Annotated in this window: 47 protein-coding genes and 1 pseudogene (1 of these 48 running past the window's edge); 30 read left to right on the top strand and 18 right to left on the bottom strand. The window is 73.0% G+C overall.

The genetic code is table 11. The annotated features are described in order from the left end of the window. Window positions 1–100: pseudogene (locus tag ACWEJX_RS09165) on the top strand (IS481 family transposase); the annotation flags it as partial. 31 nt (window positions 101–131) lie between these two features. Beyond that, complete coding sequence (locus ACWEJX_RS09160) at window positions 132–701, top strand: dienelactone hydrolase family protein (protein ID WP_451606877.1); 570 nt, start codon at window positions 132–134, stop codon at window positions 699–701. 73 nt (window positions 702–774) lie between these two features. On the opposite strand, the gene ACWEJX_RS09155 is transcribed toward ACWEJX_RS09160, so the two are convergent. From ACWEJX_RS09155 to ACWEJX_RS09135, 5 genes are all read right to left on the bottom strand, one after another. Next, window positions 775–1,743 (bottom strand): zinc metalloprotease, encoded by a 969-nt coding sequence (locus ACWEJX_RS09155; protein WP_451606876.1) that lies wholly within the window; start codon window positions 1,741–1,743, stop codon window positions 775–777. Window positions 1,744–2,060: 317 nt separating this feature from the next. Continuing rightward, on the bottom strand, window positions 2,061–3,707 hold the full coding sequence (locus ACWEJX_RS09150; protein ID WP_451606875.1) for an alkaline phosphatase D family protein: 1,647 nt from the start codon (window positions 3,705–3,707) through the stop codon (window positions 2,061–2,063). Between the two features lie 169 nt (window positions 3,708–3,876). Further along, entirely contained in the window at window positions 3,877–4,692 is an 816-nt protein-coding gene (locus ACWEJX_RS09145) for a DsbA family protein (protein WP_451606874.1), read from the bottom strand. A 70-nt stretch (window positions 4,693–4,762) separates the two neighbouring features. Continuing rightward, window positions 4,763–5,449, bottom strand: a complete 687-nt coding sequence (locus ACWEJX_RS09140) for a hypothetical protein (protein ID WP_451606873.1) — start codon at window positions 5,447–5,449, stop codon at window positions 4,763–4,765. A gap of 74 nt (window positions 5,450–5,523) precedes the next feature. Next, complete coding sequence (locus tag ACWEJX_RS09135; RefSeq protein ID WP_451606872.1) at window positions 5,524–6,849, bottom strand: DUF2252 domain-containing protein; 1,326 nt, start codon at window positions 6,847–6,849, stop codon at window positions 5,524–5,526. Between the two features lie 186 nt (window positions 6,850–7,035). On the opposite strand from ACWEJX_RS09135, the gene dnaE reads away from it, so the two are divergent. Beyond that, window positions 7,036–10,575 (top strand): DNA polymerase III subunit alpha, encoded by a 3,540-nt coding sequence (gene dnaE / locus ACWEJX_RS09130; protein ID WP_451606871.1) that lies wholly within the window; start codon window positions 7,036–7,038, stop codon window positions 10,573–10,575. 173 nt (window positions 10,576–10,748) lie between these two features. On the opposite strand, the gene ACWEJX_RS09125 is transcribed toward dnaE, so the two are convergent. Further along, window positions 10,749–10,931 (bottom strand): hypothetical protein, encoded by a 183-nt coding sequence (locus ACWEJX_RS09125; protein ID WP_451606870.1) that lies wholly within the window; start codon window positions 10,929–10,931, stop codon window positions 10,749–10,751. A 241-nt stretch (window positions 10,932–11,172) separates the two neighbouring features. On the opposite strand from ACWEJX_RS09125, the gene ACWEJX_RS09120 reads away from it, so the two are divergent. The 4 genes from ACWEJX_RS09120 (at window position 11,173) to ACWEJX_RS09105 (ending at window position 15,207) form a co-directional block, all read left to right on the top strand. Then, window positions 11,173–12,504: an NYN domain-containing protein gene (locus ACWEJX_RS09120; RefSeq protein WP_451606869.1), complete on the top strand. Its 1,332-nt coding sequence runs from the start codon at window positions 11,173–11,175 to the stop codon at window positions 12,502–12,504. A gap of 20 nt (window positions 12,505–12,524) precedes the next feature. After that, a complete protein-coding gene (locus tag ACWEJX_RS09115) occupies window positions 12,525–13,496 on the top strand; it encodes an ABC transporter ATP-binding protein (RefSeq protein WP_451606881.1) in 972 nt (323 codons plus the stop codon). A gap of 34 nt (window positions 13,497–13,530) precedes the next feature. Continuing rightward, window positions 13,531–14,364: an ABC transporter permease gene (locus ACWEJX_RS09110; protein WP_451606868.1), complete on the top strand. Its 834-nt coding sequence runs from the start codon at window positions 13,531–13,533 to the stop codon at window positions 14,362–14,364. 180 nt (window positions 14,365–14,544) lie between these two features. Continuing rightward, the gene (locus ACWEJX_RS09105) at window positions 14,545–15,207 is read left to right on the top strand and encodes a DUF2567 domain-containing protein (protein WP_451606867.1); all 663 of its coding nucleotides are present in this window, start codon (window positions 14,545–14,547) and stop codon (window positions 15,205–15,207) included. Between the two features lie 39 nt (window positions 15,208–15,246). Here the strand turns inward: ACWEJX_RS09105 and ybaK are convergent, their stop codons facing one another. From ybaK to ACWEJX_RS09085, 4 genes are all read right to left on the bottom strand, one after another. Beyond that, a complete protein-coding gene (gene ybaK / locus ACWEJX_RS09100; protein WP_451606866.1) occupies window positions 15,247–15,744 on the bottom strand; it encodes a Cys-tRNA(Pro) deacylase in 498 nt (165 codons plus the stop codon). 34 nt (window positions 15,745–15,778) lie between these two features. Continuing rightward, window positions 15,779–16,516: an LON peptidase substrate-binding domain-containing protein gene (locus ACWEJX_RS09095; RefSeq protein ID WP_451606865.1), complete on the bottom strand. Its 738-nt coding sequence runs from the start codon at window positions 16,514–16,516 to the stop codon at window positions 15,779–15,781. A 181-nt stretch (window positions 16,517–16,697) separates the two neighbouring features. Then, on the bottom strand, window positions 16,698–17,744 hold the full coding sequence (locus ACWEJX_RS09090; protein WP_451606864.1) for a hypothetical protein: 1,047 nt from the start codon (window positions 17,742–17,744) through the stop codon (window positions 16,698–16,700). A gap of 281 nt (window positions 17,745–18,025) precedes the next feature. Further along, a complete protein-coding gene (locus ACWEJX_RS09085) occupies window positions 18,026–19,627 on the bottom strand; it encodes an oxidoreductase (protein WP_451606863.1) in 1,602 nt (533 codons plus the stop codon). A gap of 193 nt (window positions 19,628–19,820) precedes the next feature. On the opposite strand from ACWEJX_RS09085, the gene hisD reads away from it, so the two are divergent. From hisD to ACWEJX_RS09035, 10 genes are all read left to right on the top strand, one after another. Further along, entirely contained in the window at window positions 19,821–21,164 is a 1,344-nt protein-coding gene (gene hisD, locus ACWEJX_RS09080) for a histidinol dehydrogenase (RefSeq protein ID WP_451606862.1), read from the top strand. Then, window positions 21,161–22,324, top strand: a complete 1,164-nt coding sequence (locus ACWEJX_RS09075) for a histidinol-phosphate transaminase (protein WP_451606861.1) — start codon at window positions 21,161–21,163, stop codon at window positions 22,322–22,324. Before hisD ends, ACWEJX_RS09075 begins: the two co-directional genes overlap by 4 nt. After that, on the top strand, window positions 22,321–22,914 hold the full coding sequence (hisB, locus tag ACWEJX_RS09070) for an imidazoleglycerol-phosphate dehydratase HisB (RefSeq protein WP_389216254.1): 594 nt from the start codon (window positions 22,321–22,323) through the stop codon (window positions 22,912–22,914). Before ACWEJX_RS09075 ends, hisB begins: the two co-directional genes overlap by 4 nt. Before the next feature lie 2 nt (window positions 22,915–22,916). Beyond that, window positions 22,917–23,081 carry a hypothetical protein gene (locus ACWEJX_RS09065; protein ID WP_451606860.1) on the top strand — a complete coding sequence of 55 codons (165 nt, stop codon included), beginning with the start codon at window positions 22,917–22,919 and terminating at the stop codon, window positions 23,079–23,081. Then, a complete protein-coding gene (gene hisH, locus ACWEJX_RS09060; RefSeq protein WP_451606859.1) occupies window positions 23,078–23,734 on the top strand; it encodes an imidazole glycerol phosphate synthase subunit HisH in 657 nt (218 codons plus the stop codon). Before ACWEJX_RS09065 ends, hisH begins: the two co-directional genes overlap by 4 nt. 2 nt (window positions 23,735–23,736) lie before the next feature. Then, complete coding sequence (priA, locus tag ACWEJX_RS09055; RefSeq protein WP_451606858.1) at window positions 23,737–24,474, top strand: bifunctional 1-(5-phosphoribosyl)-5-((5-phosphoribosylamino)methylideneamino)imidazole-4-carboxamide isomerase/phosphoribosylanthranilate isomerase PriA; 738 nt, start codon at window positions 23,737–23,739, stop codon at window positions 24,472–24,474. Continuing rightward, window positions 24,471–24,884: a RidA family protein gene (locus ACWEJX_RS09050; RefSeq protein ID WP_451606857.1), complete on the top strand. Its 414-nt coding sequence runs from the start codon at window positions 24,471–24,473 to the stop codon at window positions 24,882–24,884. The genes priA and ACWEJX_RS09050 overlap by 4 nt, the downstream gene beginning before the upstream one ends. Next, entirely contained in the window at window positions 24,881–25,636 is a 756-nt protein-coding gene (gene hisF, locus ACWEJX_RS09045) for an imidazole glycerol phosphate synthase subunit HisF (RefSeq protein WP_403798194.1), read from the top strand. Before ACWEJX_RS09050 ends, hisF begins: the two co-directional genes overlap by 4 nt. Window positions 25,637–25,762: 126 nt before the next feature. After that, a complete protein-coding gene (locus ACWEJX_RS09040; RefSeq protein WP_451606856.1) occupies window positions 25,763–26,350 on the top strand; it encodes an ArsR/SmtB family transcription factor in 588 nt (195 codons plus the stop codon). Window positions 26,351–26,355: 5 nt separating this feature from the next. Further along, complete coding sequence (locus tag ACWEJX_RS09035) at window positions 26,356–27,609, top strand: MFS transporter (protein WP_451606855.1); 1,254 nt, start codon at window positions 26,356–26,358, stop codon at window positions 27,607–27,609. A 103-nt stretch (window positions 27,610–27,712) separates the two neighbouring features. Here the strand turns inward: ACWEJX_RS09035 and ACWEJX_RS09030 are convergent, their stop codons facing one another. Continuing rightward, window positions 27,713–28,354 carry a TIGR03085 family metal-binding protein gene (locus tag ACWEJX_RS09030; RefSeq protein ID WP_451606854.1) on the bottom strand — a complete coding sequence of 214 codons (642 nt, stop codon included), beginning with the start codon at window positions 28,352–28,354 and terminating at the stop codon, window positions 27,713–27,715. Window positions 28,355–28,530: 176 nt separating this feature from the next. On the opposite strand from ACWEJX_RS09030, the gene hisI reads away from it, so the two are divergent. From hisI to lgt, 11 genes are all read left to right on the top strand, one after another. After that, window positions 28,531–28,905 (top strand): phosphoribosyl-AMP cyclohydrolase, encoded by a 375-nt coding sequence (gene hisI / locus ACWEJX_RS09025; protein WP_451606853.1) that lies wholly within the window; start codon window positions 28,531–28,533, stop codon window positions 28,903–28,905. Between the two features lie 11 nt (window positions 28,906–28,916). After that, window positions 28,917–30,419, top strand: coding sequence for an anthranilate synthase component I (locus ACWEJX_RS09020; protein ID WP_451606852.1), 1,503 nt, complete (start codon window positions 28,917–28,919; stop codon window positions 30,417–30,419). 39 nt (window positions 30,420–30,458) lie between these two features. Next, on the top strand, window positions 30,459–31,121 hold the full coding sequence (locus ACWEJX_RS09015) for a TIGR02234 family membrane protein (protein ID WP_451606851.1): 663 nt from the start codon (window positions 30,459–30,461) through the stop codon (window positions 31,119–31,121). A gap of 127 nt (window positions 31,122–31,248) precedes the next feature. Then, window positions 31,249–31,509, top strand: a complete 261-nt coding sequence (locus ACWEJX_RS09010) for an HGxxPAAW family protein (protein ID WP_403798175.1) — start codon at window positions 31,249–31,251, stop codon at window positions 31,507–31,509. 76 nt (window positions 31,510–31,585) lie between these two features. Then, window positions 31,586–32,212 (top strand): DUF2752 domain-containing protein, encoded by a 627-nt coding sequence (locus tag ACWEJX_RS09005; protein ID WP_451606850.1) that lies wholly within the window; start codon window positions 31,586–31,588, stop codon window positions 32,210–32,212. Window positions 32,213–32,334: 122 nt separating this feature from the next. Beyond that, window positions 32,335–33,144 (top strand): indole-3-glycerol phosphate synthase TrpC, encoded by an 810-nt coding sequence (gene trpC / locus ACWEJX_RS09000; protein WP_451606849.1) that lies wholly within the window; start codon window positions 32,335–32,337, stop codon window positions 33,142–33,144. Between the two features lie 6 nt (window positions 33,145–33,150). Further along, window positions 33,151–33,411: a tryptophan biosynthesis modulator TrpM gene (trpM, locus tag ACWEJX_RS08995; protein WP_451606848.1), complete on the top strand. Its 261-nt coding sequence runs from the start codon at window positions 33,151–33,153 to the stop codon at window positions 33,409–33,411. 818 nt (window positions 33,412–34,229) lie between these two features. Next, on the top strand, window positions 34,230–35,522 hold the full coding sequence (gene trpB / locus ACWEJX_RS08990; RefSeq protein WP_451606847.1) for a tryptophan synthase subunit beta: 1,293 nt from the start codon (window positions 34,230–34,232) through the stop codon (window positions 35,520–35,522). Further along, complete coding sequence (gene trpA / locus ACWEJX_RS08985) at window positions 35,519–36,343, top strand: tryptophan synthase subunit alpha (protein WP_451606846.1); 825 nt, start codon at window positions 35,519–35,521, stop codon at window positions 36,341–36,343. The genes trpB and trpA overlap by 4 nt, the downstream gene beginning before the upstream one ends. A 64-nt stretch (window positions 36,344–36,407) precedes the next feature. After that, window positions 36,408–37,241: a DsbA family protein gene (locus tag ACWEJX_RS08980; RefSeq protein WP_451606845.1), complete on the top strand. Its 834-nt coding sequence runs from the start codon at window positions 36,408–36,410 to the stop codon at window positions 37,239–37,241. A gap of 78 nt (window positions 37,242–37,319) precedes the next feature. After that, a complete protein-coding gene (gene lgt / locus ACWEJX_RS08975) occupies window positions 37,320–38,381 on the top strand; it encodes a prolipoprotein diacylglyceryl transferase (protein ID WP_451606844.1) in 1,062 nt (353 codons plus the stop codon). A gap of 79 nt (window positions 38,382–38,460) precedes the next feature. Here lgt and ACWEJX_RS08970 read toward each other — a convergent pair whose 3' ends face one another. Genes ACWEJX_RS08970 through ACWEJX_RS08940 form a run of 7 tightly spaced genes read right to left on the bottom strand, consistent with a single transcriptional unit; the run spans window position 38,461 to window position 46,658 of the window. After that, window positions 38,461–39,264: an HpcH/HpaI aldolase/citrate lyase family protein gene (locus tag ACWEJX_RS08970; protein WP_451606843.1), complete on the bottom strand. Its 804-nt coding sequence runs from the start codon at window positions 39,262–39,264 to the stop codon at window positions 38,461–38,463. Beyond that, window positions 39,261–40,481, bottom strand: a complete 1,221-nt coding sequence (locus ACWEJX_RS08965) for a CaiB/BaiF CoA transferase family protein (RefSeq protein ID WP_451606842.1) — start codon at window positions 40,479–40,481, stop codon at window positions 39,261–39,263. The genes ACWEJX_RS08970 and ACWEJX_RS08965 overlap by 4 nt, the downstream gene beginning before the upstream one ends. Next, on the bottom strand, window positions 40,478–41,425 hold the full coding sequence (gene rbsK / locus ACWEJX_RS08960; protein ID WP_451606841.1) for a ribokinase: 948 nt from the start codon (window positions 41,423–41,425) through the stop codon (window positions 40,478–40,480). The genes ACWEJX_RS08965 and rbsK overlap by 4 nt, the downstream gene beginning before the upstream one ends. Further along, window positions 41,422–43,170, bottom strand: a complete 1,749-nt coding sequence (locus ACWEJX_RS08955; protein ID WP_451606840.1) for an ADP-ribosylglycohydrolase family protein — start codon at window positions 43,168–43,170, stop codon at window positions 41,422–41,424. The genes rbsK and ACWEJX_RS08955 overlap by 4 nt, the downstream gene beginning before the upstream one ends. Then, entirely contained in the window at window positions 43,167–44,327 is a 1,161-nt protein-coding gene (locus ACWEJX_RS08950; protein ID WP_451606839.1) for an ADP-ribosylglycohydrolase family protein, read from the bottom strand. The genes ACWEJX_RS08955 and ACWEJX_RS08950 overlap by 4 nt, the downstream gene beginning before the upstream one ends. Further along, the gene (locus tag ACWEJX_RS08945; RefSeq protein ID WP_451606838.1) at window positions 44,299–45,651 is read right to left on the bottom strand and encodes an ADP-ribosylglycohydrolase family protein; all 1,353 of its coding nucleotides are present in this window, start codon (window positions 45,649–45,651) and stop codon (window positions 44,299–44,301) included. Before ACWEJX_RS08945 ends, ACWEJX_RS08950 begins: the two co-directional genes overlap by 29 nt. After that, window positions 45,648–46,658, bottom strand: a complete 1,011-nt coding sequence (locus tag ACWEJX_RS08940; protein WP_451606837.1) for an ADP-ribosylglycohydrolase family protein — start codon at window positions 46,656–46,658, stop codon at window positions 45,648–45,650. The genes ACWEJX_RS08945 and ACWEJX_RS08940 overlap by 4 nt, the downstream gene beginning before the upstream one ends. 264 nt (window positions 46,659–46,922) lie before the next feature. On the opposite strand from ACWEJX_RS08940, the gene ACWEJX_RS08935 reads away from it, so the two are divergent. Together ACWEJX_RS08935 and gltB are read left to right on the top strand one after the other, a co-directional pair. Beyond that, window positions 46,923–47,651, top strand: a complete 729-nt coding sequence (locus tag ACWEJX_RS08935; protein WP_451606836.1) for a VIT1/CCC1 transporter family protein — start codon at window positions 46,923–46,925, stop codon at window positions 47,649–47,651. Window positions 47,652–48,131: 480 nt separating this feature from the next. Next, on the top strand, window positions 48,132–48,435 hold the beginning of the coding sequence (gene gltB, locus ACWEJX_RS08930; protein WP_451606835.1) for a glutamate synthase large subunit. The gene runs 4,301 nt beyond the window's last position; 304 of the gene's 4,605 nt are visible here — the first part of the coding sequence; the start codon lies at window positions 48,132–48,134; its stop codon lies beyond the right edge, outside the window.

Below are 48,435 nucleotides of genomic sequence, written 5' to 3'. Positions count from 1 at the left end.
AGACTTCCTCCACACCTACAACCACCACCGCTGCCACACCGCACTCGACGGACACCCGCCCATCAGCCGCGTCAACAACGCTGCGGGCCAATACAGCTAGCCGCTGCCGAGCGGGTGGCAGGATGGAGCGCATGGACATCATGCTCTTCCACTCCGTCCACGGACTGAACGCTTCCGTGGAGGCCGCCGCCGAACGGCTCCGGACCGCCGGACACCAGGTCTGGACTCCGGACCTCTTCGACGGGCGGACGGCCGGGACCGCCGAGGAGGGCATGGCGCTGCGGGACGAGATCGGCAAGGACGAGCTGCTGAAGCGGGCGGTCCTGGCGGCGGCCCCGTACTCGGAGCGCGGCCTGGTCTACATGGGCCTGGACTTCGGCGCCTCGGTGGCGCAGACGCTCGCGCTCGGGGACGAGAAGGCGCGCGGGCTGCTGCTCCTCCACGGCACCTCGGACATCGCCGAGTCGGCCTCGGTGGACGACCTGCCGGTACAGCTGCACGTGGCCGAGCCGGACCCGTTCGAGACGGACGACTGGCTGTCGGCCTGGTACCTGCAGATGCGCAGGGCGGGCGCGGACGTGGAGATCTACCGCTACCGGGGCGCCGGGCACCTCTACACCGATGCGGAGTCGCAGGACTGGGACGCCGAGGCGGCCGAGCAGACCTGGAGGGTGGCGCTGTCCTTCCTGGACAGCCTGTAGGGCTTCCCGCGTGGAACGGGCGGTGGCCCCGGGGGTTTTCCCGGGGCCACCGCCGTGTCGTGTGGACGGACCGTCAGGCGCGGTACGCGGTCCAGGAGTCCTTCATGCGGGCCACCTGGCCGGCGGTGAACTGGTACATGCAGGAGTCGTACGTGTAGTCCATGAAGTTGTGGATCGGGTCCACGCCCGGCTTCGAGGTGCAGGAGTCACGGCCGGTCGGGCACTGGTACGCGGCGCTCTTCTCGGCCGGGGTGTCGGAGACGTAGTCGCCGTTGCCGTTACAACCGCCCTGGAAGGTGTGGTAGAGGCCCATCCAGTGGCCGACCTCGTGGGTGGCGGTGTCGCCCTCGTTGTAGTTGGCGGCCGAGCCGCCCGGGAGCGAGGCGTCGAGGATGACGACGCCGTCCATGTTCGGGCTGGAGTTGTACGAGGACGGGAAGGTCGCCCAGCCGAGCAGGCCGCCGCCGAGGTTGGCGGTGTAGATGTTCAGCGCGCCCGCGCCACCCTTGCGCAGGGCGGTCTTCATGTCCTTCTCGGCCTGGGAGCCGGAGGTCAGGTTGTACCAGGTCGCGTTGTCCGTGTAGTCGGTGCCGGCCAGCGAGAACTGGAAGCCCGAGTCCACGTTGCCGGTGCCCTGGCCCGCGTAGGCGGCGTTGAGGACGCTGATCTGGTTGTTGATGTCCTGCGAGCTGAGGTTGCCCGCCGTGCCGCTGTGGATGACGTGGAAGTAGACCGGGATGCTCGTGGCCGCGGCGAGACCGGCGGCGGAGGAGACCCGGCCCTCGGCGCGGGCGGCGGTGACCTTCTTCTGCAGGTCGGCGTCCATGGCCTTGGCCTGGGCGGCGGTGAGCTCGTTGGGCTCGGCCTGGGTGGCGCTGCCCTTGGCCTTGCGGGCGCCGGAGAGGGCGGCGACGCCGTTGGCGCACTTCTCGGCCGAGGCCAGGGTGGTGGTGCCGCCGGCCGGGGCGGCCGCCGGGGCGGAGAGCGGCGCCAGGGCCAGGGTTCCGGCCATGATGGCGGTGCCGAGCAGACGACGCGACATACGCGGCGATATACGGGCAAGAGCGCGCACGGGGGGACTCCTCGCGGGGGGTCGTGGAGAGGTACTTCCTCGCCACGGCGGGGAGATTACGCGTCCATGTCATATGTCGTTGAGGGTTGATCAAGCCCAATCATTCACCGGTCAAATGGGGGCATCGGGAAGAAAAACTTGCGCCGCTTCCGGAGTTTGAGACGCGGACGTAACAGAAGGAGCGCCGAAGGCGGGGGATGTGTCCGGGTTCGAAGCCCCGGACTCACCACCCGCCGTAGCCATGTGATCCGTCGTTAACAAAGCGGATCATGACTGAAAATGATCGGTCACCGTACCGGCTGGTACACCCGCTCGACACGCTGCGTTCCGCTGAGCGTGCGGTACGAACGCGCCCACGAGGCCGTCGCGTCGGGGTCCGCCTTGTCGGACACCGTGTAGTAGTCCATCTGCGAGCGGTCGGCCGTCACGTCGAGCACGCCGTAGCCGTGGTGGTCCATGTCCACCCACTTCACATGCCGGTTGGCGGTCTTCACCGCGGCCGCCGCCACCAGCGACACCGTGCCCGGCGCCACGTGCAGGAGGTCGTCCAGGTTGTCCGAGGTCACCGAGGTCACCACGAACTCCGTCGCCGCCGAGGCCGACAGCGGGTACGTCGCGGCCTTCACCGGCACGTCGTTGGCCCACGCCATGTGGATGTCGCCGGTCAGGAAGACCGTGTTGCGGATCGAGCGGTCCACCAGGTGCTGCAGCAGCTCCTTGCGGTCGTCCGTGTAGCCGTCCCACTGGTCGACGTTGACCGCGATGCCCTCCTTGGGCAGCCCGAGCAGCTCGGCGAGCGGACCGAGCAGATCGGCCGGCAGCGCGCCGAAGGCGACCGGCGAGATCATCACCGAGGTGCCCACCAGCTGCCAGGCCGCGTCCGAGGCCACCAGGCCGGCCTTCAGCCAGTCCAGCTGCGCCCGGCCGGTGATGGTGCGCTCCGGGTCGTCGACCTTGCCGCTGCCCACGCCCGCCTGCTGCGAGCGGAACGAGCGCAGGTCGAGCAGGTGCAGATCGGCGAGCCGGCCGAAGCGCAGCCGGCGGTAGACCGTGCCCTCGGTGGAGGTGCGCACCGGCATCCACTCGAAGTACGCCCGCTTGGCCGCCGCCACCCGGTCCGCCCAGACGCCCTCGGCGCCCGGCGTGTGGTTCTCGGCCCCGCCCGACCAGGCGTCGTTGGCGAACTCGTGGTCGTCCCAGATCGCCACGATCGGGTGCACCGCGTGCAGCGCCTGGAGGTCGGCGTCCGTCTTGTAGGTGGCGTGCCGGACGCGGTAGTCGGCGAGCGAGAGGATCTCGTGCGTCGGCCGGTGCTGCCGTACGACGTACTTCGCCTCCGGGTAGGCGCCGGTCGCGTACTCGTAGATGTAGTCGCCGAGATGGAGGACGGCGTCCAGGTCGGTCCGGGCGGCCAGGTGCCGGTACGGCGAGAAGTAGCCGGCCTCCCAGTTGGCGCAGGACACCACGCCGAAGCGGATGCCGTCGGCCGCGTCGGCGGCCGGCGCGGTGCGGGTGCGGCCCGCGGGGGAGACGGTCCCGCCCGCGGTGAAGCGGTAGAAGTACGCGGTGGCCGGCCGCAGTCCGCGGACGTCGGCCTTCACCGTGTGATCGGAGCCGGCGGATGCGACGGTGCTGCCCTCGGCCACGATCCGGGTGAAGCCGCGGTCCTCGGCCAGTTCCCAGCCGACCGTGACATCGGGGCCCTGGCCCGAGCCGGGCACGGCGTCGGGGGTGGGCGTGACGCGCGTCCAGAGCAGGATGCCGTCGGGCAGCGGGTCGCCGGAGGCGACGCCGTGCAGGAACGCGGGGGCCCCGGAGTCCGCGCGTGCGGTCGAGGCGGCGCCCACCAGGGCCGGCGCGACGGCGGCGGTGACGGCGGCGGCCTTCACCACGGTGCGGCGGCTGGGGGCGGATATGAGGTTACGACTGGTCACGGCCCGTCAGATTACCGCCGAGTAGGAGGAACGGGCAGGGGTCTGTACGAATGTTCGTCCGGCATTCGCCGGACCTTCTCCTTCCACTTCCTCGCTCCGGCGATTCCGGCGATTCCAGAGACCTCGGCGAGGAAGAGGAAGAAGAGGAAGAACGGCGGCGGGAAGGGCGTCAGCCCTTGAGGGCCTTCGTCAGGGCCGTGTTGAACTGGTCCACCGTCAGCGGCGGGTTCTTGCTGCCCTCCACGGTCAGGGCCTTGCCGTCCATCTTCAGCGTCGGCGTGCCCGTGACCCCGCTCTTGTCGAAGGTCTTCGACATCTTCATCGCCCAGGCGTCGAAGGTGCCTTCCTCGACGTTCCGCTGGAAGTCGGCGTTGCCCTTCAGGGCCGGCACCGAGTCCGCCACCTTCAGCAGGTAGGAGTCCTTGGCGAACTTGTCGTCGCGCTCGTCCGGGTGGAACTGGGTCGAGTAGAGCGCCGCCTTGTACTTCAGGAACGCCTCGGGGCTCACGTCGAGCGCCGCGCCCAGCGCGGACAGGGCGTTCTTGGAGCCCTGGCCCTGGTCGGAGTTGTCGATGAAGGTGGCGCCGATGTACTTGATCTTGTACTTGCCGTCGGCGACGTCCTTCTCGACGGTGGCGCCCACGCCCTGCTCGAAGGTCGCGCAGACCGGGCAGCGCGAGTCCTCGTACACCTCCAGGGTCTTCTTCGCCTCGGGCTTGCCGATGACGACCGTGGTGCCGTCGGTGCCCTCGGTGTTCTTCGGCGCCGTGACGCTCTTCGCGTCCGCGGCCGCCTCCCACTGGGACGGCTTGTTGGCCTGGACGACGGCGAAGCCGATGCCGCCGGCGACGGCGAGGACGGCGACCGCCGACCCGGCGACGATCAGCTGCCGGCGGGCCTTGTCCTTCTTGGCCTGCTTCTCGCGCTCGGCGCGCAGCCGCTCGCGGGCGGCGGCCTTGTTCTCCTGGCTGTTGCGCTTGCTCATGGTGGGGCACTCCGTGAAAGGGAGGAGGAACGGGGAATCGCGTGCTGGGTCCGCGCGCCGACTCGGGGAGTCAGGCGAGGACGAGGCACGGCGGTCCACGCCGTCCTACGGAGTGCGCCCAGAGCCGGGTGCGGGAGCGGCGCGGCCGCTCCACCGGGCGCCCGGCGCGCCGCCGGCCGGTCCCGGCCGTGCGGGCGAAGGCCACCACGAGCAGCAGCGGCCGGAAGGCGCAGGCCACGGCCGCGCGCAGCAGCCGGGCCAGGGCCCGCTCTCCGCCGCGCAGCCAGGAGGCCGCGGTCAGCCCGACCACCACATGGGCGGCGAGCAGCAGCCAGGGCACGGCCGGGTCGGGGGAGGAGAGCAGGGCGGTCACGCCCGCGGAGCCGGGCGCCGCGACCCCGGGCAGCGGGGTGCCGACGGCGCCGCCGCACAGCGCGTCCACGTCGAGGCCGACCGAGCGCAGCGACCCCGCGACCGGGCCGCCGGCGGGCCCGTAACAGGCCACCTGGCCGCTGGTGAACAGGGTGTCGGCGGCCAGCTCCAGCGGGACGAGCAGCCCCGCGATCGGGCCGAAGCCGCGCTCGCGGCCGGCCAGCGCGAAGGCCACGCCGAAGACCGCCACCGCGACCGGGACGACCGTGCCGAGCGGCAGCGGCACCCCCGACAGCAGGACGTGCGAGGCCACGGACAGCGTCACGACCAGTGCCGTGAAGAACGCCGCCCGGAGGGCTCTCAACTGGATTCCTGCCATGTCCATCGCGAGGGAAGTGTCCCATGCCCGGCCGTAAGAGGTCCCTAAGGCCGGGCTGTGAGCCGTCGCGCAAGGCCCGCTTACAGGCCGGGGATCCGGCCGTTGCGGAACAGGTCGACGAAGATCTGGTGGTCGGCCCGCGCCCGGGCCCCGTACGCGTGGGCGAAGTCCACCAGGAGCGCCGTGAAGCCCTCCTCGTCGGCCGCGATGGCCGCGTCGATGGCCCGCTCCGTCGAGAACGGCACCAGCGAGTGGCCGCTGGAGTCGTCCGCCGCCGCGTGCATCGCCGCGGTCGCCCGGCCGAGGTCGGCGACGGTCGCCGCGATCTCCTCCGGGTCGTCGATGTCCGACCAGTCCAGGTCGACGGCGTACGGAGACACCTCCGCGACCAGCTGCCCGGCCCCGTCCAGCTCCGTCCAGCCGAGCCACGGGTCCGCGTGCGCCTGGAGCGCCCGCTGCGAGATCACGGTGCGGTGGCCCTCGTGGTGGAAGTAGCCCCGTACCGCCGCGTCCGTCACATGCCGGGAGACCGCCGGGGTCTGCGCCTGCTTCATGTAGATGACGACGTCGTTCTCCAGGGCGTCGCTGTTGCCCTCCAGGAGGATGTTGTACGAGGGCAGGCCGGCCGAGCCGATGCCGATGCCGCGGCGGCCCACGACGTCCTTCACCCGGTACGAGTCGGGGCGGGCCAGGCTGGACTCGGGCAGCGTCTCCAGGTAGCCGTCGAAGGCGGCGAGCACCTTGTACCGGGTCGCCGCGTCCAGCTCGATGGATCCGCCGCCGGAGGTGAAGCGGCGCTCGAACTCGCGGATCTCGGTCATCGAGTCGAGCAGCCCGAAGCGGGTCAGCGCGCGGGCCTCGCGCAGCGCGTCGAGCAGCGGGCCCTCGGCCGTGTCCAGCGTGAAGGGCGGGATCTCGTCGTTCTTGGCGCCGGTCGCGAGCGCGTGGATGCGCTCCCGGTAGGCGGCGGCGTACACCGTCACCAGCTCGGTGATCTGCTCGTCGCTGAGCGCCTTCGCGTAGCCGATCAGGGCCAGCGAGGCGGCGAGCCGCTTGAGGTCCCAGGTGAAGGGGCCGACGTACGCCTCGTCGAAGTCGTTGACGTTGAAGATCAGGCGCCCGTTGGCGTCCATGTAGGTGCCGAAGTTCTCGGCGTGCAGATCGCCGTGGATCCACACCCGGCCGGTCCGCTCGTCCAGGAACGGTCCGCCGTGCGCCTCCCGCTCCAGGTCCTTGTAGAAGAGGCAGGCGGTGCCCCGGTAGAAGGCGAAGGCGGAGCCGGCCATCTTCCGGAACTTGACCTTGAAGGCGGCGGGGTCGGCGGCGAGCAGCTCGCCGAAGGCGGTGTCGAAGACGGCGAGGATCTGCTCACCGCGCTCGGCGGCGGTGGGCTGCGGGACCGACATCGAAGGTGCCTCCTGGTGGGCGATCCGGCACGAAGAGTGGCCGAAAATGGTGCGTGACAAAAGGGGACAGGTGTTCCCTGTCTCCCAACGCGCGACCGTACCGCCGAGTGCCCGAGTGTTGTCAGTGGGGCGACGTAGACTTCCACGCTGTCCCCCCAGAAATTCATCGTTGGAGGCATCCCCACCGTGACCAGGCCGCCCTTCACGCACCTCCACGTCCACACCCAGTACTCCCTGCTGGACGGTGCCGCGCGGCTGAAGGACATGTTCAACGCGTGCAACGAGATGGGCATGACCCATATCGCCATGTCCGACCACGGCAACCTGCACGGGGCCTACGACTTCTTCCACTCGGCCAAGAAGGCCGGTGTGACCCCGATCATCGGCATCGAGGCGTACGTGGCGCCCGAGTCCCGCCGTAACAAGCGCAAGATCCAGTGGGGCCAGCCGCACCAGAAGAAGGACGATGTCTCCGGTTCGGGCGGTTACACGCACAAGACGATCTGGGCGGCCAACGCCACCGGTCTGCACAACCTCTTCAAGCTCTCCTCCGACGCCTACGCCGAGGGCTGGCTGCAGAAGTGGCCCCGGATGGACAAGGAGACCATCTCCCAGTGGTCGGAGGGCCTGATCGCCTCCACCGGCTGCCCCTCCGGCGAGCTCCAGACCCGGCTGCGCCTCGGCCAGTTCGACGAGGCCCTGAAGTCCGCCTCCGAGTACCAGGACATCTTCGGCAAGGACCGCTACTTCCTGGAGCTGATGGACCACGGCATCGAGATCGAGCGCCGGGTCCGCGACGGGCTCCTGGAGATCGGCAAGAAGCTCGGCATCCCGCCGCTGGTCACCAACGACTCGCACTACACCTACGCGCACGAGGCCGCCGCCCACGACGCCCTGCTGTGCATCCAGACCGGCAAGAACCTCTCGGACCCCGACCGCTTCAAGTTCGACGGCACCGGCTACTACCTGAAGTCCACGGACGAGATGTACGCCATCGACTCCTCGGACGCCTGGCAGCAGGGCTGCGCCAACACCCTCCTGGTCGCCGAGCAGGTCGACACCACCGGCATGTTCGAGGCCAAGAACCTCATGCCGAAGTTCGACATCCCGGAGGGCTACACCGAGGTCACCTGGTTCCGCGAGGAGACCATGCGGGGCATGCACCGCCGTTTCCCGAACGGCATCCCCGAGGACCGCATGAAGCAGGTCGAGTACGAGATGGACACCATCATCTCGATGGGCTTCCCGGGCTACTTCCTCGTCGTCGCCGACTTCATCATGTGGGCGAAGAGCCAGGGCATCGCCGTGGGCCCCGGCCGAGGCTCCGCGGCCGGCTCGATCGTCGCGTACGCCATGGGCATCACCGACCTCGACCCCATCCCGCACGGCCTGATCTTCGAGCGCTTCCTCAACCCCGAGCGCATCTCGATGCCCGATGTCGACATCGACTTCGACGAGCGCCGGCGCGTCGAGGTGATCCGGTACGTGACCGAGAAGTACGGCGCCGACAAGGTCGCCATGATCGGCACGTACGGCAAGATCAAGGCCAAGAACGCGATCAAGGACTCCGCCCGCGTCCTCGGCTACCCGTACGCGATGGGCGACCGCCTCACCAAGGCCATGCCCGCCGACGTCCTCGGCAAGGGCATCGACCTCGACGGCATCACCAACCCGAGCCACCCGCGCTACAGCGAGGCGGGCGAGATCCGGGCGATGTACGAGAACGAGCCGGACGTGAAGAAGGTCATCGACACCGCCAAGGGCGTCGAGGGCCTGGTCCGGCAGATGGGTGTGCACGCCGCCGGCGTGATCATGTCCAGCGAGCCGATCGTCGACCACGCCCCGATCTGGGTGCGGCACACCGACGGCGTCACCATCACGCAGTGGGACTACCCGCAGTGCGAGTCGCTCGGCCTGCTGAAGATGGACTTCCTCGGCCTGCGCAACCTCACCATCATGGACGACGCCGTCAAGATGGTGAAGGCGAACAAGGGCATCGACCTCGACCTGCTCGCCCTCCCGCTCGACGACCCCAAGACCTTCGAACTGCTCCAGCGCGGTGACACGCTCGGCGTCTTCCAGTTCGACGGCGGCCCCATGCGCTCCCTGCTCCGGCTGATGAAGCCGGACAACTTCGAAGACATCTCCGCCGTGTCCGCGCTCTACCGCCCGGGCCCGATGGGCATGAACTCGCACACGAACTACGCCCTGCGCAAGAACAAGCAGCAGGAGATCACTCCGATCCACCCGGAGCTGGAGGAGCCCCTCAAGGAGGTCCTCGACGTCACCTACGGCCTGATCGTGTACCAGGAGCAGGTGCAGAAGGCCGCCCAGATCATCGCCGGCTACTCGCTCGGCGAGGCCGACATCCTCCGCCGCGTCATGGGCAAGAAGAAGCCCGACGAGCTGGCGAAGAACTTCACCATCTTCCAGGCCGGCGCCAAGAAGAACGGCTACAGCGACGAGGCCATCCAGGCCCTGTGGGACGTGCTGGTCCCCTTCGCCGGCTACGCCTTCAACAAGGCGCACTCCGCCGCGTACGGCCTGGTCTCCTACTGGACCGCCTACCTCAAGGCCAACCATCCGGCCGAGTACATGGCCGGACTGCTCACCTCGGTCAAGGACGACAAGGACAAGTCCGCCGTCTATCTGAACGAGTGCCGCCGCATGGGCATCAAGGTGCTCCCGCCGAACGTCAACGAGTCCGAGGCGAACTTCGCCGCCCAGGGCGACGACGTGATCCTCTTCGGCCTCACCGCCGTCCGCAACGTCGGCTCCAACGTCGTCGAGTCGATCATCAAGACGCGCAAGAGCAAGGGGAAGTACAGCTCCTTCCCCGACTTCCTCGACAAGGTCGAGGCCGTGGTCTGCAACAAGCGCACGATCGAGTCGCTGATCAAGGCCGGTGCCTTCGACACCATGGGCCACACCCGCAAGGGCCTGGTCGCCCAGCACGAGCCGATGATCGACACCGTGGTGGCGGTCAAGCGCAAGGAGGCCGAGGGACAGTTCGACCTCTTCGGCGGCATGGGCGACGAGGACAGCAGCGAACCGGGCTTCGGCCTCGACGTCGAGTTCTCCGACGTCGAGTGGGAGAAGTCGTACCTGCTCGCCCAGGAGCGGGAGATGCTCGGTCTGTACGTCTCCGACCACCCGCTCTTCGGTCTGGAGCACGTCCTGTCGGACAAGACCGACGCCGGCATCTCCCAGCTCACCGGAGGCGAGCACGCGGACGGCGCGGTCGTCACCATCGGCGGCATCATCTCCGGCCTCCAGCGGAAGATGACCAAGCAGGGCAACGCCTGGGCCATCGCCACCGTCGAGGACCTGGCCGGCTCCATCGAGTGCATGTTCTTCCCAGCCACCTACCAGCTGGTCTCCACCCAGCTGGTCGAGGACGCGGTCGTCTTCGTCAAGGGCCGCCTCGACAAGCGCGAGGACGTCCCGCGGCTGGTCGCGATGGAGCTGATGGTCCCCGACCTGTCGAACGCGGGCACCAACGCGCCGGTCGTCCTCACCATCCCCACGGTGAAGGTGACCCCGCCGATGATCAGCCGTCTCGGCGAGATCCTGGGGCACCACAAGGGCAACACCGAGGTCCGGATCAAGCTCCAGGGCCCCCGGAAGACCACGGTGCTGCGGCTCGACCGGCACCGCGTGCAGCCCGACCCGGCGCTCTTCGGCGACCTGAAGGTGCTGCTCGGCCCGTCCTGCCTGGCCGGCTAGCCCGGATCCGTACCGGCGCGAGGGGCGTTCCGGCCCGCATACGTGCGAGGGGGCTTCCGGTCCGCACGCGGACGGGGGCGCCGGTCCGCATACGTGCGAGGGGCGTTCCGGTCCGCACACGCGCGAGGGGCGCGCCCGTCGTCACGGGCGCGCCCCTCGCGTACGGCTACACGTCAGTTGTGGCCGAAACGCTTCTGCCGACCCTTGCGTGCCATGTCGCCGGGCGTGACCTGCGAGGCGCGCGACTCGGACATGGACTCCATCGACGAGCGCTCGGCCTGCTGCTGGCCGCGCTCGGCCTGCGAGCCGCGCTGCGGCGACTGCTGACTGCGATCCTGCTTGCGGTTCTTGGCCATGGTGATGATGCCTCCTCAAGGGGGTGTGGGGGCCAGGGCCGCTGCCAGACTCACACATGGCGGAAAGCGTCGCATTTTGGATCATTACGGACAGTAGACGTCGTTCCCGAGTGGAATCCGAGTGAGATCCGCCACGCCGATGATCCAGTTCCGGACGTCAACGCCACCCCGGTCGGGCAGACTCGAAGGAACCCGGAGCACTTCCGATCCCGAGGTTCCCGAGCAGGTTCGGCGAAAGAGGGTGGAACACGTGGACCGATGCGTCGTCCTGGTGGACGCCGGTTATCTGCTGGGCGCCGCCGCCAGCCTGCTCGCCGGGGAACCGGCCCGCTCACGGATCACCGTCGACCACGCCGCGCTCATCCAGCAGCTGCGCGAGCGCGCCGAGGCCGACACCCAGCTGCCCCTGCTGCGCATCTACTGGTTCGACGGAGCGCCCGACCGGGTGCCCCAGCCCGAGCACCGCCGGCTGCGCGTGCTGCCCCGGGTCACCGTCCGGCTCGGCGCGCTGACCCGCAGCGACGGGCGCTGGGCCCAGAAGGGCGTCGACGCGGCCATGCACACCGAGCTCACCGAGCTCTCCCGCAACCGCGCCTGCTCCGACATCGTCCTCGTCACCGGCGACGGCGACCTGCTGCCCGGACTGATGTCCGCCAAGGAACACGGCGTCGCGGTCCACCTGTGGGCCGTGCAGGCCGCCGACGGCGACTACAACCAGTCCGAGGACCTGGTCGCCGAGGCCGACGAACGCCGGGTCCTCGACCGGACCTGGATCACCCGCGCCATCCGGGCCAAGGACCTCAACGGAGTGTGCGCCCCGCCGCCGGTGCCCCGCCCCGAGATCGCCGCGATCCTCTCCGCGCCGCTGCCCGAGTCCGCGCTCGCCGCCTCCGCCGAACGGGCCGCCGCGGCGGCAGCGGCGGCCGCCTCGCACGACGGACCCGCCGCCGGACGCCGGGACGACACGCGAACCGACCTGGCCGCCGGCCCCGGCGACCGTGTGAACGGTTCCGTGAACGGCTCCGTCAACGGCTCCGGCGTCCCCGCGCCCGCCCCCGGCCGTAGCGTGCCCACCCCCAAGGACCTCGCCGGCCTGCGCGGCCCCGCCCCGTCGCCCGCCCCGCAGCCCGCCGCCACCCTCCGGTGGTCCTCCGACAAGGGCTGGATCGACCGCCCCGCCCCCTCGCTCGGCGAACCCGCCGAGACCGCGTCCCTGCCCACCCTCGCCCAGCTCACCAGCGCCGAGCAGCGCTGGGCCGACCGCGAGGAGGACATCACCACCGTCGGCGGCGACCCCTACGAGGTCGGCCAGGTCTTCGCGCGCCGCTGGCTCGACCGGCTGCCCGAGCCCGGTCACGTACCGAAACTCGCCACCATGTACCCGCGCATCCCGCACCGCATCGACGGCGAACTGCTCCGCTACGCCGCCCGCTTCGGACTGCTCGCCCACAAGGACGACCAGATCGACGAACACGACCGCTATGCGATCCGGGCCGGATTCTGGCGCGAGATCGACATGCACGCCGCCGCCCAACACGCCCCCGCGCCCGAGGAGAGCCGCGGCACCCCTTAGGCTCATCCCTCGTGAGTACGGTGTGCGTGGTGCGGGATCTGGTCAGGACGTACCCCGCCACACGCGGCAGACGCGGCGCGCCCGCGACCCCCGAGGTGCGGGCCACCGACGGGATCAGCCTCGATGTGCGCGGCGGTGAGATCTTCGGCCTGCTCGGACCCAACGGCGCCGGCAAGTCCACCCTCGTCCGCCAGCTCACCGGCCTGATGCGCCCCGACTCCGGCACGGCCCGGATCCTCGGCCACGACATCGTGCGCCACCCCGAGCGCGCCGCCCGCCTCCTCGCCTACCTCGGCCAGGAGTCCACCGCCCTCGACGAGCTGACCGTCGCCCTCGCCGCCGAGACCACCGGCCGGCTGCGCGGGCTCGGCGCCCGCGAGGCCCGTGCCGCCCGCGACGCCGTCCTCGACGAACTCGGCCTCGGCGAGATCGCCGGCCGCCCCCTCAAGAAGCTCTCCGGCGGCCAGCGCCGGCTCGCCTGCTTTGCCGCCGCCCTCGTGGGCGAGCGCCCCCTCCTCGTCCTCGACGAGCCCACCACCGGCATGGACCCGGTCGCCCGCCGCGCCGTCTGGGCCGCCGTCGACCGGCGCCGCGCCGAACACGGCGCCACCGTGCTGCTCGTCACCCACAACGTCATCGAGGCCGAGACCGTCCTCGACCGGGTCGCCGTCATAGACCGCGGCCGGGTCATCGCCTGCGACACCCCCGCCGGCCTCAAGGAACGCGTCGCGGGCGAGGTGCGGGTCGAACTCGTCTGGCGCGAGCGCCCCCCGCTCGACGTCCCCGAGGTCGCCGCGCTGCGCGTCTCGGCGCAGGAGTCCGGCCGCCGCTGGGTGCTGCGGCTCGGCCCCGACGAGGCGCGGGCCGCGGTCGCCGCGGTGACCGGCGGAGCGGCGTTCGCGGCCCTCGACGACTTCACCCTGGCGACGCCGAGCCTGGAGGACGTGTACCTGGCGCTCGGCGGCCAGACGCGGGGGCTGGTGAAGGCGTGACGTACCACCCGTCGACCGTCAGGAGCTGGACGAGTTGAGCACCCTGCCCGCCGAGGCCCTGACGGCCGCCGCCGTTCCCGTCGACGTGGTCCGCGACGCCCCCGAGGCGCCCGCCGCGCCGCTCGCCCCGCGCGCCCGGCTGCTGCCCGCGCTCGGCGCCGTCTACCGGGCACAGCTCAGCCGCGCCCGGGTCGCCCGCATCCCGCTGCTCTTCGTGGCGACCTTCCAGTCCATCGGCATCATGATCCTGATGCGCGGCGTCGTCGACGGCGGCTCGGAGGCCCGGTCCGTGGTGGCCGGCTCCGCCGTGCTCGTCGTCGCCTTCGTCGCGCTCAACCTGCTCGCCCAGTACTTCGGGCAGCTGCGGGCCGGCGGCGGCCTCGACCACTACGCCACGCTGCCCGTGCCGCCCGCGGCCGTGGTGCTCGGCGCGGCCGGCGCGTACGCCTCCTTCACCGTGCCCGGCACGGTGGTGACCGCCGTCGTCGGATCGGTGCTCTTCGGGCTCCCGCTCGGCCACCTGTGGATCCTGGCGGCGGTCGTCCCGCTGTCCGGCGCGGCCCTCGCCGGCCTCGGCGCGGCCCTCGGCCTGCTCGCCCCCCGGCAGGAGCTCGCCACCCTCCTCGGCCAGCTCGGCATGTCCGCGGCCCTGCTCCTGGGCGTGCTGCCCGCCGACCGCATGCCCGCCCCCATCGCCTGGGCCCGCGACCTGCTGCCCTCCACGTACGGCGTCGAGGCCCTGGCCCGCACCTTCGACGCGCACCCGGACTGGACGGCGGTCTGCCTGGACCTCGGGGTGTGCGCGGCGGTGGGCGTGGGCTCGCTGGCGGTGGCCACCTGGGCCTACCGCCGAGCCGCGGTGCGCTGACCCCCCTTATCGAGGCTCGGTTCCCCCCTGCCTACGTGCGGGGGAGCTTGAGCCGGGCTCACCGCCCCGACCGTGCTCGGGACTGTTCCCCCGTCACGCCCCTTCGGCTCACTCGCCTTGCGGCGGACGATCCGATGATCCGCTGAGGCGACTCACAGCCACACCTGGCACGATGGCGTCGTGACCGCACCTCTGACTCCGCCGCACCAGCCGCCGCACGACTCCGCCTGGCCGCCGCCCTCACCCGTGCCGCCCGCCGAGGACGGGCCCGGGACGGCGACCGAGATCCGGCAGGCCGCCGTGGTGGCGGCCGTGTCCGGGCTCCTCGGCGCGCTGCTCGGGCTGCTGTGGCTGTGGCTCGCGCCGCGGGTCTCGCTGATCTCCGACGGCAAGGCGGTCTTCCTGCGCAACAGCGAGGCGGAGTCGGCGATCGGCGCCGACGGAACGTTTGTCCTGCTCGCGCTCGGCTTCGGGGCCGTCGCCGCGGCCCTCGTCTTCCTGGTGCACCGGCGCGGCGGCGTCGCCCTGGTGCTCGGCCTCGCGCTCGGCGGCATCCTCGGTTCGCTGCTCGCGTGGGGCGTGGGCGTCTGGTTCGGCGGGGAGCGCGATGTCGTCGCCCACGCCAAGGCCGTCGGCCCCAAGGTCCCGTTCGACGCGCCGCTCGAACTCGGCATGGGCTTCGCGGCGATGCTGGCCTGGCCGGTCGCCGCGATGATCGTCCACCTCGCGCTCACCGCCCTCTTCGGCCCGCGCGACCCGGAACCCGAGGACGGCGCCTGGCCGCCGCTGCCGAACCCGCAGGCACCGCACGCGCCTCAGGCACCGCAGGAGCCGCAGAGCTGACGGCTGCCGGGCTCGCGGCCGGGCCCAGCAGTCGCGGGCTCAGCCGCGGCCGATGGGCGCCAGGACGGCGCCGGTGAGGGCCGCCAGGTCCTGGGGGGCGAGCTCGACCTCCAGGCCGCGGCGGCCGGCCGAGATGCAGATCGTGGCGTGGTCCGACGCCGACGCGTCCAGGACCGTACGCAGCCGCTTGCGCTGGCCCAGCGGGGAGATGCCGCCGCGGACGTACCCCGTGGTGCGCTCGGCCGCCGCCGGGTCGGCCATCGCCGCGCGCTTGCCGCCGACCGCCGAGGCGAGGGCCTTCAGGTCGAGCTGGCCGGCCACCGGGACGACCGCGACGGTCAGCTCGCCGTCGACGTCCGCGACCAGCGTCTTGAACACCCGGTCCGGGGTGACGCCGAGCGCCTCCGCCGCCTCCTCGCCGTACGAGGGGGCCGCCGGGTCGTGGTCGTAGGCGTGCAGGACGTACGCCGTGCCGGCCGCCGCGAGGGCCACCGTCGCCGGGGTGCCCCCGGCGTTCTTCTTCTGCTTCTTCGCCACGCCGGGCTCTCCTCGCAGGACTGGGGTATCGGGCTCAGTTCGGGCTGGTCGGCGCCCGGGTCAGCTCCACGGCCGGCAGCGACGGAAGGTGGCGCAGCACCGCCGTCTCCCTGCGCAGCAGCGCCAGCTCCTCGCGCAGCCGCGTCGCCGTGTCCGGCGCCTGGAGCAGCCGCTGCTTCGCCGGCGTGTCGAGCACGGTCGCGGCGGCCACCAGATACGACACCACCGACGGGTCGTCCGGCAGCTCGCTGGTGGTCAGCGAGCGCTCCCGGGCGCCCGCCAGTCGCTTCTGGTACGCGCGGAAGGCGCGCAGCACGCCCTCCGCGAGCTCCTCGGCCTCCTCGCCCCGCTCCTCCGGGATCTCCTCGACCTCGGCGGTCAGGAACGGGCCGCTCGCGTCGACCGACAGCAGCTTCACCCGGCTGGTGCCGGTGCACATCACCTCGAAGCCGCCGTCCGCGCGCTCCCGGATCGACGCCGCGTCGGCGACGCAGCCGACCCGGTGGAACGCCTGGACGGGATCGGGGCCGAAGCCGGCCGCCGGGCCCTTCTCCGGCAGCGCCGTCTGGTCCGGCATGCCGGGCGCGGTCGGCGCGACCTCGCGGCCGTCGCGGATGGCGACGACGGCGAAGCGCCGCGGCTCGGACTCGTCCGTCTTGAGCAGCTCGCGCATCATGGCGCGATAGCGCTCCTCGAAGACGTTCAGGGGCAGCACGAGGCCCGGGAACAGCACCGCGTTGAGCGGAAAGAGAGGCAGACGAGCGGTGGTCACAGCGGTCAAGCGTAATGGCCGCCGGACCCGCCCCTGCCGGGCCGTCCCGCTTCCTGTCCGTCCCGCGCGGGGAACGTCCCGTTCCGCTGCCCGGTCCCGTCCCCGGCCCCGGTGCCGGCCGGCGTCCCCAGTCCCGTCCGCGGCCCCGTTTCGGCTCGCGTCCCCGCCGTCGTCCCTGCCGTCACCGCAGCCGTCGCCCCAGCCGTCGTTCCCGCCCGTGTGCCCGTGTGCCCGCGCGCAGCGGAGTGCGCCGCGCCACCTCACGTACGGCACCGGTCCGGGTGTCCAGGAAGCCGCGCAGCGGGTCGTCGGCGACCAGGGTCCAGGGGAACGAGGTCGCCTGCGGCCCGATCCGCGCGAACTCGGCGAGCGCGTCGTGCCAGCGGCCCCGCTCCACCAGGACGTGCACGAGCAGGTTGCGCACCTCGGCCGGCCACAGATCGCCCGCCGGATACTCCGCCGACAGCGCGAGCGCCCGGTCGGCCGCCGCGTCGATCCGGTCGCCCGCCACCCCGTGCCCCGCGTCGGACCCGGCGATCAGCTGCGCGAACGCCGCCCGCACCGGCAGCGCCTGGACGAGCGAGCCGGGCAGCGCGTCCTCCGCGGCGTCCTCGGCGAAGTCGAAGCACTCGCGGTGCGAGCCGTACCACTGCGCCGACAGGTACTTCAGCGCGGCGACATGGCTGCCGTAGTGGCGCGGGGCGCGGCGCAGCGCCTGCTCCCACAGCGCCTCGAAGGCCGCGTGCCCCGCGTGCGCGCCGCGCGCGTGGTCCAGGGCCAGCCGCCACGGCACCGGATCGCGCGGCGCCGCCTCGGCCGCCGCCTCGATCAGCGGCCCGAGCTCGCGCAGCCGCTCCGCCCGGGCGGGGGAGTCCCAGGCCCGGCGCACCGCGAGCTGCGCCTTGACGAGCAGTGCGTCCGGGTCCTGCGGGGCGGCCGCCAGCCAGTGCTCCAGCCAGCCGTCCCGGCGGTAGGCGAAGGCGCTCAGCCGGGCCACGTAGCGGTCCCGGTCCTCCCACTCCTCGGCGTCCCGGGTGGTGGCGAGGAGCTTGGCCGCCGGCTCCGGGTCGGCGAGCGCCGCGGCGACCAGGGCCGGCCCGAGTCGCCCGTCCGGCGCGTCGAGCAGCACGTCGTCGTCCGGCGAGAGCCCGGCGGCGAGCCGCGGGGAGTGCCGGACCAGTCGGGAGGTGCCGACAAGGGCGCGGAGCAAGGACATTGTGCGAAACATTGAAAACCGCAGGTGAGGGCGGCGCCAGTGGCGGCCTGTGAAGCTTTGGTGGCGGCGGGAAGGTTGTGCTGACAGGAGTCAAGACAGCGTAAAGATCGGGGCGAACCGGTGCCCATGCGACCCCCTCGGTTTGCCCGCCGCGCCCCTGGGTACGCCCTGCCGCCCCCTGGCACGGCCGCCCACAGCACCGCCGCCCCCTGCGCCCCGTCGCCCCCCTGGGCACCACCCCGCCGCGCTCGCTCGGCACCGCCCCGCCGCGCCCCTGCGTACCGCCCGCCGCGTCACCCTCTCCTGAGCAGTCGCGAGGCCCCCGCCGCCACCGTCGTCGCGAGCACCCAGCCGGCCAGGACCAGCGCCGTCGAGGCCCACTGCCAGAAGCCTTCGAGGCGCCAGGCACCGACCTCCCCCAGATCGATCACCGGCAGCAGCAGATCCAGCGCGTACAGCGCCGCGCTCCAGTGCGGGGCCTCGTCCGCCTTCAGCGGCACGGGCGTGTAGTGCGCGAAGGCGAACGTGCCGGCCGCCCACAGCACCGCCATCCACAGCGCCGCCCGCCCCGGCCGGTAGCCGTAGGCCACGGCCAGGTCCTGCACATAGCCCCACAGCTTCGCGCCGACCGGCAGCGTCTCCCGGCGCCGCCGCTGCTTGGCGAGCAGCACCTCCCGCGCGTCCGCGTCCTCGCCGCTGTTGCGCAGCACGCTCGCCAGGCGCTCGTACGGCTCCGGCGCGTACTCCGGTGTGGCCGCCGCGACCCACTCCAGGCGCCGGGCCAGCGGGAAGTGCCCGTACGGCACCAGCGTCTCGTAGACGAAACCGCCCATCGCGAGCCCGCCCGGGCCCGGCCAGCTGCTGGACAGGTCGATCAGCGTCACCACCTTCGCCCCGTTGAGCACCACCCGGCCCTCCTCGGGCCGCTCCCCGTTGAACCGCAGCTCCGGTGTCACTATCCGGCGCAGCGACAGCTCCTCGCGGCGCGAGCCGTCGAGCAGGAAGCGGGCGTAGTGCAGGTCGACCGAGTCGCCGAAGCGGCCGTCGTCGAGCCGCACCCCGCCGTGGCACTCCACCGGTTTGCGCCGCGCGCCCTGGGCCGGCGTCACCCCGTACGGCGGCGTGGCCGTCGCGTTCCCCGAGCTCTCGTACACCCACGCCGCGTTCAGATAGAGCGTGCGCTCCACCGTCAGCTGCGGCGCGTTCAGCGCGCGGCGCTGCTGGGCGCCGCGCAGCACGCTGCCGCGCAGGCTCAGCGACACGCCGACCCGCGCCCCGCGCAGGCTCAGCTCCCCGTACGTCTCGATCAGCTCGGCCTGGAAGTCCTGGGCGACCACCATGCCGTCCGCCGTGATGGCGCGGCCGCGCCGGTCCGGCCACACCCGGATCTGGTTGATCAGCAGGTCCGTGCCGATCTGGGCGTCCGTGAGCCGGATGCCCCGCTCCACCCGGCAGCGCGGCAGATGCAGATCGCCCGCCGTGTGCAGCCGGGCCGCCTCCAGCCGGGGTATCGCGCACTCGACCATCCGCAGCGTGCCGAACTTGGCCTCCGGCAGCACCACCTCGTGGTCGAACCGGCAGCCGTTCAACTCCACGTACGGCCCTATCGCGCCGCCCGCCAGATTGAGCACCCCGGTGATCCGCACCCCGCGCAGCTTCAGCGCGGCGACCCGCCCGGCCCGCGCCGGCGGGCCGTCGAGCAACAGCAGCGCCACCACCTCCGCCCGCACGCTGCGCTCCTCGCCCCACACCTCCCGCACCGCGAACGGATCGTCCCGCTCCGCGACCCCCTCCCGCAGATCGCACGTCCTGCCCACCCGGAACGCGCTCCACATCACGCGCTCAGGCCCGGTCAGGCCCTCCGGCATCCCGTCGTCCTCGCGCGGCTCGGTCACTGCCGCCCCCTCGCTTTCCACGATTCCGCTTTCCCGGATTCGTACAGCCGTTCTTCCCGCTGTGTGACGGACTGAACGCTAACGGTCAGGTGTGGCGACAAGACGCCAGTGGTGCGTATCAGACGGCAGAGCGGTTCGTATCAGCCAGTGATACGGGAGTCCGGCCGTGAGGGGCGTCTGAGAGAATTGACCCGTGATCTCTCGAATCGATCTGCGTGGCGAGGCCCTCCCCGAGGGTTCCGCCCTGCGCGACCTGCTGCCCCGTGCCGAGTTCGACGTGGAAGCCGCCCTGGAGAAGGTGCGGCCCATCTGCGAGGACGTACGGCATCATGGCGCGGCGGCGGTGATCGACTACGGGGAGAAATTCGACGGCGTCCGCGTCGCGGGCCTGCGCGTTCCGGCCGAGGCCCTTGCCCGCGCCCTCGACGAGCTCGACCCGGCCGTCCGCGCCGCCCTCGAAGAGTCCATCCGGCGCGCCCGCATGGTCCACCGCGACCAGCGCCGCACCACCCACACCACCCAGGTGGTGCCCGGCGGCACGGTCACCGAGAAGTGGATCCCGGTCGAGCGCGTCGGCCTGTACGTGCCGGGTGGCCGCTCCGTCTACCCGTCCTCCGTCGTGATGAACGTCGTCCCGGCCCAGGAGGCGGGCGTCGAGGGCATCGCCGTCTCCTCGCCGCCGCAGCGCGAGTTCGGCGGCCTGCCGCACCCGACGATCCTGGCCGCCTGCGCCCTCCTCGGCGTCGACGAGGTCTACGCGGCCGGCGGCGCCCAGGCCATCGCCATGTTCGCGTACGGCACCGAAGGCACCGCCGACGAGCCCGGCTGCGCCCCGGTCAACCTGGTCACCGGACCCGGCAACATCTACGTCGCCGCCGCCAAGCGCCTCCTCAAGGGCCGCATCGGCATCGACGCCGAGGCCGGCCCGACCGAGATCGCGGTCCTCGCGGACGCCACCGCCGACCCGGTGCACATCGCCGCCGACCTGATCAGCCAGGCCGAGCACGACCCGATGGCCGCCTCCGTCCTCGTCACCGACTCCGAGGAGCTCGCCGAGGCCACCGAGGCCGAGCTGAAGACCCAGGTCGCCGCCTCCAAGCACGTCGACGACCGGATCGTCCCCGCCCTGGCCGGCCGGCAGTCCGCGATCGTCCTCGTCCGCGACCTGGCGGACGGACTCAAGGTCGTCGACGCCTACGGCGCGGAGCACCTGGAGATCCAGACCGCCGACGCGGCCGCCGTGGCGGACCGGGTCCGCAACGCGGGCGCGATCTTCGTCGGCCCCTGGGCGCCGGTCTCCCTCGGCGACTACTGCGCGGGCTCCAACCACGTGCTGCCCACCGGCGGCTGCGCCTGCCACTCCTCGGGCCTGTCCGTGCAGTCCTTCCTCCGCGGCGTCCACATCGTGGACTACACCCGCGACGCCCTCGCCGAGGTCGCCCACCACGTGGTCACCCTCGCCGAGGCGGAGGACCTGCCCGCGCACGGCGCCGCCATCAAGGCCCGCTTCGGTTGGAAGGTGCCGGAAAGCAAGTGACCGACCGCAACACCGACTCCACGACCCCGGACGACACCATCGGGATCGACGACCTGCCGATCCGCGACGAGCTCCGCGGCAAGTCCCCGTACGGCGCGCCGCAGCTCGACGTGCCCGTCCAGCTGAACACCAACGAGAACCCCTACCCGCTGCCCGAGCCGCTCGTGGCCCGGATCGCGGAGCGGGTCGCCGAGGCCGCCCGCGGCCTCAACCGCTACCCCGACCGGGACGCCGTCGAGCTCCGCACCGAGCTGGCCCGCTATCTCACCCGTACCGGCAAGCACCCGGTCGCCCCGGAGAACGTCTGGGCGGCCAACGGCTCCAACGAGGTCCTCCAGCAGCTGCTGCAGACCTTCGGCGGCCCCGGCCGCACCGCGATCGGCTTCGAGCCCTCGTACTCGATGCACGCCCTGATCGCCCGCGGCACCGGCACCGGCTGGATCTCCGGCCCGCGCAAGGACGACTTCACCATCGACGTGGCGGCCGCCGTCAGCGCGATCGCCGAGAACGCGCCGGACGTCGTCTTCGTCACCTCGCCCAACAACCCCACGGGAACGGCGGTCGAGGCGGAGACGGTCCTCGCCCTGTACGAGGCCGCCCAGGCCGCCAGGCCCGGAGCCGGCGCCCTCGTCGTCGTCGACGAGGCGTACGTGGAGTTCAGCCACCGGGACTCGCTGCTGCCCCTCATCGAGGGCCGCCCGAACCTGGTGGTCTCCCGGACCATGTCCAAGGCGTTCGGCGCCGCGGGCCTGCGCCTGGGCTATCTCGCCGCCCACCCCGCCGTGGTCGACGCCGTCCAGCTGGTCCGCCTGCCGTACCACCTCTCCGCCGTCACCCAGGCCACCGCGCTCGCCGCCCTGGAGCACACCGACACCCTCCTCGGGTACGTCGAACAGCTCAAGGCCGAGCGCGACCGGCTGGTCGCCGAGCTGCGCGCGACCGGCTACGAGGTCACCGAGTCCGACGCCAACTTCGTCCAGTTCGGCCGCTTCGACGGAGCCGAGGGCTCCCACGCGGCCTGGCGGAAGATCCTCGACCGGGGCGTCCTGGTCCGGGACAACGGCGTACCGGGCTGGCTGCGGGTCACCGCCGGCACCCCCGAAGAGAACGACGCGTTCCTCGACGCGGTTCGTGAGCTGAAGAAGGAGCAGAACGCATGAGCCGCGTAGGCCGCGTTGAGCGCACCACCAAGGAGACCTCCGTCGTCGTCGAGATCGACCTCGACGGCACCGGGAAGGTCGACGTGTCGACCGGGGTCGGCTTCTACGACCACATGCTCGACCAGCTCGGCCGGCACGGTCTGTTCGACCTGACCGTGAAGACCGACGGCGACCTGCACATCGACACGCACCACACCATCGAGGACACCGCCCTCGCCCTCGGCGCCGCCTTCAAGCAGGCCCTCGGCGACAAGGTCGGCATCTACCGCTTCGGCAACTGCACCGTCCCGCTGGACGAGTCGCTCGCCCAGGTCACCGTCGACCTCTCCGGCCGCCCCTACCTGGTGCACACCGAGCCCGAGAACATGGCGCCGATGATCGGCTCCTACGACACGACGATGACCCGGCACATCCTGGAGTCCTTCGTCGCGCAGGCGCAGATCGCCCTGCACGTCCACGTCCCGTACGGTCGCAACGCGCACCACATCGTCGAGTGCCAGTTCAAGGCGCTCGCCCGGGCGCTCCGCTACGCCTCCGAGCGCGACCCGCGCGCCGCCGGCATCCTCCCCTCCACGAAGGGCGCGCTGTAACCGTGAACGGCCTCTCCACCGTCCTCATCGTCGTCGGCCTCTTCCTCCTCGGCGGCGTCTACTCCTTCGTCAAGCAGAAGCAGTCCAAGAGCCTCGTCGGCGTGCTCGCGTTCGGCTCCGCGATGTGTCTCGCGGCCGGTCTCCTGCGCCTGGACGTGTGGTCATGACGACTGCTCCCGCCAAGACCTCCAAGAAGGTCGTGGTCTTCGACTACGGCTTCGGCAACGTCCGCTCCGCCGAGCGGGCCCTGGCCCGGGTCGGCGCCGACGTCGAGATCACCCGCGACTACGACACGGCCATGAACGCCGACGGGCTCCTCGTCCCCGGCGTGGGCGCCTTCTCCGCCTGCATGCAGGGCCTCAAGGAGGCCCGCGGCGACTGGATCGTCGGCCGCCGGCTCTCCGGCGGACGGCCCGTCATGGGCATCTGCGTCGGCATGCAGATCCTCTTCGCCCGCGGCATCGAGCACGGCGTCGAGACCGAGGGCCTCGACGAGTGGCCCGGCACGGTCGAGCCGCTGAAGGCGCCGGTCGTGCCCCACATGGGCTGGAACACCGTGGACGCGCCCGCCGACAGCGAACTGTTCGCCGGCCTGGACGCCGACGCCCGGTTCTACTTCGTGCACTCCTACGCGGTCCGCGACTGGACCCTGGAGATCGGCAACACCACCATGCGCCCCCCGAAGGTCACCTGGGCCACCCACGGCGAGCCCTTCGTCGCCGCGGTGGAGAACGGCGCCCTCTGGGCGACCCAGTTCCACCCCGAGAAGTCCGGCGACGCCGGCGCCCAGCTCCTCACCAACTGGATCGGAACCCTGTGACCGTGTCGCCGAAGACCCTGCTCGAACTCCTCCCCGCCGTCGACGTCCGCGACGGCCAGGCGGTCCGTCTCGTCCACGGCGAGTCCGGCACCGAGACCTCCTACGGCTCCCCGCTGGAGGCCGCCCTCGCGTGGCAGCGCGCCGGCGCCGAGTGGCTGCACCTGGTCGACCTGGACGCCGCCTTCGGCACCGGCGACAACCGGGACCTGGTCCGCCAGGTCACCGAGGCCATGGACATCAAGGTGGAGCTCTCCGGCGGCATCCGCGACGACGCCTCGCTCGCCGCGGCCCTCGCCACCGGCTGCACCCGCGTCAACCTGGGCACCGCCGCACTGGAGACCCCCGAGTGGGTCGCCAAGGTCATCGCCGAGCACGGCGACAAGATCGCCGTCGGCCTCGACGTGCGCGGCACCACCCTCAAGGGCCGCGGCTGGACCCGCGACGGCGGCGACCTCTACGAGACGCTGGCCCGCCTCGACTCCGAGGGCTGCGCCCGCTACGTCGTCACCGACATCGCCAAGGACGGCACCCTCCAGGGCCCCAACCTGGAGCTGCTGCGCAACGTCTGCGCCGCCACCGACAAGCCCGTCGTCGCCTCCGGCGGCGTCTCCTCCCTGGACGACCTGCGCGCGCTCGCCGGTCTCGTGCCGCTCGGCGTCGAGGGCGCGATCGTCGGCAAGGCGCTGTACGCGAAGGCGTTCACCCTCGAGGAGGCGCTGGAGGCGGTGGCTTCCGCATGAGCGACGCGCTGAGGAAGGTGGTGACGGGCGCTCCCTGGGAGGAGCAGTTCGGCTACTCCCGCGCGGTGGAACTGCCGAACGGCACCGTGCTGGTGTCCGGCTGCACCTCGGTCGTCGGCGGCGCCATCGCCGACGGCGGCCCGTACGAGCAGGCGATCAACTCCTTCAACGTGGCCTTCGGCGCCCTGAAGCAGCTGGACCTGGGCCCCGAGCACGTCGTGCGGACCCGGATGTACATCACCCACGCCCGGGACGTGGAGGAGGTCGGCCGCGCCCACAAGGAGCTGTTCGACGCCGTCCGCCCCGCCGCGTCGATGATCATCGTCTCCGGCTTCGTCGACCCGCGCCTCGTCGTCGAGGTCGAGGTCGAGGCGTACCGACCGGACTTCACCGAGGGAGGTGCGGCATGAGCCTCGCCGTACGCGTGATCCCGTGCCTGGACGTGGACAACGGCCGGGTCGTCAAGGGAGTCAACTTCCAGAACCTGCGGGACGCCGGCGATCCCGTCGAGATGGCCAAGCTGTACGACGCCGAGGGCGCCGACGAGCTGACCTTCCTCGACATCACCGCCTCCTCCGGCAACCGGGAGACCACCTACGACGTGGTGCGCCGCACCGCCGAGCAGGTCTTCATCCCGCTCACGGTGGGCGGCGGCGTCCGCTCCGCCGAGGATGTCGACAAGCTGCTGCGGGCCGGCGCCGACAAGGTGGGCGTCAACACCGCCGCCATCGCGCGTCCCGAGCTGATCCGCGAGATCGCCGAGCGCTTCGGCCGCCAGGTCCTCGTGCTGTCGGTCGACGCCCGCCGTACGGCCTCCGGCTCGTTCGAGGTGACGACGCACGGCGGCCGCAAGGGCACCGGCATCGACGCCGTCGAGTGGGCGCACCGGGCCGCCGACCTGGGCGCGGGCGAGATCCTGCTCAACTCGATGGACGCCGACGGCACCAAGGACGGCTACGACATCGAGATGATCGCGGCCGTGCGCAAGCACGTCACCGTGCCGGTGATCGCCTCCGGCGGCGCCGGCAAGCTGTCCGACTTCCCGCCGGCCATCGACGCGGGCGCGGACGCGGTGCTCGCTGCCTCCGTCTTCCACTTCGGCGATCTGCGGATCGGCGAGGTGAAGCAGACGCTGAGGGAGACGGGCCACGAGGTCCGCTGACCGTCGTTCCGCTTTTCGGCAGTCTCCAGGAAGGGCCCTCCGGGGCCCTTCTTCTTGCCGAGACGCGCAGGATTATTTGTGCAATTCATGTTGCGCAAGTTTTCTTTCGTATCTACGGTCGTGGACATGACCTCGCCGGAGAACCGCCGCATCGACGACCTGGGCACCCTCAAGGCCATCGCGCACCCGCTGCGCATGCGCCTCTACCGCGCCCTCTTCGTCGCCCGTACCGCCACCGCCTCCCAGCTCGCCGAACAGGTCGACGAGGCCGTGTCACTGGTCAGCTACCACCTGCGCAAGCTCGCCGAGCACGGGCTCATCGAGGAGGCCGAGGCGCAGTCGGCGGACGGGCGGGAGCGGTGGTGGCAGCCCAGCTCGTACGGCTTCAGCATCCACGAGGAGGACATGAACGGCGCCCCCGAACTCGCCGCCGCGAGCGCCGCCTTCGGCCGCACCGTCAACGAGCAGCGCACCGAGATGCACCGCCGCTTCCTCGACGAGCGGCTCACCTGGTCCGACGAGTGGCGCTCCGCCGCCATCAGCTCCGAGTGGCTGCCCCGCCTCACCGCCGCCGAACTCGCCGCCCTCGGCAAGGACCTCGACGCGCTGCTGAGGAAGTACGACCAGGCGGCCCGCGCCGCCGAGGCCGCCGGCGACACCGAGGGCCGCGAGAACGTCGCCGTCCACCTCCACGGCTTCCCGTACCGGGGCTGACCGCGATGACCACCACCGCCCCGGCACCCGCCCTCACCGCCCCCGCCGCCCGTCCCGCCCATCGCGACCCGCAGGTCCTGCGCTGGCTCGGCGCCTTCACCGCCTCCACCCTCGGCGACAGCGTCTACTACCTCGCCCTCTCCTGGGCCGCCGTCAGCAGCGGCACCCCCGCCCAGGCCGGCCTCGTCATGACCGTCTCCGCCGTCCCGCGCGCCCTGCTCATGCTGTTCGGGGGAGTGGTCGCCGACCGGCTCGGCCCGCGCCGGGTCGTCATCGGCTCCGACACCGTCCGCTGCCTGGTCGCCCTCGGCCTCGCCACGACCCTGTTCCTCGCCTCGCCCGGTCTGTGGATCCTGGCCGCCGTCGCCCTCGTCTTCGGCGCCGTCGACGCCCTCTTCCTGCCGGCCGTCGGCGCCCTGCCGCCCCGGATCGCCCCGCGCGACCAGCTCGCCCGCGTCCAGGGCATGCGCGGCATCGCGTACCGCACGGGCTCCGTCCTCGGCGCCCCGCTCGGCGGTCTCGCCGTCGCCGTCGGCGGCTCCGCCACCGCCTTCACGGTCGCCGGCGCGCTCTTCGCCCTCTCCCTGCCGCTGCTGTGCGCGCTGAGGCTTCGCGCGCTGCCCTCCGAGGGCGCGAAGGCGGAGGGAACCGCCCTGCGCGACCTCACCGACGGCCTGCGCTACCTGCGCGGTCACCGCGTCCTCGGCCACATGATGATCGTCGTGCTCCTCAGCGACCTCGGCTTCGTCGGCCCGCTCAACGTCGGCCTCGCCGTCCTCGCCGAACAGCGCGGCTGGGGCGCCTCCGGCATCGGCTGGGTGCTCTTCGGCTTCGGTACGGGCGCGGGCGCCGCCTCGCTGCTCCTGACCGTCCGGGGGCGCGTCCCGCGCACCGGAGCCGTCAGCGGCTGGACCATGGTGCTCGGCGCCGTCTCGATCGGCGCCCTCGCCTACGTACCCCTGTTGCCCGTGGCCGTCGGCGTCTCCCTCTCCATCGGCCTGCTCGCCGGACTCTCCGGGGCCCTGTGCAACGCCCTCGTCCAGACCGAGTGCGACCCCGCCTACCTCGGCCGGGTCTCCGCCGTCTCCAGCCTCTGCTCGCTCGGTCTCGCTCCGCTGAGCTTCCCGGTCACCGGCGCCGCCATCGGCCTCTGGGGCCCCGGCCCGGTCTTCGCCGTCAGCGCCGCGGTCTGCGCGCTGAGCGGCGTGTACGCCCTGCTGGTCCCGGCCCTGCGCAAGGCCGAACTGCCCGGGGCGTAGCTCGGATCCCCAGCCGACTCGGATCCCCAGCCGACTAGGATCCCTGGCCGGCTCGGATCCCCAGTCGGCTCAGATCCCTGGCCGGCTCGGATCCCCAGTAGGCTCAGATCCCCAGCTGCTTCGTCGAGTGCAGCCGCTCCACGGCCTCCGGCTCGCCGTCCAGCTCCACCTTCGCCGCGTCCTGCCGCCCGAACAGGAACATGATCAGCTCGCCCGGCTCCCCGGACACCGTCACCACCGGGGCCCCGCGGTGCGCCACCACCGTCTGCCCGTCCGGCCGGCGCAGCACCAGACCCACCGGCGCCTTCCGGCCGAGCAGCCGCGCCGACTTCTCCAGGCGCGACCACAGCGTGTCCGCGAACACCGGGTCGAGCGCGCGCGCCGACCAGTCCGGCTGCGCCCGGCGCACGTCCTCGGCGTGGACGTAGAACTCGACGACGTTCGCGCCCTCGTCCACCTGCTTGATCGTGAACGGGGACAGCTTCGGCGGGCCCGTACGGATGAGCTGGACCAGCTCCTCGTACGGCTTCTCGGCGAACTCCGCCTGCACCCGGTCGAGCCGCGCCTTCAGCGCCGGCAACGGCACCACCGCGCCCGCCGCCGCGTCCGGCCGGCGCTCCCGCACCACCACGTGCGCCGCCAGGTCCCGGGTGCGCCACCCCTCGCAGAGCGTCGGCGCGTCGGGACCGGCCGCCTCCAACAGGTCGGCGAGCAGAAGCCGTTCACGCTTGGCATGGGTCGACATGCCCGCCAGCGTACGACCCGCGCGCCCGCTCCGCCCAGCGGCCCCGGCCAGTCGGCCGCCCCGCTGCCGCGCCGACACCGGTCGCCGCCCGCCCGTGGCTGACCGCCGAGCGGACCTACCGGTCCGTCCTGTGGACGCCCCGCCGGACAACACCCACGGTCACGCACAATGGCGAAATGAGCAGCAGCACGCCGCCCCGGACCTCCAGCGACCTCGACCCGGCCATCGCCGCGCGCCTCAAGCGCAGCACCGACGGCCTGGTCCCCGCCATCGCCCAGCAGCACGACACCGGCGAGGTGCTGATGCTCGGCTGGATGGACGACGAGGCGCTGCACCGCACCCTCACCACCGGCCGCGCCACCTACTGGTCCCGCAGCCGTCAGGAGTACTGGGTGAAGGGCGACACCTCCGGCCACGTCCAGCACGTCAAGGCCGTCGCCCTCGACTGCGACGCCGACACGCTGCTCGTGAAGGTCGACCAGGTCGGCGCCGCCTGCCACACGGGCACCCGCACCTGCTTCGACACCGACGTGCTCCTCGCGGCCGAGTAGGGTCTGGCGCCATGGATCTCGAGACCTTCCGCAAGCTGGCGGCCGACCGCCGCGTCATCCCCGTCAGCCGCAGGCTCCTCGCTGACGGCGACACCCCGGTCGGGCTCTACCGCAAGCTCGCCGCCGAACGCCCCGGCACCTTCCTGCTCGAATCCGCGGAGAACGGCCGCAGCTGGTCCCGCTACTCCTTCATCGGCGTCCGCAGCGACGCCACCCTCACCGTCAGGGACGGCGAGGCGCACTGGCTCGGCACCCCGCCGGTCGGCGTCCCCGTCGACGGCGACCCGCTCGCCGCCCTGCGCGCCACCGTGGAGACCCTGCACACCCCGCGCGACCTCTCGTCCGGGATGCCCCCGTTCACCGGCGGCATGGTCGGCTACCTCGGCTACGACATCGTGCGCCGCCTGGAGCGCATCGGCGAGCACGGCACCGACGACCTGAAGCTGCCCGAGCTCACCATGCTGCTCACCAGCGACCTCGCCGTCCTCGACCACTGGGACGGCTCGGTGCTCCTGATCGCCAACGCGATCAACCACAACGACCTGGAGACCGGCGTCGACGAGGCGTACGCGCACGCCGTCGCCCGCCTCGACGCGATGGAGGCCGACCTGGCCCGCCCGGTCGCGTCCACCCCGGTCGCGCTGCCGGAGTCCGCCCTGCCCGAGTTCTCCGCGCTCTGGGGCGGCCCGGCCTACCAGGACGCCGTCGAGGACATCAAGGAGCGCATCCGGGCCGGCGAGGCCTTCCAGGTGGTGCCCTCGCAGCGGTTCGAGACGCCCTGCACGGCCTCCGCGCTCGACGTCTACCGGGTGCTGCGGGCCACCAACCCGTCCCCGTACATGTACCTCTTCCGCTTCGAGAACGGCTTCGACGTCGTCGGCTCCTCGCCCGAGGCCCTGGTCAAGGTCGAGGACGGCCGCGCGATGGTCCACCCCATCGCCGGCACCCGGCACCGCGGCGCCACGCCGCAGGAGGACCACGACCTCGCCGAGGAGCTGCTCGCCGACCCCAAGGAGCGCGCCGAGCACCTCATGCTCGTCGACCTCGGCCGCAACGACCTGGGCCGGGTCTGCGAGCCGGGCTCCGTCGAGGTCGTCGACTTCATGTCGGTCGAGCGCTACTCGCACGTCATGCACATCGTCTCCACCGTGACCGGCAAGGTCGCCGAGGGCAGGACCGCCTTCGACGTCCTCACCGCCTGCTTCCCGGCCGGCACCCTCTCCGGGGCGCCCAAGCCGCGCGCGATGCAGATCATCGAGGAGCTGGAGCCGTCCCGGCGCGGCCTGTACGGCGGCTGCGTCGGCTACCTCGACTTCGCCGGCGACTCCGACACGGCCATCGCCATCCGTACCGCCCTGCTGCGCGACGGCACGGCGTACGTGCAGGCCGGAGCCGGTGTCGTCGCCGACTCGAACCCGGTCGCCGAGGACAACGAGTGCCGCAACAAGGCGGCGGCGGTGCTCCGCGCCGTCCACACCGCCAACCGGATGACGGCGAACGTCACCACGGGTTGACCACGACCGGATGAGTCGCCGCAGAGACGGTAGGGGATAGTGGGGTATGTGAGTGCCGTACCCGTACCCCAGCCCCGAGCCGCCCGTCCGGGCGGCGCCGCCTCCTCCGGCGCCCGCCGCAGCCTGGCCGTGGCCCTGCTGCTCGGCGCCCTCGGAGCCACCGTCGTACTGCTCTCCGCCGGCCAGAAGTGGGCCGAGGGCACCGCGTCCGTCGGCGGCGGCTCCGTCCCCGTCACGGCCGACGGCGGCGCCGTCACCGGCGTCCCGACCGCCCTCGCCATCGTCGGCCTGGCCGCGCTCGTCGCCGTCTTCGCCGTCCGCCGCGCCGGCCGCACCCTGGTCGCCGCCCTGCTCGCCCTCAGCGGCGCGGGCGCGGCCCTCGCCGCCGTCCTCGGCGCCTCCGACAGCGACGCCCTGAACGCGGAGGCGGCCAGGGTCAGCGGCAACACCGCGGCCGCCGTCGGCGGCCTCAGCCACACCGTCTGGCCGTACGTCGCCACCGCCGGCGCCCTGCTCATCCTGGTCGCCGGGCTCTTCGCGCTGCGCTTCGGCAAGTCCTGGCCCGCGATGGGCGGCCGCTACGAGCGCTCCGGCACCCCGCGCGCCGCCCGCCGCGGCCAGGCCGCCGCCGTCGACCCCGACCGTCCCGAGGACCTGTGGAAGGCCCTCGACCGCGGTGAGGACCCGACGCACGGCGACTGAGGCGGCTCCCCGCGGACGCGACGCGTGATCGTTCGGGCACCCCGATTCACCGCCGCGGCCGCATGTGCGGAACAATGAGGACGTCACTGAGACGTCACCACCGAGCAACACCAACGAGGAGCAACTCATGGCGGGCAGCGCCCACGGACACACCCCGGCCGCCTGGACCGGTGTCATCATCTCCTTCATCGGCTTCTGCATCGCCGGAGTCTTCATGGTGGCGGCGAACGGTCCGGGCTTCTGGGCCGGCATCGGTGTCATCCTCCTCGGCGGTGTCGTCGGCGGCGCGATGAAGATCGCGGGCCTCGGCATGCCGAAGGAATCCGCCGCCGTCGTCGCCGCCCGCGAGGCCGCGACCGCCCGCGTCCTGGAGCAGAGCCGCGCCTGAGGCACCGCATCGCCCGGAAGGCGCAGCCCCGCGACACGGGGCTGCGCCTTCGCGCGTCAACGGCGACAATCACCGGATGGACCCGAACCCGACGGCGGCGGCCGTGCCCGAGCCGGCAGACCCGGCGACACACGCGCCGTTCGCGCCGCACGCGGCCGACGCACCGTCCGTGGCCCACGGGCTGAACCCGGCGTACGCGCAGAATGCGGCGCAGGCAGCGCACATGACGTCCGTGGCGCACGCGCCGTTCGCAGCGCACATGCCGTATCCGCCGCACGCGCCCTACGGTCCTCCGCCGCCGCCCAGGCCGCTGGCGCGGCGGCTGCTCGCGCCGGTCGGCGCGCTCGCCGGGGTCGCGGCGGCCTTCGCGTACGTCGGCACCGTCGACCCGGGCGAACCCGGGCACTACCCCGTCTGCCCCCTGCTCCGCTTCACCGGCATCTACTGCCCCGGCTGCGGCGGCCTGCGCAGCGCCCACGCCTTCGTCCACGGAGACCTCGGCGCCGCCCTCGGCTACAACGCCCTCGCCGTCGTCGGCTACGGCGTCTTCGCCGTCGTGATGACCCTGTGGCTGATTCGTGCCATCCGCGGTATTCCCATGCGGCTCGCGATCTCCCCGGCCTGGTGGTGGGTGATCGGTGCCGTTCTGGGGGTATTCACCCTCGTAAGGAATCTCCCCTTCGGCTCCGCGCTCGCCCCCTGACCAGCGCGGGAAGTCCCAGCAGATGGGACGCGGCTCCAATCGATGCGGGTCCGGGGCCCACCTGCGGATACCATCGACCTGGCTGAACCGTGTTCATCGAATCCCGGAAGGGGGCCTCTCGCGTGAGTGTGCTCGACGAGATCATCGAAGGCGTGCGCGCCGACCTCGCAGAGCGGCAGGCGCGGGTCTCCCTCGACGAGCTCAAGGAGCGCGCCGCAAAGGCGCCGCAGGCCAAGGACGGCGTCGCCGCACTGCGCGGTGACGGCGTCAAGGTGATCTGCGAGGTCAAGCGCTCCAGCCCGTCCAAGGGCGCACTCGCCGCCATCGCCGACCCGGCGGGTCTCGCCGCCGACTACGAGGCGGGCGGTGCCGCCGTCATCTCCGTCCTCACCGAGCAGCGCCGCTTCGGCGGTTCGCTCGCCGACCTCGAAGCCGTACGGGCCCGGGTCGACATCCCGGTCCTGCGCAAGGACTTCATCGTCACCGCCTACCAGCTCTGGGAGGCCCGGGCGTACGGCGCGGACCTCGCGCTGCTCATCGTCGCGGCCCTGGAGCAGGAGGCCCTCGTCTCCCTCATCGAGCGCGCCGAGTCCATCGGGCTCACCCCGCTCGTCGAGGTCCACGACGAGGAGGAGGTCGAGCGGGCCGTCGACGCCGGCGCCCGCATCATCGGCGTCAACGCGCGCAACCTGAAGACCCTCAAGGTCGACCGCTCCACCTTCGAGCGCGTCGCCCCCGAGATCCCGGCCGGCATCGTCAAGGTCGCCGAGTCCGGCATCCGTGGCCCGCACGACCTGATCGCGTACGCCAACGCCGGCGCCGACGCGGTCCTGGTCGGCGAGTCCCTGGTCACCGGCCGCGACCCCAAGGCCGCCGTCGCCGACCTGGTCGCCGCCGGCGCCCACCCGGCCCTGCGTCACGGGCGGGGCTGACCCGGCATGTACGTCCGCTTCCGTCACGACACGCCGCACGTTCCGGGCCGCAGCGCCCGGGGCGCCGCCGCCGTGCGCGCCGACGGAGGCGACCGCCGCCACGCCCCGCTCGCCCGTGGCTGCCGCCCGCGCGGCTGCCGCGCGCCCGCGCGCCGGGTCCACGGCCGCCGGGTGCGCTATGTGATCGGCGACGAGCCGGGCCAGGTCAACGGCATGCGATGGCGCACGCGCCGAGCGCGCACTCTCACGTACAGCAGCCAAGCCTGAGCCGCCGCCCCTGCGGGGGCGACGCCCATGCGCCTGCCTCGCCGCCCTGCGCGGCGGCGCCCGCCCGCGCGGTGCGTGGCTTGCCGCGTGCAGGCCACGCCCGCCAGGACGCCGCCTTACCCACCCGGTGTGGCTGCGCCCCGCTAGGGCGCCGCCTGCCCACCCCGTGTGGGCTGCGCCCGGCCGGGACGCCGCCCCGCCCACCCACCCCCCCCGTGTGGGCAATCGTCCCTCCCCCAGACTTCGTCCGGGGGGACCCCCAGGCGGGACGGGTGGGCACACGGGACGGCGCCGACGCGGGCGCCTCCGCCCCTTGTGCCTGGACCCGCACCACGACCGCGTCGCCGTCGTGCTGGCCGTCAACGCGCGAGGAGCCTAGGCCCGGCACGGGGCGTCGTCCCGTTGTGCCCACCCGTTCCGCCCCAGCGGAACGAATGCCCACAACGGGGGTGGCGAAGCCCCGCACGGGGCGGGCCGGGGCGAGGTGCCCCGCGTCGGCGAGGCGAGCCGTCCCACGGGCCAGACCCGGCGGGTCGGGCGTCACGCGTCGGCAGGCGAGCCGTCCCACGGGCGGAGGTCTCGACCGGGTCGGGCGTCACGCGTCGCGTGGCGAGCCGTCCCGCGGGCCGAGGCCCGGTCGGGTCGGGCGCCCCGTGTCGGCGAGCTGAGCCGTCCCACGGGCCGAGGCCCGGTCGGGTCGCTCGGGCGGGGCGCGGGCGCGCCCAGTGGCGGGCTGCCGTACGTGAGTGACACGCGCGCATACCGTGACCACCAACCCACGTCACCCGGGGCACCCGCCCCGCGAGGAGCGCAACCGCATGTCCAGCGATTCCACGGAATTCTTCATTCCCGACCCGGAGGGTCAGATCCCCGACGCCGAGGGCTACTTCGGCGCCTACGGCGGCAAGTTCATCCCGGAGGCCCTCGTCGCCGCCGTCGACGAGGTCGCCGTCGAGTACGAGAAGGCCAAGAACGACCCGGAGTTCGCGCGCGAGCTCAACGACCTGATGGTCAACTACACGGGCCGCCCCAGCGCCCTCACGGAGGTGCCGCGGTTCGCCGAGCACGCCGGCGGCGCCCGCGTGTTCCTGAAGCGCGAGGACCTGAACCACACCGGCTCGCACAAGATCAACAACGTGCTCGGCCAGGCGCTGCTCACCAAGCGCATGGGCAAGACCCGGGTGATCGCGGAGACCGGCGCCGGCCAGCACGGCGTCGCCACGGCCACCGCCTGCGCCCTCTTCGGTCTCGACTGCACCATCTACATGGGCGAGATCGACACCCAGCGCCAGGCCCTCAACGTCGCCCGCATGCGCATGCTCGGCGCCGAGGTCGTCGCGGTGAAGTCCGGCAGCCGCACGCTGAAGGACGCCATCAACGAGGCGTTCCGCGACTGGGTCGCGAACGTGGACCGCACGCACTACCTGTTCGGCACCGTCGCGGGCCCGCACCCGTTCCCCGCCATGGTGCGCGACTTCCACCGGGTGATCGGTGTGGAGGCCCGCCGCCAGATCCTGGAGCGGGCAGGCCGGCTGCCCGACGCGGCCGTCGCCTGCGTCGGCGGCGGATCCAACGCCATCGGCCTGTTCCACGCGTTCATCCCGGACGCCGAGGTCCGGCTGATCGGCTGCGAGCCGGCCGGCCACGGCGTCGAGACCGGTGAGCACGCGGCCACCCTGACGGCCGGCGAGCCGGGCATCCTGCACGGCTCCCGCTCTTACGTCCTGCAGGACGACGAGGGCCAGATCACCGAGCCCTACTCGATCTCCGCGGGCCTCGACTACCCGGGCATCGGCCCGGAGCACTCGTACCTCAAGGACAGCGGCCGCGGCGAGTACCGCGCCGTCACCGACGACGCCGCCATGCAGGCGCTGCGACTGCTCTCCCGTACGGAGGGCATCATCCCGGCCATCGAGTCGGCGCACGCCCTCGCCGGCGCCCTGGAGGTCGGCAGGGAGCTCGGCCCGGACGGGCTGATCGTCGTCAACCTGTCCGGACGCGGCGACAAGGACATGGACACCGCCGCTCGCTATTTCGGGCTGTACGACACCGACGCAGAGGTGGCCGCGGACGCCGCCGACATCGCCGAGATCGAGGGGGACGCGAAGTGACCGGCAACATCCAGCTCCTGAGCGACACCCTGGCCAAGGCGAAGGCCGAGAACCGGGCCGCGCTCATCGCGTACCTCCCGGCCGGCTTCCCGACCGTCGACGGCGGCATCGCCGCCATCAAGGCCGTCTTCGACGGCGGCGCCGACGTCGTCGAGGTCGGTCTGCCGCACAGCGACCCGGTCCTCGACGGCCCGGTCATCCAGACCGCCGACGACATCGCGCTGCGCGGCGGCGTCCGGATCGCCGACGTCATGCGCACGGTGAAGGAGGCCCACGAGGCCACCGGCAAGCCGGTCCTCGTGATGACCTACTGGAACCCCATCGACCGCTACGGCGTCGAGCGCTTCACCGAGGAGCTCGCGGCGGCCGGCGGCGCCGGCTGCATCCTGCCGGACCTGCCGGTCCAGGAGTCCGCGGTGTGGCGCGAGCACGCCACCCGGCACGGGCTCGCCACGGTCTTCGTGGTCGCGCCCAGCAGCAAGGACGAGCGTCTGGCCACCATCACCGAGGCCGGTTCCGGCTTCGTCTACGCCGCCTCGCTGATGGGCGTCACCGGCACCCGCGAGTCGGTCGGCGAGCAGGCCGCCGACCTGGTCCGGCGCACCCGGGACGCCGACGCCGGCGAGCTGCCCGTCTGCGTCGGTCTGGGCGTCTCCAACGCCGCCCAGGCGCGTGAGGTCGCCGGCTTCGCCGACGGCGTCATCGTCGGCTCCGCCTTCGTCAAGCGGATGCTCGACGCGGACGGCGACCAGACCGCGGCGCTCGGCGCCGTAAGGGAACTGGCGGCCGAACTCGCCGAAGGCGTGCGCCGCACCTCGTAACCCATACGGGTGGATTCGTCACCGGGGAGGCACGCGCGTGCCTCCCCGGTTCGTTGCTGTGGGCGTGAGCGAGAAGAACCGAGACGGAAGCCAGAGCGCGCGGGAGCGCCTCCGGCACCAGCGCGAGCGCGACAAGGCCCGCGAGAAGCAGCGACGTGTCCTCATCGTGTCGGCCGCGGTGGTCGGCGTCCTCGGCCTGGCCGCGGTCGTCGGCGTGATCGCCGCCAACAGCGGGGGCAAGGGCACCTCCGACAAGGCCGGCCCCGTCGTCGAGCCGACCGGCGCCATCCCCGGCGACAAGCCCGCCATCCCGCAGGGCCGCACGGACGCCCCGTCCACGCTCACCGTCTGGGAGGACTTCCGCTGCCCCGCGTGCGCCCAGTTCGAGAGCGTCATGCGCGACAGCATCCACCAGCTGGAGGCGTCCGGCGCGCTCAAGGCCGAGTACCACCTGGTGACCCTGATCGACGGCAACCTCGGCGGCAGCGGCTCGCTGCGCGCCGCGAACGCCGGCGCCTGCGCGCAGGACGCCGGGAAGTTCACGGCGTACCACGACGTGCTCTACAAGAACCAGCCGCAGGAGACCGACGACGCCTACGCGAAGAACGCCAAGCTCATCGAGCTCGCCGCGCAGGTCCCCGGCCTCGACACGCCGGCCTTCCGCGCCTGCGTCGAGGACGGCACGCACGACAGCTGGGTGAAGAAGTCGCAGGACGCCTTCAAGAAGAGCGACTTCACCGGCACGCCGTCCGTCCTCCTCAACGGAGAATCGATCTTCCCGCAGAAGGGGAACGAGCAGATCTCCCCGGAGAACCTGAAGAAGTGGGTCGCCGAGGCCAACAAGGGCAAGAAGCCGGGCACCGCCTCTCCGGCCGCCGGATCCCCCGCCCGCCACTGACGTGCCGCAGGTAGTTACGGAGAAGTTGCCGGGCTGGCTGCCGCACGGCCCGCCCGGCAGGGTAGCGTCGGTGTTGCCATGGACCTTGCCTACATTCCCAGCCCGTCGACCGGCGTGATCCACCTCGGACCGATCCCGCTGCGCGGCTATGCCTTCTGCATCATCATCGGTGTCTTCGTCGCCGTCTGGCTCGGCAACAAGCGCTGGATCGCCCGGGGCGGCACCGCCGGCACCGTGGCCGACATCGCCGTCTGGGCGGTGCCCTTCGGCCTCGTCGGCGGCCGGCTCTACCACGTGATCACCGACTACCAGCTGTACTTCAGCGAGGGTGAGAACTGGGTCGACGCCTTCAAGATCTGGCAGGGCGGCCTCGGCATCTGGGGCGCCATCGCGCTCGGTGCCGTCGGCGCCTGGATCGGCTGCCGCCGCCGCGGCATCGCGCTCCCGGCGTACGCGGACGCCATCGCGCCCGGCATCGCCTTCGCCCAGGCCATCGGCCGCTGGGGCAACTGGTTCAACCAGGAGCTGTACGGCAAGCCGACCGACCTGCCGTGGGCGCTGAAGATCACCGAGGGCCCCAACCGCGAAGCCGGCCTCTATCAGCCGACCTTCCTCTACGAGTCGCTGTGGAACGTCGCCGTCGGTTTCCTCGTCATCTGGGCCGACCGCCGCTTCAAGCTGGGCCACGGCCGTGCCTTCGCCCTGTACGTCGCCGCGTACTGCTCGGGCCGCGTCTGGACCGAGTACCTGCGCATCGACGAGGCGCACCACATCCTCGGCCTGCGCCTCAACGTGTGGACCGCGATCGTCGTCGGCCTGCTCGCCGTGGTGTACATGATCGTCTCGTCGAAGCTGCGCCCGGGCCGCGAGGAGATCGTGGAGCCGCGGAAGGCGACCGCAGAGGGCGTGCCCGCCCAGGGCGGCGAAGGCGCCGAGGGCCTCAAGGACGTCGAGGGCAAGGCGGACGAGTCCGCGGAGGACACGGCCGCGGAGGACAGGTCTCCGGAGGATTCCGAGGCGAAGGCCGAGGTCAAGGCAGAGGCAGAGGCCGATGCCGATGCCGATGGCGATGGCGAGAAGGGAACCGCCGCCAGGGAGAAGGACGGCGCCGGGAACGGGGCCGGGGCGGGCGGGCGCTGACCCGCGCACGGACGACACACGGCGGAGGCCCGCCGGGACCGACTGGTTCCGGCGGGCCTCCGCCGTTTCGTCCTGGCGGTCAGGCCCGGCGGGCGGCCAGGGCCAGGACGCGGCGGGCGCGCGTGACGACGGCGGCGTCCACGAAGCGGCCGTCGGGGAGGGCCAGGGCGCCGGCTTGGGCCTCGGCGGCCTTGACGACCTCCTCGGCCGCCGCGATCTCGTCGGGGGCGGGGAGGTAGGCCCGTTCGATGACCGGCAGCTGCCGGGGGTGGATCGCGGCCCGGCCCAGGAAGCCCAGGGCCCGGCCCCGGGCGCAGCTCTCGGCCAGGGCGTCGAGGTCGCCGACGTCCGGGTGCACGGACTGGACCGGTGGAGGGAGCCCGGCCGCCCGGGCGGCGACCACGACCCGGCCGCGCGGCCAGTCGAGGCCGCGGTCCTCCCGTACGCCCAGGTCGGCGGCGAGATCGGCCTCGCCGAGGGCGATGCCGTGGACCGAGCGGTGCGCGGTGGCGATGGCGAAGGCGTGCTCCACGGCGAGGGCGTTCTCCAGGAGCGGATAGAGCGGAAGCCCCGCGGAGAGCTCGGCGATCCGGGCGATGTCAGTGGCGTGTGTCACCTTGGGAACACGGAGAGCGACGAGTCCGGGGAGGGAGACCAGGGATGGGATGTCGCGGGGTGTGTGGACGCGGACATGGACCGGCACGGGCTGGGGGCCGGCGAGCAGCTCGGCGGTGGCGGCCAGGGCGTAGGCCCGGCGGTCCGGCGCCACCGAGTCCTCCAGGTCGACGATGACGACGTCGGCGCCGGAGACGAGCGCCTTGCGCACCACGGCGGGCCGGTCGCCCGGTGCGTAGAGCCAGGTGAGGGGCGGCGCGGCGGTCATACGGCTCCTTGCGCGCGCAGGGTGTCGATCTCGGTGCCGGTGAGGCCGAGTTCGGTGAGGAGTTCGGCGGTGTCGGCGCCGTGCGGCCGGCCGGCCCAGCGGATCGCGCCGGGAGTCCCGGAGAGCCGGAAGAGGACGTTCTGCATGCGGAGCGGGCCGAGTTCGGGGTCCGGGACCTCGGTGACGGTGCCGAGGGCCCGGAACTGGGGGTCGTCGAGGACGTCCCGGACGTCGTAGACGGGGGCGATGGCCGCCTCCGCCTTCTCGAAGGCGGTCATGGCCTCCTCGCGGGTGTGCCGGGCGATCCAGGAGCCGACGGCCTCGTCGAGGACGTCGGCGTGCGCGGCCCGGCCGGTGCCGTCGGCGAACCAGGGCTCGTCGATCAGCTCCGGCCGGCCGACCAGGCGCAGCACGCGCTCGGCGATCGACTGGGCGGAGGTGGACACGGCGACCCAGGAGCCGTCGGAGGTCCGGTACGTGTTGCGCGGGGCGTTGTTGCGGGAGCGGTTGCCGGTGCGCGGCTGGACGTAGCCGAGCTGGTCGTACCAGAGGGGGTGGGGTCCGATGACGGAGAGCATCGGTTCGATGATGGCCATGTCGACGACCTGGCCGTGGCCGGTGGTGTGCCTCGCGGTGAGCGCGGTCATCACGGCGTACGCGGTGGCGAGCGCCGCGACGGAGTCGGCGAGGCCGAAGGGCGGCAGGGTCGGCGGGCCGTCCGGCTCGCCGGTGATGGCGGCGAAGCCGCTCATCGCCTCGGCGAGCGTGCCGAAGCCGGGCCGGTGGGCGTACGGGCCGAACTGGCCGAAGCCGGTGACCCGGGCCAGCACCAGGCGCGGGTTGACGGCCGACAGCTCCTCCCAGCCGAGGCCCCAGCGCTCCAGGGTGCCGGGCCGGAAGTTCTCCACGACCACGTCCGCGCCGGCCGCCAGCCGCAGCAGTGTGTCGCGGCCGCCCGGCGTGGACAGGTCCAGGGTCATGGTCCGCTTGTTGCGGCCGAGGACCTTCCACCACAGACCGACGCCGTCCTTGGCGGGGCCGTGGCCGCGGGACGGGTCGGGCTTGCGGGGGTGCTCGATCTTGACCACGTCCGCGCCGAAGTCGCCGAGCAGCGTCGCGGCGAGCGGGCCCGCGAAGAGGGTGGCGAGGTCGAGGACGCGCAGTCCGTGCAGGGGAGGGGCCGGGGCCGGTGCCGGGGTGCCTGTGCCGGTGCTCATACGGGCCTGGCCTCCGGGTTCCCGGCGGAGCCGAGGGCCGCCTCGATCTCGGTGCGGTACGGCATCGAGGTGGACGCCCCCGCGCGCTGGACCGACAGCGCGGCGGCGGCCGACGCCCAGGCCAGCGCCTCCGGCATCGGCCTGCCCTCGGTGACCGCCACGGCCAGCGCGCCCACGAACGTGTCACCGGCGGCGGTGGTGTCCACGGCCTTCACCCGTGGCGCGGGCACGGCCACCGGCTCCCGGCCGCGCGCCAGATACAGACAGCCGGCCGCGCCCAGGGTGACCACCACCTCCGGCACGGCGTCGAGCAGGGCGAGGCCGGCGGCGCGCGGGTCGGAGAGGTCGGTGAGGGCGGCGGCCTCGTGCTCGTTCGGCACCAACAGATCGGTGAAGGTGAGGAGTTCGGGCGGAAGTCGTCGCGCGGGTGCCGGGGTGAGGACGGTCCGCACGCCGTGCTCCCGGGCGTAGCGGGCGCCCTCGACGACCACGGAGAGGGGGAGTTCGAGCTGGAGCAGCAGGGTGTCGGCGGTCGCGATCAGCGCCTCGTCGCCATGGTCGAGGGAGGTGACGGTGCCGTTCGCGCCGGGGACGACGACGATCGCGTTGCCGCCCTCGTCGTCCACGACGATGTGCGCGGTGCCCGACGGGCCCTCCACCGTGCGCAGCAGGTCCGTGTCGACCGAGCTGTGGTCGAGGGCGGTCCGCAGCCGCGCGCCGAAGTCGTCGGCGCCCACCGCGCCGATCATCGACACCTCCGCGCCCGCCCGCGCGGCGGCCACCGCCTGGTTGGCGCCCTTGCCGCCGGGGACGGTGCGGAACTCGCGGCCGGTGACCGTCTCTCCGCGGGCGGGGGCCTTGGCCACGTAGGCCACGAGGTCCATGTTGGTGCTGCCGAGCACGACGATGCCGGCCGGATTGCCGGCGGCGGTGGGGCTGGTCATGGGCGTACTGCCTCCGAGTGCGTCAGTGCGGCCAGGGTGTCGAAGCCGATGCCGTCGAAGGACGGCACCGAGGTCGAGAGCCGGTTCTTGAGAGGGGAGGTCCAGCGCTCGGGCAGCCGGTCGGGGTGCCCGGTGAGCAGCCCGGCGACCGAACCGGCGGTGGCGCCGTTGGAGTCGGTGTCCCAGCCGCCGGAGACCGCCGCGCAGATCGAGCGCGTGAAGTCGCCGTCGGCGTGGGTGAGCGCGGCGGCGAGCAGGGCGGCGTTGGGGACGACATGGACCCAGTGATACCCGCCGAACTCGCCGTGGAGCCGGTCCACGACGGCGTCGAAGTCACGGTCCGCGCGGGCGGCGGCGATGCCGAAGCGCACGGCCTTCGCCAGCCGTGACTCCGGCGGTACGACCGCGAGCCCGGCCGCCAGCGCCCGGTGTACGTCCGCCGTGCCGCTCGCGGCCTGCGCGAGGGCGGCCGCGACGAACATCGCGCCGTACACCCCGTTCCCGGTGTGCGTCAGGACCGCGTCCCGGTACGCCTGGCGGGCCGCGCCCGCCGGGTCTCCCGGGTGCGTCCAGCCGTGCACGTCCGCCCTGATCAGCGCCCCGATCCACTCCCGGAACGGGTTGCGGCGGGTGGCGGTGTGCGGGGGTTCGACGCCGTCGAGGAGGTTGCGGTAGGCGATCCGCTCGGCGGTGAACGTCCGTCCGGCGGGCAGCTCGTCGAGCCAGAGACGGGCGACGTCGGCGGTGGTGAAGGCGCGGCCGTGGCGGCGGAGGAGGAGCAGATTGAGGAGCGGGTAGTCGAGGTCGTCGTCCTCGGGCATCCCGTCGATGTTCTCGGCGAGGGAGGTGTCGGCGGAGCGCCGGTTCCACGGGTGCGCGGCGAGGAGACGCGGGGCCACGCCGCGGGCCGTGAACCAGTCCGAGAGCGGCCAGTTGCCGGTGGCGCGGGCGAGGGCGCGGATGGCGGCGAGGGGGAGTTTCTCGACGGGCTTTCCGAGGAGGCAGCCGGCCGCGCGGCCGAGCCAGGCGGCGTGCAGGCGCTTGAGCAGGGCGTCGGATTCCCCCGCCCCGCCCCTTCCCGAAACGCTGACGAGACCGAGGGCCGCGCCACCGAACCCCCGGAACCGCGCCGCTTCGCGCGCGGGGGGCGGTGGCCAGTCGGGGCAGGCCGTGATGATCGCAGCCAGGGCGGTGGGTTCCTGAGTGAGCAGAGGGCTGGGGAGTGCGGACAGGGCGTCCAGGATTTCCTCGGCCAGGGGGCGGAGGGCGGGGCACGGGGTGGGGGAGGCGCCGGCGGTGGGCGGGGCGGCGTGGCCGCCGGCCGCGTACCAGCGGGCGGCGAGGTCGCGGGCGTCGCGGCCGTCCTCGGTGGCCTGACGGAGTTCGTGCCCGACCAGGTCCTCGGGCTGGACCCAGGTGAGGCGGAGAGGGCCGGCGGCCGCTGGGCGGCCTGGAGCTCCGGCGCTCCGGCCTCCGGCATCGCCGTCGGCGGGGGCCGGCCGGTCCGGGGTCCTGGCGCCGTGGTCGCCGGCCCGGGGGCGCTCGGTCGTGCCGTCGACGGAGGCTGAACGGCTCCGCGCCCGGACGCCGTCGCCTCCCGCCTCGGTGGCGTGGGATCCGACGGCCCTGCCGTCGACCGTGGCGGAACGCTCCGGCGCCCCGGCGCCGTCGCGGGGCTGGGCGGCCCTGGTGTCGGCGGCTGCCCGGTACCGCGTCCCGGCGTCGGTCGTTTCGCCGGCGGTCATCGGGTCGTGCCCGTCAGCGTCGCGTACGCCGACTCGTGGGCGCGGCGGCGGGCGGTGTCGCGGGTGAAGATCTCGTGGGCGACGGCGGTGAGCGTCGTGGCCGGGGCGTGGAGGTCGAGGCGGCTGGCCTCGGCGACCTGCTTGGCCCAGTCGGGCGGGACGGCGGACTCGCCGTGCAGGGCGCCCGCGAGCGCGCCGGCCATGGTGGCGATGGAGTCGCAGTCGCGGCCGTAGTTGACCGCGCCCAGGACCGTGCGGCGGTAGTCGCCCGCGCCGACGAGCAGCATGCCGAGGGCGACGGGCAGCTCCTCGACGGCGTGGACGCGGGAGGGGCGGCGGGCGTCGAGGGAGGGGGCGCGGTAGTCGGGGCCGACCGAGTCGAAGGGGGCGACGGCGCGGCGGAGCGGGGTGAGCGCCGACTCGAAGTCCCGGTGGGCGTCGGCGACTTCGGCGACCGCCTCGATCGCCGCCCGGGTGCCGTCCTTGGCGAGGGCGAGCGCCGTGTCGACGACCGAGCGCGGGGTCGCGCCCGGGACGCAGGCGGCCGCCACGGCCGCCGCGAACACGCCGGCCGCCTCGCGTCCGTACGAGGACTGGTGGGCGCCGGCGATGTCGAGCGCCTCGGCGTAGGCGGCCGACGGGTTGGCGGCGTTGATCAGGCCGACGGGCGCCATGTACATCGCGGCACCGCAGTTGACGATGTTTCCGGTGCCGGCCTCGCGCGGGTCGGCGTGGCCGTAGTGGAGCCGGGCGACGATCCACTTCTCGGCGAGGAAGACGCGTTGGAGGGGCAGGGCCTCCGCCTCCAGTTCGGGGATCCAGACCGGGCGGCCCATGAGTTCGGGGACGAGGTGCTCGGCGACCGCGTACGCGTCGAGGTGGTCGCGGACCTTCTCGTACACCCTGATCAGCGCGTGCGTCATCAGGGTGTCGTCGGTGACGTGCCCGTCGCCCTTGTGGTACGGGGCGATGGGGCGGGCGGTGCGCCAGGCGTCGCCGTTCCAGGGGCCGACGACGCCGGTGACGCGGCCGCCGTGGCGTTCCAGGATCTGCTCGGGGGTGTAGCCCTCGACCGGGCCGCCGAGGGCGTCGCCCACGGCGGCCCCGACCAGGCTGCCGGTGATCCGGTCATCCAACGGGGGTGTGAGGGGTGTCATGTCGGAATTGTCCACCCAGGGTGGCCGGTTCCGTGGCTGCGAGGAGCCCGGCGAGTTCGACCAGGTCGGTGCCCGCGAGCCGGGGCAGCGCACAGCCCGCGAGGGTCCGGCACGCCTCCCGCCAGGTCGCCGGGACCGCCGTACCGCCGCCCAGCGCGCCGGTGAGCGCGCCCACCAGGGCCGGGGCCGAGTCGGCGACCCGGGAGAGACAGGCCGCGGCGGGCACGGCGACGGCGACGTCGCCGCGGGCGGCGAGGGTGAGCGCGAGCGCGACGGGGACGGTCTCGGCGGCGGCGATGCCGTAGCTGTAGACGTGGTCCACGATCTGGTGCTCCAGGAGCGGGACCAGCTCGAAGGCGGTGGCGGCGGTACGGGCCAGCTTGACCGCGTGCCGGCCGTTGCGGCCGATCTCGGTGGCGGGCGGGAGCTGGTCCAGGGCCGCCGCCACCGCCTCGTCCGGCCCGGCCCCGCCGACCGCGGCGGCGGTGGCCGCCGCCATCGCGCGGGCGCCGTGGACGCCGTCGCCGTCCTGGGTGTACCGGGCGTCGAACTCGGCGAGTCCGGCGGCCGCGACCGGGTCCCCGGGGTGGACGAGGGCGAGGACGGCGGCCCGTACGCAGGCGGCGTCGTCGAAGTAGTGCGGATTGTCGTGACCGGTGGCGGGCGGGCGCAGCCCGGCGGCGAGGTTGCCGAGGCCGGCGCGGACGGAGATCCGGGCGCGCAGCGGCAGGACGGCGGACTCCACCTCGGGCGCGCGGTCGGACGCGGCGGCGACCTGGCTCGCGAGGGAGTTCCAGGCGAGGTCGACGGCGGCCCGCAGCCGCCGCTCGGGCGTGAGCGCACGGAACAGGGGGCCCGGGCCCGAGGCGGCGAGCAGCGCCTCCGCGGTGAACACCGCCCACTCGGCGTCGTCGGAGGGGCCGAGGCGGAGGGGCTCGGGAGGCTGGTTGAGGGCGATCGGCACGGGCAGGGTCGTGGTCGCGTTCTCCTCCGCGAAGGTGTCGAGCTCGCGGGTGAGCCGGCGGGTCCACTCGGGCATCCGGGCGGCCCGGTGCCGGGCGGCGGGCCACCCGGCGGCGTCGCCCGCTGCGAGACCGAGGAGGAGGCCCTCGATCCTGTCGCGAGGGGTGGCCGCGGGGCGGGTGCGCGTGCGCGTGGCGGTGCCGAGTACCGGGGCGCGGCGCCCGTCCCGTACCGGGGGCGGGTCCGCGTGGGCGCCGTCCGTCGTATCGGCACCCGCCGTCGTGGGCTGTGCCCACCCTCCCCCAGACTCCGTCCGGGGGTACCCCCATCGCCCGGCGGAACTATTGCCCACAGCAGTCATCGGTCTTCCTCCTCCTCCGGGGTCAGCAGGTCCGCGACGTCGAGGACGTGGTAGCCCCGCATCGACGGCAGGCAGCTCCCCCGCGCCGGACCGATCGCCGCCCCCCACTCCTCCGGGATCGCCGCCGTCCCGCCCAGCGCGCCCGCGAGCGCGCCCGCCACCGCCGCCGTCGTGTCGGCGTCGCGGCCCATGTTGACGGCGGTGAGCACGGCGGTGCGGAAGTCGCCGCGGGCGGCGGCGAAGGCGCCGAAGGCGAGGGCGACGGCCTCGGGGGCGAGGTCGGTCCAGGGGTAGCCGCCGATGACGACGGCGGAGCGGACGGCGCGTTCGCGTTCGAGGGGGTCGGGGATGACGCGCCGGGCGGCGACGACCGCGCGGCGCATGGAGCGGGCGGTCCAGGAGTCCATGGGGACGACGGAGAGGGCGGCGGCGATGACGGAGGTGACGGACGCGCCGCCCATCGCCGCCGCCACGCCCGCGGCGACGGCCTGGCCGCCGTAGATGCCCTCGCCGTCGTGGCTGACGGTCCCGTCGACGGCGACGAGCCGGGCCGCTTCGGCGGGGCGGCCGGCGGCGAAGACGCCGAAGGGGGCGGCGCGCATGGCGAGGCCGTCGCTCCAGGCGTGCCGGTGCTGGGCGGAGATGGGCGCGGCGAGGCCCCGGCGGAGGTTCTCCAGGGTGCCGCGTTCGGAGAAGCCGGCGCCGCGGAAGGGTCCCTCGTCGAGGTCGGCGATCCAGTGGTGCCAGGCCTGTTCGACATGGGCCACGGTGAGGGCGGAGCCGTGCCGGGCGAGCAGCAGGCCGGAGAAGATGGCGTACTCGGTGTCGTCGGTGCCTGCCGGACTGTCCGTCACGAAGCCCTCGATCCGGCCCCAGCGGGCCCGGATCTGTGAGGGGCGCAGGTTCTCGGCGGGCGCGCCGAGCGCGTCCCCGACCGCGAGTCCGAGCAGCGCGCCCCGCGCCCGCTCGCGCAGATCGCGCAGTTCGCCCAGCGTCGTTCCGACCATCCTCTGTCCCCTTTCGCGCTCCTCTTCGCGCTCCTCCGATCTGTGCCACGCGTGCGGCCCGAGCCTTCACAGAAACGTTTCTGTCACCCAGGTGACGCCATGTCAGACCCGAGGTAAGGCAGTCCTCAGACAGGCTCACCTCACTAAGACGAGCCTTACTAAGTACGGCCTACCTTGCTGGCGCGCCCCTTACATCGGGCGTATTTTCGATGAGGTCAGGAGGGGGCGGGCACGCCGAACCCGCAGGAAAGACAGGGGAGAAGCATGTCCATCATCGAAGCCGTCGCACCGCTCCACGAGGCCCACCGCGACAACCACACCCACCGCGACGTCAACGGCGGCTGGCTGCGCCCCGCGGTCTTCGGCGCGATGGACGGACTCGTCTCCAACCTGGCGCTCATGACCGGTGTGGCCGGCGGCGCCGTCTCCTCGCAGACCATCGTCATCACCGGCCTCGCCGGACTCGCGGCCGGCGCCTTCTCGATGGCCGCCGGCGAGTACACCTCGGTCGCCTCGCAGCGCGAGCTCGTCCAGGCCGAACTCGACGTCGAGCGCCGCCAGTTGCGCAAGCACCCGGTCGACGAGATGGAGGAGCTGGCCGCGCTCTACGTCTCCCGTGGCGTCGAGCCCGCGCTCGCCCGCGAGGTCGCCATGCAGCTGTCCCGCGACCCGGAGCAGGCGCTGGAGATCCACGCCCGCGAGGAGCTGGGCATCGACCCCGACGACCTGCCGTCGCCGACCGTCGCCGCGGTGTCCTCGTTCGGCTCCTTCGCGCTCGGCGCGCTGCTTCCCGTACTGCCGTACCTGCTCGGTGCCACCGCCCTGTGGCCGGCGCTGCTGCTCGCGCTCCTCGGGCTCTTCGCCTGCGGCGCGCTCGTGGCCCGGGTGACCGCCCGCAGCTGGTGGTTCAGCGGGCTTCGCCAGCTCGTCCTCGGCGGTGCCGCGGCGGCCGTCACGTACGGGCTCGGCATGCTCTTCGGTGCGGCGCTGTAGCGCCGTACGGCCGACAGGAACGCCGAGCAGGGGCCTCCGGACATCCCGGGGGCCCTTCGGCGTACGTACACGTCGCCGGCGGTGTCCGTCGCTGTGACGTATCTCCCTGAGCGGATTCCGCGATCCAGTGGGACACTATGCGGGCCGCCACATATCTAGCCGATTACCCGGCGGTTTCGAACGCCCGGCCACCGGGCATGAGGCTCAAGCGCCGCGGGCAATGAGGCCCGCCCCTGCGACGGGTCGCTCCGTCCCCCGCGAGAACGCCGTAGTTCCCGCGCCCCCACAGCTGAACCAGGGCTGCACCACGCTGCACGAGCCGCAGCACACCACCACCGCCCGTATCGGCGGTGTCCGCATGCTGGAATGCGCTATCCACTTCGCGAGAAGCCAGCCATCATGTAACCTGCACGAAATTTCGCGGAGGGCCAACGTCGTCCCTCGGCTGCTGCATATGCCACGACGACGACGGGAGAGCCGATGCGTTCCGACGCCTGGTCGCCCATGGACGGTCGCCCCGCCCCGCAGGGGATGTACGACCCCCGTAACGAACACGACGCCTGTGGTGTCGGGTTCGTGGCCACCCTCACCGGTGTTGCCAGCCACGAGCTGGTCGAGCAGGCGCTGACGGTACTGCGCAATCTCGAACACCGCGGCGCCACCGGCTCCGAGCCCGACTCCGGTGACGGCGCCGGCATCCTGCTCCAGGTCCCGGACGCCTTCCTCCGCGAGGTCGCCGGATTCGAGCTTCCCGCCGCCGGCTCGTACGCGGTCGGCATCGCCT

Source organism: Streptomyces sp. NPDC004788 (assembly GCF_053601115.1).
Note: the sequence above shows the minus strand (reverse complement) of the source record. Positions and strands in the feature narration are given on the sequence as shown.

Excerpts from the sequence above, each read along its gene's own strand:
- ACWEJX_RS09160 (WP_451606877.1), top strand. The coding sequence starts at position 132 with ATGGACATCATGCTCTTCCACTCCGTCCACGGACTGAACGCTTCCGTG.
- ACWEJX_RS09155 (WP_451606876.1), bottom strand. The coding sequence starts at position 1,743 with ATGTCGCGTCGTCTGCTCGGCACCGCCATCATGGCCGGAACCCTGGCC.
- ACWEJX_RS09145 (WP_451606874.1), bottom strand. The coding sequence starts at position 4,692 with ATGAGCAAGCGCAACAGCCAGGAGAACAAGGCCGCCGCCCGCGAGCGG.
- ACWEJX_RS09140 (WP_451606873.1), bottom strand. The coding sequence starts at position 5,449 with ATGGACATGGCAGGAATCCAGTTGAGAGCCCTCCGGGCGGCGTTCTTC.
- ACWEJX_RS09135 (WP_451606872.1), bottom strand. The coding sequence starts at position 6,849 with ATGTCGGTCCCGCAGCCCACCGCCGCCGAGCGCGGTGAGCAGATCCTC.
- ACWEJX_RS09125 (WP_451606870.1), bottom strand. The coding sequence starts at position 10,931 with ATGGCCAAGAACCGCAAGCAGGATCGCAGTCAGCAGTCGCCGCAGCGC.
- ACWEJX_RS09090 (WP_451606864.1), bottom strand. The coding sequence starts at position 17,744 with ATGTTTCGCACAATGTCCTTGCTCCGCGCCCTTGTCGGCACCTCCCGA.
- hisB (WP_389216254.1), top strand. The coding sequence starts at position 22,321 with ATGAGCCGCGTAGGCCGCGTTGAGCGCACCACCAAGGAGACCTCCGTC.
- hisH (WP_451606859.1), top strand. The coding sequence starts at position 23,078 with ATGACGACTGCTCCCGCCAAGACCTCCAAGAAGGTCGTGGTCTTCGAC.
- ACWEJX_RS09050 (WP_451606857.1), top strand. The coding sequence starts at position 24,471 with ATGAGCGACGCGCTGAGGAAGGTGGTGACGGGCGCTCCCTGGGAGGAG.
- hisF (WP_403798194.1), top strand. The coding sequence starts at position 24,881 with ATGAGCCTCGCCGTACGCGTGATCCCGTGCCTGGACGTGGACAACGGC.
- ACWEJX_RS09040 (WP_451606856.1), top strand. The coding sequence starts at position 25,763 with ATGACCTCGCCGGAGAACCGCCGCATCGACGACCTGGGCACCCTCAAG.
- ACWEJX_RS09035 (WP_451606855.1), top strand. The coding sequence starts at position 26,356 with ATGACCACCACCGCCCCGGCACCCGCCCTCACCGCCCCCGCCGCCCGT.
- ACWEJX_RS09030 (WP_451606854.1), bottom strand. The coding sequence starts at position 28,354 with ATGTCGACCCATGCCAAGCGTGAACGGCTTCTGCTCGCCGACCTGTTG.
- hisI (WP_451606853.1), top strand. The coding sequence starts at position 28,531 with ATGAGCAGCAGCACGCCGCCCCGGACCTCCAGCGACCTCGACCCGGCC.
- ACWEJX_RS09020 (WP_451606852.1), top strand. The coding sequence starts at position 28,917 with ATGGATCTCGAGACCTTCCGCAAGCTGGCGGCCGACCGCCGCGTCATC.
- ACWEJX_RS09010 (WP_403798175.1), top strand. The coding sequence starts at position 31,249 with ATGGCGGGCAGCGCCCACGGACACACCCCGGCCGCCTGGACCGGTGTC.
- ACWEJX_RS09005 (WP_451606850.1), top strand. The coding sequence starts at position 31,586 with ATGGACCCGAACCCGACGGCGGCGGCCGTGCCCGAGCCGGCAGACCCG.
- trpM (WP_451606848.1), top strand. The coding sequence starts at position 33,151 with ATGTACGTCCGCTTCCGTCACGACACGCCGCACGTTCCGGGCCGCAGC.
- trpB (WP_451606847.1), top strand. The coding sequence starts at position 34,230 with ATGTCCAGCGATTCCACGGAATTCTTCATTCCCGACCCGGAGGGTCAG.
- lgt (WP_451606844.1), top strand. The coding sequence starts at position 37,320 with ATGGACCTTGCCTACATTCCCAGCCCGTCGACCGGCGTGATCCACCTC.
- ACWEJX_RS08970 (WP_451606843.1), bottom strand. The coding sequence starts at position 39,264 with ATGACCGCCGCGCCGCCCCTCACCTGGCTCTACGCACCGGGCGACCGG.
- ACWEJX_RS08965 (WP_451606842.1), bottom strand. The coding sequence starts at position 40,481 with ATGAGCACCGGCACAGGCACCCCGGCACCGGCCCCGGCCCCTCCCCTG.
- rbsK (WP_451606841.1), bottom strand. The coding sequence starts at position 41,425 with ATGACCAGCCCCACCGCCGCCGGCAATCCGGCCGGCATCGTCGTGCTC.
- ACWEJX_RS08955 (WP_451606840.1), bottom strand. The coding sequence starts at position 43,170 with ATGACCGCCGGCGAAACGACCGACGCCGGGACGCGGTACCGGGCAGCC.
- ACWEJX_RS08950 (WP_451606839.1), bottom strand. The coding sequence starts at position 44,327 with ATGACACCCCTCACACCCCCGTTGGATGACCGGATCACCGGCAGCCTG.
- ACWEJX_RS08945 (WP_451606838.1), bottom strand. The coding sequence starts at position 45,651 with ATGACTGCTGTGGGCAATAGTTCCGCCGGGCGATGGGGGTACCCCCGG.
- ACWEJX_RS08940 (WP_451606837.1), bottom strand. The coding sequence starts at position 46,658 with ATGGTCGGAACGACGCTGGGCGAACTGCGCGATCTGCGCGAGCGGGCG.
- ACWEJX_RS08935 (WP_451606836.1), top strand. The coding sequence starts at position 46,923 with ATGTCCATCATCGAAGCCGTCGCACCGCTCCACGAGGCCCACCGCGAC.